The organism is Thioalkalivibrio sp., from assembly GCF_007692535.1.
Taxonomy (GTDB): domain Bacteria; phylum Pseudomonadota; class Gammaproteobacteria; order Ectothiorhodospirales; family Ectothiorhodospiraceae; genus Thioalkalivibrio.
The window spans coordinates 1-45,280 of record NZ_REBW01000252.1; the positions used below are offsets into that span (position 1 = coordinate 1).

Here is a 45,280-nt window from a genome sequence, read left to right on the forward strand (position 1 = left end):
GCGGGTGTTCGTACACGTACAGCGACAGGAAGGCGACGATCGCGGCGATCGCGACCGGGAAGCTCAGCGTCGCGAGGATCCCGAACAGCAGCAGGCCCCGGCGCCAGCGCAGGTACACCGCTGCGGCGGCCAGCGCGAGGCCGAGCGTGCCGTACAGCGCGATCATCGTCGGCAGCGCGGGGAGTCCGGCCATGTGCGCGGCCACCGACTCGCTCCCCTGGCTGAACAGGCTGCCGCAGCAAGAGGTGATCACGTCGGGGTCCAGTTGCAGGAAAAAGGCGAGCTGGATGCCGGCGGTCAGCGCGGCCAGCGGCACGATGAGCAGCACCAGCCCGTATTTCGCGCGGATCAGCGGGTAGTCGGGTGCGCGCTTGTCGATCCGGTGCATCAGCAGCCAGGCGGCGGCGAGAAAGAACAGGCTGATGCGCAGCAGCAGCGCCGGCAGGCCCCAGGGGTTCGCGTTCAGCGTCCCCACCGCGCACATCGCACCGACGATCTGCAGCGCCATGCGATCCACGGCGTGAACGAACAGCGGGAGCGCGAGCAGTTGCACGACGAACACGAGCCCGAGCGCGGCGGCGACCAGGTGGGTCCGCTTCTCCAGGCGCAGCTGGCGTGCGTGGCCACTCGACGGGTCCCAGTGGCGCAGCACCTGCAGCGCGAACAGCCCCGCGGGGATCAGCAGCAGCAGACCGAGCAGGTCGGCCATGAACAGCGCGAGAATCGGCGTCTGTACCATCATCCCGCAGGCTCCGCCCGGGTCTCATGGTCGGCGACCACCCGCCCGTCGCGCAGCTCGACTACCCGGTCGACGACAGATGCCTCGCGCACCAGCGGGTCGTGGCTGCTGAGCAGCAGGGTGCGGCCTTCCGCACGAAGATCCGAGACGATGTCGAGGAAAGCGAGCGAAAGCGCAGTGTCCAGGTTCGCGGTGGGTTCGTCGGCGATCAGTACGGAGGGGTCGTTGATCAATGCGCGGGCGATCGCGGTGCGTTGGGCCTCGCCGCCCGACAGGGATTCGACGAGCGCGCCGGCCCGGTGACCGATCCCCAGCCTTACCAGCAGTGCGGTGGCCCGGCGGGTCAGGGCACGGTGGGACGGGCCCAGCGGGTAGGCGGGCAGCATCACGTTGTCGAGGACCGTCAGGCCCCGGATCAGGTTGAAGCGCTGGAACACGAAGCCGAAGGTCTGACGGCGCAGCGCCGCGAGGAAGGGCTCCGGCAGGCCGGAGATGTCGCGGCCGTCCAGACGCACGCGGCCTTCGGTCGGTCGTGCGAGGCAACCGATCAGGGTCAGCAGCGTGGTCTTGCCCGAGCCGCTGGGCCCGGCCAGCACCGTTACGCCGCCGGCCGGCAGGGCCAGGTCGATCCCGTCGACCGCCCAAAAGACGTTGGGGTGATCCTCCTGGAAGGCCTTGCGCACGCCCCACAGTTCGACCCGCGCGTTCACCGCATCACCTCGTCGGGGTCGGTGACCGCGGCGCGCCACACCGGCACCAGGGTGGCGGCGAGATAGGGCAGTACGGTCAGGAAGAACAGCGCGAGCAGTTGCGTGGCGTCGATTGCGGGGGTCAGCCGGAAGTCGGGGTAGAGCACGGACCAGCCTTTCATCACCGGAGCCAGCAGCGGCGCGGACAGGCCGAAGACGTGCCAGTAGGCCGCAGCAGTGCCGAACAGGAACGCGAGCAGCGACAGTAATCCGCCCTCCCAGAGTTTCATCGCGAGCACGTCGCCGGTCTCCCAGCCGACGGCCTTCAGGATGCCGATTTCGCGGCGCTCGTCCGCCGACAGGCCCGAGGCCTTCTCCCACGCGAGGATCGCGAAGGCCAGCAGCGCGCCGGACAGCGGCAGCAGCACCAGTGCCGAGCGCCAGTCGAACACCGCATCGTAGGTGCGGAGCATCTCCTCGCGCAGGATCGGTCGGCTGTCCGGCGCCGCCTCCAGCACCTTTTCGGCGACGGTCTGAATCTCGCGCGGATTTGGGATGCGCAGCGCCAGGTCGGTGTACTGCCCGGCGGGGACGCCGAACAGCGCACGGAAGTCGGGTTCCGCGACCAGGAACAGGTCGGCGCTCACCAGCCCGGAGTCCTGCGGCAGCACCGCCTGGATTTGGAAGGCCCGCAAGGCTCCGTCGTAGCCACGGAAGCTCAGCACGTCGCCGATTCCGGCGCCCCGGGCGCGTGCCAGTGCAGGGCCGATCACCGCGGTCCCCGGGGCGATGTCATCCGCCGGTGGCACGAGCAGCGTGTAGTTGGCGCGTACCACCGGGTCGTAGTGATAGCCCCAAAGGCGGCCCTGTACTCCCCGCACTCCCCGGATGCCGCGCAGCGTTTCGGCGTGGGTTTCCGGAACCAGGTCGTGCCGGCCGGCGACCATGCGCTGCACCACGATCTCCGGAGCCTCGGCCAGCAGCAGCCCGGCCTCGTGCTTCAGGGCGCCGGTGTAGAAGAGCACGGAGGCCAGCAGGAAGACCATGCCCCCATAGACCACCAGCAGCCCCAGGTTGCGGGCTCGACGCCGCCTCATCGCGGCGACGGTGAAGTCGAGCAGGTAGCGCTGACGCGCCAGGGCTGGCCGCCATTCAGTCATGCAGATGCCGCGGGGGCGGGACCAATGTTCCGGAAGGAAAGTGCTCGAGAGTCAGCGGGTGGTTCTGGAACGGCGTGTGCCGGTCGGACAGTTCCGGGTGTCGCGTGTAGCGCGCCTCGGTGAACAGCGCGAGCCCGGTCAGCCCCAGTTCCTGCGCCAGCTGGCGTGCCGGTTCGCTGCGCTGGTGGGCGCCTGCCCGGTCCAGGATCGGGTGCAGCAGTGAGCCGCCCAGCGCCAGCAGGCCGAGCAGCAGCAGGAATAGTGCGAGGTCTCCGGCGCGAAGCCGCGCTGTGGGTACCGCTTCGTCAGATGCCAACCGCTGGGGTCCCCTGAATCGAGTTCCCCCTGGGCACTGCATCCTTCGTGCCATGGGTCGCCACCCAGCCAGCGCGCCGCTGGCGGCGCGGAAGCATGGAACGAGTCTGCGCGGTTTGGCCCAGAGTGCTGCAAATGCAGCGCAGCTGCGCGGGGGAGGCGGCCGGCCCTCTCAGCGTTCGATGCGGTAGATGAGGTCGACGCCCTGCCCATCGGCGCCAGAGGTGGTTTCCACGCTCAGTGAGCGGGTCAGTTCGTAACGGAGCATGACCCTGGCGCTGCCGTCGAACAGGCCGACGCTGTAACGAAGCAGCAAGCGCGGTGAGAGATACGTCCCAATCGTCAGGGCGGTCTGCTCCAGGCCGGCATCGGCGTCGATTTCAACATCCAGCCCGAGTTCGCTACCGAGGCGCTGCGTGATCAGCCCGGCCTGTTCGAGGCCCCACGCGGTCGCTGCGTTGGCCAGGAGGTTACCCTCGGCCTCGGAAGCGCCGGCAAGCGGACGCCCGGTGAGCAGGAAGGACAGCGCCTCGGTATCGTCCATGGGTGGCTCCGAGAAGATCTGGGACTGCAATTCATCGGGGGTACCGCCGATCTCGACTCCCACGACCACGTCGTGAGCGGGCACCCTGCGCACCGCCCGCAGGTCCAGCGCCGGAGTTTCCACCGGTCCCTGGAAGGTCACGATGCCGCGATCCAGCGTCAGGTCCTGGCCATAGGCCTGATAGCTGCCCTCCGGAATCTCCACGTCCCCGAAGATCTGCAGCGGCCGTCCTGGCAGGTCGACCAGGTCCAGGTCGCCGGTGAAGCGGGCCTCCAGATCGAAGCCATCGAAGCGTACGTCGTCGCCAAGGATGATGCGCACCCGGATGTCCATTGGCAGCGCCGGATCCGGATCTGGCTCCTCACCGACGACCACCTCGTCACGCGAAACGGTGACGGAGCCCGGGGGCAGGTCCGGTGGACGGATCAGGGCGGAGGGCACCAGAATCTCTCCACGCACCGTCAGCCGCTCGGGACGAAAGTTCACGCTCAGGTCCGGACTGATCCGGGCCCTGATGTCGGGGCGATCCACGGCCAGAAACCGCTCACCGCGGATACGGATCTCGGCCTGTGGACGCTGGTCTGCGAACAGCAGTTCCCCCTCGAGCTGCAGCGATTCGCCGCCCGAGCGCAGTTCGCCGCTGAGGCGCATCTCCTCGGCGGACACCACTTCGGCCAGCAGCAGCGGCACCTCCAGTGCCAGGCCTGCCACGGGAATCTTCACACCAGCCTCCTCGAGCCGGATGCTGCCTTCGAGCAACGGCGCGTTCAGCAGGCCACCGAGAACCAGGTCGGCCCGCAGGCGTCCGTGCACGTCCTGGATCTCCGGCGAGAACGCGCTGACCCATTCGAGACTCTCCAGGCCCGCCCGGATCTCGCCATCGACACGGTAGCTGTCGCCCTCAGGGCGCACACGGGCCGAGGCGCTTGCTTCACCTTCGTCGAGGAAGGACAGGCCTGCGTCGGCCTCCAGGGAACGGTCATCGACCTGGACGGTCAGCCGTAGGTCGCGATAGGGGATGCTCTGCGGAGTCCCATCGGCCAGCTCGAACAGGAACTGGCCGGCAGCCGGCGGGACGGTCATCTCTGCGCGCAGTCGGCCGGCTGGGTCCAGGGAGGCCCGAAGGCGTGCGTTGAGTTCGCCTTCGATCCCGGTATCCGGCGGCAGTATCGGCGCCAGCCACGAGAGGTCCAGAGCATCGAGGGACGCCTGGCCCTGGCTGCCCGCTGCCGGGTCCCAGTTGCCGCTGAGGCAGAGACTCGCCTGCTCCCGGTCCAGACAGAGGTCGCCGAGATTGGCCCGGTCGGGGCTGGCACTGACTGCGACCGGTTGGCGCAGGGACCAGTCGCCGGCCATCGGCTGTTCGAGGTCCAGGCGCTCGAGTCTCCCGGTCCAGCGTGTCTGGTCCAGTGCGTAGCCCCCCGATGCTTCCAGGCGCAGGCGGCCCAGGTCGGCGGCATCCACGGCGAGTGTCAGCCGGTGCGCAGAGGCTCTCCCCTCCACGCCAGCGCGGATTTCGTTGATGTGCTGCGGGCCGGCCCGGATACCCGACAGCCTCAGCGCCAGTTCGGCGGGGGCCTCCGGATCGAGGCCTGCGTCGAGTTCGAGGCTCAGGTCATCCAGTCCGAGGTCCTCGTAGCGCAGCCCGGCTCCCTGGCCGCGTGCAGTGATCCGGGGACTCGCCATCGTGCCGCCGAGATTCGCGTCGAGCCGGATCCGTCCCGCGAGCGCGGGCAGGATGCGATCGAGTTCCGGCGCATCCAGGGTCAGGTCCAGGTCCAGTACGTCGTCGACTCTGCCGCTGGCGTTGAGCCGGTTGGCGCCCATGCTGAGATCGAGCCGGTCGACCTGGATCCGGTGGCCGGCGATCGCGACGCCTGCGACACCCTCCACTGGCTGGCCGCGCAGTACTCCGCGCAGCTCGCGCAGGTCCACCTCGGCACGCAGTTCTTCCCCGGGCGGCAGCGCGCCCCGGCTGCCCAGTTCCAGCGCCAGATTCCCTGCGAGGTCCGGCAGGAATACTCCCGGATCGATCCCCTGACCGGACAGGTCGAGTTCCCATTCGATCCCTGCACCGTAAGCGACCTGCCCGGTTGCCGAGAGCCGGCCATCGCCGGGAAGGAAGACATCGAGGCTCCGGATATCGGCCTGCACCTCCGTGAGCCCCAGTCCGGCGCGTGCCGAGACTTCCTGACCGTCGACCCTGGCCGCGAGCTCGGAGAGGTCGACATCCGCGGCGAGGGTTCCGGTTTCCAGACCAAATCGGCCTACTGCGCCGAGCCGAAGCCGGTCCAGCGCGACCTGCCTGTCCGGGACCAGGAAACCGAAGTCCATCGCGTCGGCGGCGAGGGTCAGCCGGAAGGGAATCTCCGCGCCCAGGTCGGCCTCGCCGTCGAGCTGGATCGTACCCCGAGGTCCCAGACGGACCAGCATGTCGTCGATACGCACGGACCCGTCCTGTACCCGTGCCCGGCCGGAGCCCTCCAGTTCCTGTTGCTCCACGCGACCGCGCAGCTCCCGGATTTCGACTGCAGCAGTCATCGCGAGGAGCAGGTCCTCCAGGCCCGTCTCCTCCGTTTGCGGCAGGGAGCCGGTGCTGATCACCTGCAGCGTGTCGATGGCGGCGTCGAGTTCGAGTCCCAGCGCCAGGGTCGAGAACTCCCGGATCCCGGCCTGCAGATCCCAGGTCAGGGCGTCGTCCATGCCCACCCGCCCCTGGAGGTCGACCTGGCCGGCCTCGCTGCTCAGGCGCAACTCGCTGATGTCCGCATGCTTCATCGAGCCGCTGAATTGCCCCGCCAGAGTGGCCTCGGGCAGTCCGGTCAGCTGCGCCGCCGTTGCGATCCGCCCCGTCCAGTCCTCCAGCGTGCCCTGCAGATGCAGTTCGCCCGCGCCGATCTCGGCGAGGGTCTCCGGATCAAGTCGGTAGCGGAAGGCCGCCCAGCGATTGTCGAGGCTGATCTGCGGGGTGCTGAACAGCGCCTGCGCAACCAGCCGGGTGTCCATTTCCACGCCGGCCTGCAGGCGATGCCGGAGCTGCAGCTGTCCCTGCAGTTCCCCTTCCACCGTCAGCTCGCCCTCGGCATGGGTTGTCTCCAGGCCCTGCGCGGCTCCCTCGGGTAGCGCGAACCGCCAGCGCCCATCCAGCCGTAGCGGATAGGCGCCGGCCGGCTGCAGTTCGACATCCAGCCATGCCTCGGCCTCGGGTATCGCGAATTCCAGGTCGGCCACGCGCACGTGCTCCGGTCCGGCCTCCAGCCGCAGAGCGAGGCGATCCAGCTGGAACAGCGTTGCGCCTGCCTGCCGCAGGTGCAGGTCCTTCAGGCTGAAACGCTCGAGCACCACCCGGAGCGGAAGCGTGATCGCGTCGGGAAGTTCCAGCGCTGGGGTGGGCTCTGGTGGCCGCGGGTCGGGCGCAGGCAGGTCGACTGTCACGCCCGCGAGCGCCAGGTTGCGGATTTTCAGCGTGAGCTTCAGCAGGGACGCGGCGTCGACGTGAATCTGCATTTCGTCCAGCTGTACGTGGGTTTCGTCGATACCCAGTTGCAGACCGGTCAGCGACAGCCCCCGAAACAGGGTTCCGTCCACCTGTTCGACCTGAAGCGCCACCGGGGCGTGCCGTTCGGCCTGGGCAACCAGCCAGCGGGTACCGTCTTCGGTGACGATCAGCGCGACGGCACCGGCCAGCGCCAGCAGGACCAGGATCAGGATCCCGCCCAGGATGCCCAGCAGGACTCGGATCAGGCGCATCACAGGTCGGGGCCCATCGTGAAGTGAATCCGGAAACTGTCCTTGGAGTCCGGAGCGTGGGCGAGATCCAGGCGAATGGGGCCTACCGGCGACCGCCAGCGGATGCCGACACCGCCACTGCCCTTCAGATCGTAGTCGTCGAAGTCGTTGAAGGCGTTGCCGGCGTCGAGAAAGACCGCGGCACCCCAGTTTCCCTGGCCGATCGGGTGATCGTATTCGACACTGCCCACCAGCAGGTGTCTGCCGCCGATGACGTTGCCTTCGTCGTCAAGCGGACCCAGCTGCTGGAATCCGAACCCACGGACGCTGATGTCGCCACCGGCGAAGAAGCGCAGCGAACTGGGCAGTTCCTCCACGCTTGCGTTGCCGGTGAGGCCGGCTTCACCGCGCAGGATCAACCTCCCTGTGCCGAGCCCGGTGATGAACTTTGCGTTGGCCCGCGTCTGCACGAAGGTGAAACTGGAACCCAGCTCTTCCGCTGCGCCCTGACCCAGCAGGTCGAGGCGATACCCGTTACGCGGATAGAGCAGGTCGTCGGACTCGGTGCGGGTGATCCGATAGGACGGAATCAGCAACCTCGAGATGTCGCTCACCTCGCCGACGGTGAAGTCTTCGTACTCATAGCGGAGGCCCTGCGTGGTCGTCCAGCCCGAGGGATGTCGCTGAACCCGGCTGGCGCCGATCTGGAAGCGGTCCGACTGGCTGGTCCCGGTGTCCTCCGTGCGGTAGGAGGTGAAAAGGCTGAGCGTGTCGCTCAGGGGGTCGGCCAGCGGAATGTCGTAGTTGAAACCGATTCCAGAGCGCTTGTCCGAGAGCTCGAGTTCCGTGTTGTAGCGGTGTCCGCGCCGGTTTGCATAGCGGCGGTCGATGCCCAGGCCGAGTCGCGGCCCCATGTCGGTGGAGTAACCGAGTCGAGCCTCGTAGGCGGTGCGCTTCCGCGGCTCGATCTCGGCGAGGATGGGTATCTCACCATCGACCACTTCGTCGATACGAGGCCGCACGCGAACCGCCTGGAAGTAGCCGCTGTCCCTCAGGTTGCGCTGCAACCGGATCAGCTGTCCCGACGTGTAGGGGTCGCCGCGCTCGAACGGGATCAGTCGTGCGACGAAGTCCTCTCTGAGGATGTCCTGCTCGAGTGTCACCGCGCCGAAGCGGAAGCGGCGGCCGCTGTCCATGTGCAGGGTGATCCGTGCCTCGTTCGCGCCTGGATCAACCAGCAGCTGGCTCTTGGTGAGTTCGGCCTCGAAGTAGCCGCGGTCGGTCGCGACTCGGACCAGGCGGGTGCGCAGGCCGTCGTAGACGTCGTGGCGAAGGGGATCGCCGACGGCGATCCCCGGGTCCGAGATCACCGCGACAAGGGCAGGATCGTCGGCGCCTTCTCCCGTCACCTGCACGTCGACCTCGGCGATACGGGCAACCGGTCCCGGATCAACGGTCACGTCGAGGTTCCAGCAGGTCTCGGTGCGCACGATCTCGACGCCGACCTCGGGCTGGTAATGGCCCAGCGCGCGCAGGGCCTGATGCACACGGTCGTTGGTGGTGCGCAGGATGTTGCGTTCACGGAATGCGGGAAGTTCGCAGACGTACCGTGTCATCGGTACGAAGGCGCGGATATTCTGCCGCTGCTCGGAGGTTCCGCCCTGGATCTGGAGTTTCGGGGCTTCGTCTGCATGGGCGGGGAGCAGCAGGAGCGGCGCAACCAGCGCCGCCCAGAGCAGGAGGGCGGAGCGGTTTCCCGGTAATCGCCTAGCCTGCCGATGGTGGTCGAGACGCGTCATTGCAACCCATGGTATTGAGTGTAGAGGCCGCGAGTTCCAGGCCGGTGGTTCGTTGGGCTCGTCCGCGGGGGGCGGGGACCGGGCGTGCGTCCGTCCGTGGCCCCGGTTCTTCGGGTTCACGTGCTGGCAGCGGGTCGGTCGGGATTCGCTGTCGGCTGATGCCCAGTATAACCGGACCGAAAAATGCGGCAGAGAGTTCGCGCAGCCGCGGTTGATTCATCCTTGACCGACGGTCCGAACCCGGGGTCCGGCCCCGGGGCTCCTGGCGACCGCGGGGCGGTCGTTCACGAAGGCTCGGGCCGGATCGACCAGCCAATTGCCGTCGATCAGGGACTGGCGCCCCAGCAGCATGCCGAAACGCATCGGTCCGCGGTCCGCCAGGGTGATCTCGATCTCCTGCCGCACCTGCCCGAGAATCATCGGAGTCAAGATCACGTAACGGCGCTCGAGCTGGCCGTTGGAGCTGCGGATCTGGCGCTGGTCGCTGACGGCGGCTGAGCAGGCGATGGAGGTGCGCACGTCACCATGCAGTGGGTAGAGGCGAAAACGCACATGCGGACGACCTGCCTGGGTGAATGTCTCGAGATCCAGGGCGTGCAGCGCGGAAGTGCGGGCGCCCGTGTCGATCTTGCACTGGAGGCGCCTGATCCCCAGTTCGGGCAGCGCGAGCCACTCGCGCCACCCGACGATGCGTTGGCCGCCTTGGGAATGCGTTGCCTGCATGACGGGGTCAGCGCGGTGAGGCGCCACTGTCGCCCCGGGGGAAGACCACGAGGTGAGAGAAGTTCAGGCGCAGTCGCACGTGATCCGAAATGATGAAGTTGTCGTGACTCGGCGCCACGCAGAGGATCTCGGTGTCGTCCGGCAGCCTGAGCGCGTAGAGGAAATCGGCGCCGCGAAAAGCCTTGGCGGTGACCTCGGCCTGGATCTCACCATTGGCGAGATCCAGTTCCACGTCGTCCGGCCGCACCAGGACGTCCACCGGGGTGCCGGGGACGAAGCGGCTGGAGAGCGGCCCGCGGATCTTGCCCAGTGCGGTTTCGACACAGTCGTCCTCGCAAACCCGCCCGGGGATGATCGTGCCCTCGCCCACGAAGTCGGCGACGAAGCGGTCTGCGGGCTTGTGGTACAGGTGGTATGCCGTATCCCACTGGCACAGCCGGCCGTTGTTCAGTACGGCGATGCAGTCGGCAAAGGCGAACGCCTCGTTCTGGTCGTGTGTGACCAGCATGCCGGTCGTGCCCTCGGCGCGGAGAATCGCACGGACCTCGCGGGCCAGGTCCGTGCGCAGTTCCACGTCCATGCTGGAAAAGGGCTCGTCCAGCAGCAGGAGTTGCGGCTTCGGCGACAGGGCCCGGGCCAGCGCGATGCGCTGTTGCTGGCCGCCGGAGAGCGCATGCGGGTAGGCTCGTTCGTAACCGGAGAGCCCGATCAGGCGCAGGAGTTCTTTGACCCGCCGGTCCCGGTCGCCGCGGTTCCAGCGGCGGATCCCGAAGGCGATATTGCCGGCCACGTCCAGGTGCGGAAACAGCGCGAAATCCTGGAACACCATGCCCACGTTGCGCTTCTCCGGTGCCAGCGTGTAGCCGGGCCGGCTGACGGTCTCGTCGTTCAGGCGGATCTCGCCACGCATCACGCCCTCGAAGCCCGCGATCGCCCGCAGCAGGGTGGTCTTGCCGCAGCCGGAGGGTCCCAGGAGGCAGCCGATCTGACCCCGCGGGAGATCCAGCGAGATCGCGTGCACCACGCGCTGGCCCGAGTAGCCGACGTCGACGTCGTCCAGGACCACCTCCGCAGCGTGAACAGGTTCCGTCTTCTTGATCGTCATGCTGTCTGTGTGCCGGCCGGTACGGCCAGGGGTTCGTTTTGCCGGGCTTCGCCGCGGTTTTGCATCCGTTGCCGCTGGCCCGGACGGGAGCGCTCAATCGTCAGACTGAGGAGGATAACCGGAAGCAGCCCGACCAGCACGATGGCGAGCGCCGCACTGGAGGATTCGGCGAGACGTTCGTCTCCAGCCAGTTCGAAGGCACGCACGGCCAGAGTGTTGAAATCAAAGGGGCGCAGGATCAGGGTGGCCGGAAGTTCCTTGAGCACGTCGACGAAGACCAGCAGCAGCGCGGTCAGCAATGTTCCGCGCATGATCGGCAGGTGGACCCGGGTCAGTGTACCCAGCGGGCGCATGCCCAGGGAGCGGGCGGCATCGTCCATGCTCGGCTTGATCTTGCCCAGCCCGGCCTCCACCGTCTGCAGGGATACAGCAAGGAAGCGCACCGCATAGGCGAACAGCAGCGCAGCCAGCGTTCCCGACAGCAGGAGCCCGGTGGAGATCCCGAACTGGGCGCGCATGAAGGCGTCCAGGGTGTTGTCGAACCATGCGAACGGCAACATCACCCCGATCGCGATCACGGTCCCCGGTACGGCGTAGCCCAGCCCGGCAACGCGTACCGCCAGTCCGGTGATGAAGCCACCCTGCATGCGCCGCGCGTAGGCAAGGATCAGCGCGAGCGCCACCGCGATGACCGCGGCCAGGGCTGCGAGGTAGAAGGTGTTGAAGACCAGCTGGGCGAAGGCCGGGTTGACCCAGTGGCTGGTGGTCTGCGCGGCCCAGATCGACAGCTGCACCGCCGGGATCAGGAAGCCGAACAGGATCGGCAGCAGACAGGCGGCCACGGCCGCGGTGGCCTTCCAGCCGCGGAGCTGGTACCGGGGCAGGTTCGAGTAGCGCGAACTGGTGTGATGAAAGCGCGCGCGCACGCGCGACCAGCGTTCGAGCAGGATCAGCACGAAGACGAAGCTCAGCAGCACGGCGGCCAGCTGGGCCGCCGCAGCGGGATCGGCCAGGCCGTACCAGGTCCGGAAGATACCAGTGGTAAAGGTCGCGATGCCGAAATAGGCCACCGTGCCGTAATCGGCCAGCACCTCCATCAGCGCCAGGGTGAGTCCCGCGATCACCGCGGGGCGCGCCAGCGGCAGGGCCACGCGGAAGAAGCCCGCGTAAGGACCGCTGCCCAGCGTGCGCGAGACCTCGAGCACGCAGACCGACTGCTCGAGGAATGCCGCGCGCGTGAGGAGATACACGTAGGGGTAAAGGACCAGGGTCAGCATCAGCATCGCCCCGGTGAGCGAGCGGATCTCCGGGAACCAGTACTGGCCAAAGCCGAGTCCCGTCAGGTCGCGGATCAGCACCTGCACCGGCCCGGTGAAGTCGAGCATGCCGGTGTAGGTATAGGCGATGATATAGGCGGGCATCGCCAGTGGCAGCATCAGTGCCCACTGGAAGATCCTTCGACCCGGGAACTCGCAGACACTGACCAGCCATGCCACCGGCACGCCGATCACCAGCACGCCCACCCCGACCCCGAACAGCAACAGCAGGGAATTGGTGACGTACTCCCCGAGCATGGTTTCGCGCAGGTGCTGCCAGACATCGCCCGTCGGCAGGAAGACATGCCCGAAGATCACCAGCACCGGAAGGGCCAGTATCAGGGCCACGGTGACCGAGGTGATCTGCCAGAGGTTCGGGCGCGATACCGGGCGCCGCCGGGTTGGCCGAGCGGGTTGCGGCAGCGTGGGGGGAGGGGTACTCATGGCCGCGAATAGTAAACGTTCTTATTACGAATGACATCCCGGCCCCGTAACGGGCCGGGCGGAGTCTGGCAGGCTGCTGGCCCCGGGCTCCGCCCCGCTAACTGTCACGGCCGGCGATCACCCGTGGCGATGAAAAGGGCGCCACGGAAACCACGGACATCACGGAAAGGAGTTTGAATGCCCTTCATTTCCGTGATGTCCGTGTTTTCCGTGGCTGCATTTTCACGTTAACTGCGACCTGGCCTCAGCGCCACCGGGCACGATCCATGATGCGCACGGCTTCGGCGTTGTGCTCGCCCAGCAGGGACAGGTTCAGGGTGTCCATCTTGAAGTCCCCGAAGCCCTGCAGCACCTCGCTTGCGGGTACGTCGGGCCGCACCGGGTATTCCTGGTTGGCCTCCGCGTACCACCGCTGCGCCTCTTCGCTGGTCAGGAATTCGATCAGGCGAACGGCGTTTTCACGATTGGGCGCGTGTGTGGTCACGCCGGCACCGCTGATGTTGACGTGCGTGCCACGATCCTCCTGATTGGGAAAGAAAACACCCAGTTGTTCCGCGGCCTCGCGCTGGGTCGCGTCATCGCCGGCGAGCATTGCCCCGAGGTAGTAGGTGTTGGCGATCGCGATGTCGCAGACGCCTGCGGCGGCAGCGCGGATCTGGTCACGGTCACCACCCTGCGGCGGCCGCGCCAGGTTGGCCACCAGGCCCTCCACCCACTGGCTCGCCGCTTCGGAGCCCTCGCTGGCGATCATCGCCGAGACCATCGACTGGTTGTAGACGTTCGACGAAGAACGGATGCAGATGCGCCCGCGCCACTTGGGATCGGTCAACGCTTCATAGGTGGATAACTCGGAGGGATCGACCTTGTCCTTGTGGTACATGATCGGCCGGGCGCGCAGCGACAGTCCGTACCATTGACCGTCCTCGTCGCGGAAGCTCTCGGGCACGCGCTGATCGAGCACGTCGGATTCGATGGCGGACAGGACCCCTGCCTTCTTGGCCTGGTGCAGGTTGCCGGCATCGACGGTGATCAGGACGTCGGCGGGGGAGTTGCGGCCTTCGAGCCGCAGTCGCTGCAGCAGTTCGTCCGCGCGGCCGGTCAGCAGATTGACGCTGATCCCCGTATCGCGGGTGAAATCGTCGAGCAGGGGCTTGATCAGGTTCTCCTGACGCGCGGAGTACAGGTTGACCTCGTCATCAGCGTGGACCGCCGCGGGAAGGCCGAGTGCGGCCCCGACGGCCGCGATTGCGAAGACTTTCAAGCTGTGACGAAACATGGAACGCGCTCCTGAATGAGGTTGGTTAGCAGATGGCGAACAAGAACTATTGTTATTCGCTTTGATTCCGCAGTCAAGACCCTGAGGCGTCTGCCGATGGTTGCCATGCGGTCTTTGTTCACCCTTGCCGAGCCGGGCTGGTAGTCTTGCGCCATGGATGCGACGCAGCCGATGGCCATCGATTCCCTTCCCGCTGCGGTTCGGGACCGCGCGCGTGAACTGCAGGATGATTTTCTCGGGCTGCTGTCCGATCCGCCGGAGACGATGCCCGGCGCCGGCATGGTCTTTCTGTGCAGCGATTACGTCACGCAGATTGCAGGGCGTCATCCCGAATACGTGCTCGATGCCCTGGACGCCGAGGGGATGATGCCGGTCCGCTCCGACGAGGAGATCCGCGCATGGCTGGCCGAGCGCCTGCGTGAACTGTCCGACGAAGTACAACTCAAGGCCTGCCTGCGCGAACTGCGCCACCGCGAACTGATCCGTATCGCCTGGCGCGACCTCCTGGGGCAGGCCGGCCTCGATGAGGTGATGCACGATCTCACCCGCCTTGCGGATACCCTGGTGCAGGGTGCCATGGAATGGCTGGAGGAGCGGTTGCAGCAGCGTTACGGCATTCCCCGCGACGACGAGGGTCAGGCGCAGCGCCTGGTCGTACTCGGCATGGGCAAGCTGGGTGGCGAGGAACTCAACTTCTCTTCGGACATCGATCTGATCTTCGCCTACTGGCGCCCGGGCAGCACCGATGGCAGCCGCAGCATCGAAAACCAGGAGTTCTTTCAGCGCCTCGGCCGGGCCCTGATCGCCGCACTGGCCGACTCGACCCCGGAGGGTTTCTGTTACAGGGTCGACATGCGGCTGCGGCCCTTCGGCAGTTCCGGGCCGCTGGTGATGCACTTCGATGCCATGGAGGACTATTACCAGGCCCATGGCCGCGAGTGGGAGCGCTATGCCCTGATCAAGGCCCGGGTGATCGCCGGAGAGCCGGCGGCTGGCGCGCGCCTGATGGAAAAGCTGCAGCCCTTCATCTACCGCCGGTACCTGGATTACGGGGCCTTCGCGAACCTGCGCGAGTTGAAGCGCAAGATCAACGAGGAATCGGTGCGCCGCGAGCGTTTCGAAGACGTCAAGCACGGCGAGGGCGGTATTCGCGAGGTCGAATTCGTCGGTCAGGTGTTCCAGCTGATCCGCGGCGGCCGCGACCGCGATCTGCAGCGCCGCGACCTGCTCGGTGTGCTGGCCCTGCTCGCGGAGCGGCAACTCCTGCCGAAGCACGCGGTGGAACAGCTCGTGCATGCCTACCGCTTCCTGCGCCGGGTGGAGAACCGTCTGCAGATGCAGAACGACCAGCAGACGCACCGCCTGCCGTCGCAGGCCTTTGACAGGACCCGGCTCGCGCTGGCCATGGGCTATGCGGACGAAGCCAGCTTCGAGACGGCGCTGGTAAAGGAGCAGCGGCGGGTGCACGCGCAGTTCGAGCAGGTATTCTCGGCGCCCCAGCGCGACGATGCGGCAGGCGAGGACGACATGCCCGGGGGGGAGCGTCAACGCCTGCTCGGTCGGCTCTGGTCCCAGCACCTTGGCAAGGAGGAGGCGTTGTCACTGCTGGAGCAGATGGGGTTCTCGGACCCGGCGGCTGCGTACGAGGGGATTCGGGCGTTGCGCAAAGGTCCGGTGACGCGTTCCCTGTCCGAGACGGGCCGCCAGCGGCTGAATCGCCTGATGCCTCTGCTCCTCGGCGCCCTGGCGGAGCTGGACGATCCCGATGCCGTGCTGCCGCGCGCCCTGCAGCTGGTGAAGACCATCGCGCGCCGCTCCGTTTACCTTTCCCTGCTGGTCGAGAACCCGCTGGCCCTGTCGCAACTGGTGAAGCTCTGCGAGGCCAGCTCCTGGATCAGTGACCAGCTGACCCGTTATCCATTGCTGCTGGACGAACTGCTGGACCCCCGGGCGCTCTATGCCCCGCCGGGTCACGACGGCCTGAAGGAGGAACTGGAACACGAGCTCGCGCAGTTTCCCCTGGAGGACCAGGAACAGGTGCTGGACCGTCTGCGCCAGTACAAGCAGGTCCAGACGCTGCGTGTCGCGGCCGCCGACATCATGGGTCACCTTCCGTTGATGCGCGTCTCCGACCACCTGACCTGGCTTGCCGAGGTCCTGCTCGAGAAGGTGCTGGAGTTGTCCTGGAACCTGATGGTGGAGCGCCATGGCGAGCCCTGGTGCGGCTCCGGATCCAGGCGCAGGCTCGCCCGCTTCGCGATCATCGGCTACGGCAAGCTCGGCGGCCTGGAACTGGGCTATGGCTCGGATCTGGACGTGGTCTTCCTCCACGACAGCGAGGTAGAGCCTGCGCGAACGACCGGCCCCCGCGTCATCGAAAACTCCGAGTTCTTCGGTCGCGTGGCCCAACGCGTGGTGCATCTGCTGGGCGCATTCACTCCCGCCGGGCGTCTGTATGAGGTGGATACGCGTCTGCGCCCGAGCGGTGCCTCGGGATTGCTGGTGACCAGCCTTGAGGCCTTCGCCCGCTATCAGGATAGCTCTGCCTGGACCTGGGAGCATCAGGCGCTGGTGCGTGCGCGTCACGTCGCCGGCGATCCGGAACTGGGGGAACGGTTTGCCGAGGTGCGCGAGCGCGTCCTCGCCCGGCCGCGCGACCGGGATGCCCTGCGCGCCGAGGTGGTGGAGATGCGCGGCAGGATGCTTGCGGAGCACGCTTCGCGGGATCCGGATGTCTTCGACCTGAAGCGTGACCGGGGTGGTATCACTGACATCGAGTTCATGGTTCAATACTGGGTTTTGGCTAATGCCCATGATCATCCGGAGTTGTGCGCCTGGCCCGACAAGGTGCGGACGCTGGAGGTCCTCGGGCAGGTGGGTGTGATCACGCCTGAACTCGGTACGGCCCTGGCCGACGCCTATCGGGACATGCGCAACCGGATCCACCGCCTGACCCTGGGCGGCGCGGGTACCCGGTTGGGCAACCCGCCGAAGGATCTGCGGGAGCTGCGGGCGCAGGTGATGACCACCTGGGACGATCTGTTCGGGGATGTCGCGATCGCTGCGGCGGAGCCGGGGAATGCTGACTGAGGAGAGACCGACGATGTCGATGGCGGATCGCGATGGAGTGATCTGGATGGACGGCAAGATGGTGCCCTGGCGTGACGCCCGGACGCACGTGCTGACGCATACGCTGCACTACGGCATGGGCGTGTTCGAGGGCGTGCGCGCCTATGAGGCCGAGGGCGGTACCGCGATCTTCCGGCTCGAGGATCACACCCGGCGGCTGTTCAATTCGGCGCGCATCCTGGGCATGAAGATACCCTACGGCGCCGGGGAAATCAGCGCTGCGCAGCTCGCCGCGGTGCGCGAAAACGGCCTTGAGACGGCCTACATCCGGCCGATGTGCTTCTATGGCGCCGAAGGCATGGGCCTGCGTGCCGACAACCTCGAGGTTCACGTGATCGTTGCGGCCTGGACCTGGGGCAGTTATCTCGGTGAGGAGAACATGACCCGCGGGATCCGCGTCCGCACTTCATCCTACAACCGTCACCACGTCAACGTGACCATGTGCAAGGCCAAGGCCAACGGCAACTACATGAACTCGATGCTGGCCCTGCAGGAGGCGATCTCCTGCGGTTACGACGAGGCGATGCTGCTGGACACCGAGGGCTATGTGGCCGAGGGCAGCGGTGAAAACATCTTCCTGGTGCACGACGGTGCGCTGTATACCCCGGATCTGACTTCGGCACTGGATGGCATCACCCGCCGCACTATCCTGAGTCTGGCCGATGAGGAGGGTCTGAAAGTGATCGAGAAGCGCATCACCCGCGACGAGGTCTATATCGCGGACGAGGCTTTCTTCACCGGGACCGCCGCCGAGGTCACCCCGATCCGCGAAGTCGACAACCGCCCGATCGGCGAGGGAGTCCGCGGACCGATCACGCAGCGCCTGCAGTCACTGTATTTCGACGTGGTCAAGGGCCGTCATCCGAAGCACAGGGGCTGGCTCACCTACGTGTGATGGCCCGTCCAACCCGGGAGAACAACATGCCGAATCCACGCACCGCCGAACAGCAGGATCGCTTCACGCCGGCCAATGCCGAGACCGCGGTCACCGTGCGCCGCAGCCAATTGCCGCTGAACTGTCCGACCCCGCATACCGCCCTGTGGGCTTCGCACCCGCGGGTCTACCTTCCCATCGACGAGGCCCCCGACGGACGGATTCGCTGCCCCTACTGCGGCACTGTCTACACCCTGGAGAGCTAGCCCCCCAGGGTCCTATCCCTACCCAGTGACCATCCTCGATCTCCGCACCTGAAGCGAACATCGTTCTCGGGAAGAGGTGTGACAACTGGACTACGCTTTTGTGACAACTGGACTATGCTTCCGGCACGGGATCGACGGGGCACCGCGCCAACCGGCGCATCGACATCGAAGGATCAGCGGTAAGATGGGATTTCCAGCGAAGATTGTCGTGGTTGAGGACGATGCACGCATGGCGCGGGCCATCGAGCGCCACCTGAGGCGCGACGGTCACGATGTCACCACGGTGGCGAATGGCGCGGCTTTGCGGAAGCTGTACCGGCAGGAGGCTGTGGATCTGGTGCTCCTCGATCTCAACCTGGGGTCCGAGGACGGCATGGATCTGGCCCGGGAGCTGCTGAATACGACGACGGCGGTGGTCATCATCGTGTCCGGCCGCCACGACGTGCGGGACCGCATCATGGGCCTGGATGCCGGCGCCGACGACTACGTGACGAAGCCATTCGCGCCCGACGAGTTGCGGGCCCGCGTGCGCGCGGCACTCCGCCGTCACACCCTGTTCATGCCCGACCAGCCCTTGGTCCGGGCTGGCCCTTACTCTCTCGACAGCGTCAGTCTGACCCTGTCGCGCGACGGGAGCGGCCTGCGGGTGAGGTTCACCGAGACGCAGGTCAGGATCCTGAGGCTGCTGATGCAACACCATGGACAGGCGCTGAGTCGCGACAGCCTGGTGAGCCGCAGGGTCAACGGGACGGAGGATCGCAGCGTGGATGTCCACGTGGCGAATATCCGGCGGAGACTCCGGAATGCGGGAGTGGATGAACTGGTCATCGGGCCGGTGCGTGGCCTGGGTTACCGCCTTGGACTAGTATGCGATTGAGCGGGGCTTACTGCCACGGGGCATCGCACGGTTGTCTGCAGCGGTGCTGCCCTCTCGCCGAGCGCCTTCCCGACACGTCACCCTGGCCGTGTTGTCCATGAAGCGGGAGTGAGCATGCGCTTGATCTGTCTCGATGACGATCCACGGGTGGAGGCGGTCCTCGGTCGCTTCCTCCGGCGCTTGCAGCACGATGTCAGTTTTTACCGATCGATCACACCCTTCAAAACTGCGTTGCTGGACGATCCTCCGGATGCCGTGCTGCTCGATCTCGGTCTCGGTCGGGAGAGCGGCATCGATGTGATCCACTGGCTGGCGCGTGCGGGCATCGAGGTCCCCATCCTGCTTCTGTCCGGCCATGGCGACAATGTGCTCGACACCGTGCGCAGGATTGCCACTGCCAGCGGCGTCCAGGTACTCGGCGCCGTCCCGAAGGCCCGTTTGGTGACGGAGTTGCCCGTGATCCTTGCGCGGGACGTGAAACCTGCCCCTGCGGCCAAACCGGATCTCGGCAACCGCACGATGCTGAGTCCCGGAGAGCTGGCGGGATTCATCCGGGCAGGCCGGGTCGAGCCCTATTTCCAGCCCATCGTCTTCCCTGGGGATGGCAGCTTGCGTGGAGTCGAGGTACTCGCACGTCTGCGCCTTCCTGACGGCACGGTGCTCGGCGCGGACGACTTCATCGCCCTGGCGGAGTCGTCCGGCCTGCTGTATGCCGTCACCGAGGCGCTGTTCGGCCGGCTGATCGCGACGCGCGGAACCCTGGCCACGCTTGGCCTGACCTTCGTGTCGGTGAACCTGTCACAGGAGACGCTGCGGGATCCGCGCATCCTGGGGCTGGTGAGGCGACTGGTGGCCGGGCTCGCAGCGACCTGCGCGATCGAGATCGAGGTAACCGAGACGAGCATGAGTGCCGATCCGCAGACCATGCGTACCGCCGCGGCACAGATTCATCTGCTCGGCGTGTCTCTCGCCATCGATGACTTCGGCGTCGGCTATTCGTCGATTCGGGCGTTGGCTGAACTGCCGTTCGATACCCTGAAGATCGACCTGTCCTTCGTTGCCGAAATGCTCGATTCGGGAAAGGCGCTGCGCGTCTTTCACGCCATCGTCGCCTTTGGTCGCAGTCTCGGGCTGCAGGTGATCGCCGAGGGTGTGGAGACCGAAGAGCAGCGGCAGCGCATCGCATCCCAGGTCGATCTGGTCCAGGGGCATCTGTTCGGGGAGCCGATGACGGCGGACGCCCTGTTGCGCAAGTTCGCTGGACACGCGGCACCCGCTCCCTGTCATTCCCGCGTATGCCCATGAAACATCGGCACTAGCATGTTGACGCCATTTTCCCGCCTGGGCGCGGTGGCGAGCGGCCTGCTGTCCAGGGTCATCCCCGCAGGGGCTGGGCGCCCTGCCCGTATGGCCCCCACGATGGGGGGTGGCAACGCCGGCGGCGACGGCAAAGCGCAGGACGAGGTGGACATCTACCAGACCCTGGAGCGCCTTGCCAGCAGTGAAGCTGCGCTGAAGGAGGCGCAGGCGATTGCGCATCTGGGCAGCTGGGCGCTCGATTATCGCAGCGGCGAACTGACCTGGAGCGACGAGGCCTATCGCCTGCTCGGGTTCCAGCCAGGGGCTGTGGTGCCGTCGCTCAGGCTCTTCCTGTCGGCCGTGCACGCGGAGGATCGCGCCCTGGTCGAGGCGGCCCTGGAGGCCGCCCCGAAACGTGCCGATGGCGCTTATTCGGTCGAGCACCGGGTCCAGGGGCCCGACGGCATCCTGCGTGTGGTCCGGGAGAAGGGTCGCGTCCGGTTCGGTGATGACGGCGAAGCCCTGGGCATATCCGGCACCGCGTTGGACATCACGGAACAGAGGCACACCGAGTCCGACCTCCTGCAGCGCGAGCGGCTCGAGCGGGGACTGCTGGAACTCTCGGCGGTTTTCCTGCAGCGCTCCGAACTCGGCATGGATCACCTGATCGATCAGGCCCTGGAACGCATGGGGCAACTGACGGGTACCGACAGGACTTATCTCTTCACGGTGGATACCGAGCGCAGGACCTTCAGCAATACCCACGAGTGGACAGCTCCCGGCATCACGCCGGTCATCGACATGCTGCAGAACATCCCCTGGGATGTCGCCCCGAATTCGCTGAGACTGCTCGCCTCGGGGTCGCCCGTGGCGATTCCACAGGTGTCGGCACTTGGGGATGACTGGGTAGAGAAGTCCTTCCTCGAGTTCCAGGGGATTTGTTCGCTGCTGCTCCTGCCGGTGATGCAGGGCGAGAACCTCACTGGTTTCGTGGGGTTCGACGCCGTGGAGAGCGTGCGGGAATGGTCCTCCGCGGAGATCCGCTTTCTTCAGGTTTTCGCGAGCCTGATGGTCAGCGTGATCGAGCGCGAGCAGGCCTATGCCGACATGGTCGCCGCGCGGGAGCGCGAGACGATCGGCCATCTGGCCAGCGGGGTGGCCCATGATTTCAATAATCTCCTGGGTGTGATCGACGCAAATTTCTTCTATCTCCGGGAGACGCTGGTGCATTCGGGAGCGGATTCCGAGATCGCCCAGATACTCGAGGAGACCCACAGTGCGCTGGGGCAGGCGAAGGTCGTCACCTCCGGCATGTTGTCGCTGAGCCGTGCCGGGAGCTTTGCCACCGAAAGGGTCTTGCTGGCAGCTGCGATCGAGGATCTGGCGCGTATCCTGCGACAGGTGCTGCCACCCGAGATTCGTCTCGTTCTGGCGCTCGAACCCGATCTGGCCGTGTTGAGCAACAACGCATTTCTCCAGGCAGCGTTGCTCAACCTGGCGCTGAATGCGCGCGATGCGATGCCTGAGGGTGGCCAGTTGACCATCGAGACCGTCGGTGTGTCGCACTCCGGTGGAGGAACACTGACCGTGGGAAATCGGGGACCGGGACGATATGCGCGGGTGCGTGTCACCGATACGGGCTGCGGTATGGGGCCTGAGACGCTCGACCGTCTGTTCGAGCCCTTGTTCTCGACGAAGGCGCAACAGCGCGGGCACGGTCTGGGCTTGTTCATGGTGCACGAGTTCGTGCTGCGCTCAGGTGCCCTGCTGGAAGTGGATTCGCGAGTCGATGAAGGCTCGGAGTTTCGGCTCTTTCTGCCCTCTTGGCCGAGTGGCCGCGCGGACTTCGAGGAACGCGTCGGAAGCGATCTGTTCGTTGCCCCGGTCTGTCTCCGGGTGCTCGTCGTGGACGATGATCTCCGAAGCAGGGATTCGGTGGCGCGGTTGCTCGAGATGGACGGGATGCGCGTGGAAACGGCCGAGGACGGTGAGGCCTGCCTGGAAGTGCTCCGCCAGGATCCGGGTTTCGACCTGGTGCTGTCCGATGTCTCGATGCCCCGCCTTGACGGAGTGGGCCTCTGTGGTGCACTGCTCGAGGCATACCCGGCGCTGCCGGTGATCCTGATGACCGGCCAGGCACCATCGGTCTTCCCTCAGGGAGAGATTCCGGGCGCGCCGACGGTTCTGCGCAAGCCTCTGGATCTGCAGATTCTGCGTAGGGCCATCGCCAGCCTGGATCTTCGTCGGCAATGACGGGCGGCCAACGAGACATAAGGTTGGGCCACCGGGCATCACTCCCCAGCCGGGTGTGCTCGCCGCGTACCCGGTGCCCCGCTCAGAACCGCATCTCGATGCCCAGTCCCGCTGCCCAGCTGCTTTCGCGTTCCGGGTCGTCGTCATCCCTGCGCCAGAAATGCCCCAGGATCACCTCGCCAAGCATCCAGTCCCGGTAGATCGGTTGGCTCCAGATACCCCGCACACCGTACTCGCGCGTGGGCACGGGGGCGTCGGTCTCGCCTCTTGCGAGTACCTCAAGGGACAGTTCGCGCTGCTTGTCAAAGGCCTGAAACAGGCCCAGGCTGGTCGACCAGCCAGCACCGTCCGTCTCGGTGCTGATCGTCGCCGAGTTGCGCCACCGAAAGGCGGTCCGCGGCGTCAGGGCTTGGGCATAATCGAATGCCGAAGTGGTGCCGAGCCCTTGATCGACCGCGAGGAAGAGCGTCTGCCGGAACTCGAGATTGGCGTCATCGGTCAGCCACCAGATCTTCCGGTAACGGGCCTGCGCAAACAACTTGTAGCCACCGCGCACCCCCAGGCGAAGGTCCAGGTTATCGCGCAGGAAATAGCCGATCCCGGCAAATAAGGTCTGGTCGTCACTGCGGCTTTCCGGGAGCAGTGACTGGCTGCGTGCAAACGCACTGGATTCATCCCTGACCAGTTCCTCCTCGTTGTCCCGTCCGATGAAGAGATAGGCCGTTTCACTCACGTTGGGCATCTGCACGCGCAGCCGGTACCGCACGTCGTTGCTGAAGCCGTCGTCTTCGCGGTACAGGCCGCGTACCCGTAGCGATCCGGAGACACGGCCGTCCTCCTCGAAGGGTATTTCGCCGAACCAGCTGTCGACGTTTTCGACCAGCCAGTAGGAGGCGCCATAAAGACCCGCACGGGCTGCGGTCAGCACTTTGATCTCGTCGGGTTCTTCGACTGCCTCGTCCGCGCCGGGCGCCTCGAGCGTGTCGGTCCCGGCGCTCGTGTCGGTATCGGTATCGGTGTCGGCCAGCGCCTGGGTCGCCAGCAGACACATTCCCATTGCCAGCACCAAAGCTAACCGCATGCGCTGTCCCGGACGCCGACTGGACTGCCACGGAGGGTCCGCTGGAAACAGGGGTCGACGTTGGCCATGCAGTGCCTGGCCCAAGCCGGAAACGAACCAGGGTGTTCCAGGCATGCGCGGCTGTTCACCCCCCGTTGATCTCGTGCTGGTAGGGGTCCGGCAGTCCCTGGCGACGCTTGAACCGGCGGTGGCTCCAGAAATACTGTTCAGGCGCCTCGAGCACCGCCTTTTCGATCACCTGATTGATCCGCGCCGTGTCCGCGACAGGATCCTGGGTGGGAAAGTCGGACAGCGGTGGGTGGATGGTCAGCCTGTACCTGCCATCGGCCTGCCGGCAGCCAAAGAACGGCAGCACGGGGGCGCGGCTGATCCTGGCAATGCGGTGGGTGGCGGTCTGGGTCGAGGCGGGAATACCGAAGAACGGGACCAGCGCGGTGTGGCGCCCGCTCTTGCCCTGGTCTGGGGCATACCAGACCGCCGTATTGCGCTTCAACGCCCGTAACAGCCCCTTGATGTCGTTGCGGTCGATCGCGCCCTCGGTGTGGTGTTCCCGGTTGCGCTTGAACAGGTAGTCGACCACGGGGTTTTCGTTTGGCCGGTACATGGCTGCAAAGGGGCGGTGCAGGGTCAGGATGCGCGCGCAGAACTCCAGGGTCGTGAAATGGGCGCTGACCAGCAGCACCCCGCGGCCCTTCTCCAGCGCCTGATCCAGGTGCTCCAGCCCTTCGATGCTGTAGATGCCTTCGAACTTCGCGCTCGGGCACCACCATCCGCAGGCAGTCTCGAGAACACCGATGCCGGCGGCTTCGAAGTGGCCGCGCAGCAAAGCCTCGCGCTCGCCTTCGCTCCGGTCGGGGAAGCACAGGCGCAGATTCACCCGGGTGACATGACGGCGTGACCTGCCCAGGCGCTGGAATGTTCGGCCGATGGAGCGGCCGATGCCGCGCTGCGTCTGCAGCGGCAGTCGGGTCGCAAGCCAGGCGAGCCCGGCTATGATCCAGAACGGCCAGGTGGCGGGTCCGAATGGCGCTTTGAGCGTGGGTTGTCTCTGTTTGTTCTGGGTCACGCCCGGGGGCACTCCGGAGGAAATTGTTCTGCGATAGTGTACAGGCTCCGATGCCCGGTTCACCGGCCCGAGGGTCCGGGGGGCGGCAGCAGCGGGCGGAGCAGATCCAGGGTGCGTGCGGTTGCCCCACGGTTCGCGCTGAGCGTCCGCTGTGCCTGCTGAATCATCGCTGCGCCGTGCTCGGGTATCCGGAGCAGGCCTTCCAGGGCGTCCCGGAGGCCTTCCGCGTCCGCGACCTGGACGATGGCCCGATCCGCCACGAGCTGCCGCACCATGTCGGCGAAGTTGCGGGTATCCGGCCCGACGATCACCGGGCATCCGGCAGCGATGGGCTCGAGAGGGTTCTGGCCGCCATGGTTGACCAGGCTGCCGCCGACGAAGGCGGCATCGGCCAGCGCATAGAGCGCGGCGAGTTCACCCAGGGTGTCGAGAACGATCACGTCGTCGTCGCTGCCCGCTGCGGGCAATCGCGAGCGCAGGAGAGCCGAAAATCCGGCGTCCTCGGCCTGCCCCCGGATCTCCTGGGCGCGGCTGGGATGCCGGGGCGCGAGCAGCAACTGGATGCGGGTTTCCGGGTGTGCGTCACGCAGCCGGCGGTGGACGTCCAGCAGTTGCCGTTCCTCCCCGGGGTGGGTGGAGCCGGCGACCCAGAGCCATTCGGCAGCGAAGTGCGTTCGGGCAAGGTCGGTTTGCTTGTGGACGGAAGGCAGGTCGAACTTGAGGTTTCCGGCGACTTCCACCCGCCGTGCCCCCAGGCTGCGAAAGAGCCCGGCATCCTCGGGTCCCTGTGCCGCCACCCATTCCAGCCCGGCCAGAAGGGGGCCATACAGCGCCCGCAGGCGGCGGTACGTGCCGCGCCGGCTCGGACTCAGCCGGGCGTTCACCAGCACGGTGGGGACCCCCGCACGATGGGTGTGCCAGAGCAGGTTGGGCCACAGTTCGGTCTCGATCAGGATCAGCAGCCCGGGCTGCTGATGCCGGATCACGCGGCGCAGCAGCGGCGGCGAATCCAGAGGCAGGTAGCGCACCGTCACCGGCAGGCCGGAGGCCTGCATGCGCTCGCCCTCGGCCCGCCCGGCCGGGGTCAGCGTCGTGAGCTGGATCCGCAGCTTCGGGTGCTCGCGGCACAGGGCGTTCACCAGGATGCCTGCGACGCGCATTTCGCCCAGCGATGCCGCGTGGACCCAGAGGTCCGGGCCGGGTTCGGGATCGGGGCCCGCGCCCAGCCGCTCACCCAGGTGCCGGCGGTAGCCCGACTCGCGGCGCGAGCGCCAGAGGAAGTGCAGCAGCGCCACCGGGATCAGTGCGTGGATCAACAGGTTGTAGGCCAGACGGGCCAACCGGAATGACCAGCTAGCGGAATTCAAGGGTTACGCCCACCGAGTCCTCGACCGGCCATTCCTCCAGGAGATCCCGGGTCATGTTTTCGCCATCAAAAACCAAAACACAAGCTTACCAATATTCTCCCGAATCCGGGTGATGTGCTCTTGCCGTTGCCCGATTTGTTCCCGAATCGATACTCCGCATCAGGGCGTTCTGTATACTTTGATCAGGCTCGGCACGGGTCTTCGCGTCGTTGTTCAGCGTTGACGGAGTGGGGGTCGCGACGATGCTTGGCGCTCAAGCGGTCACCGCAACGGCGATCGAGCGCTTCGCCCCTGAGGGACCGACGCCGGTGGCCCCGCTCCAACGTACCGAAACGTTCGAGGGCGGTGCGCCCGCGAACCGCGAGATGGAAATTGGGGTTTGATGGAGCATCGTCATCATGGGCGGCTGTGGCCGGGAACACGGCCGGCCAGAAGCAGTTTCGGGCTGCCGTGATTCCGGCATACTGAGCGAATACGGATCACCGTGGAAGCGTTGTTCCCGAGGGCTTGAGACGACGATGGAATTCGAGGTTCAGCTATCGGACCCTTTCTTTACGATCCACGATGCCGCACTCGCGGAGGCTCCCGAGGCGTGGATGTTTGACCCGCAAGCCCTTCATCAGCGGGGTCTTGCTATCGGCCACGGAGACGATGGTCGGGGTCGGGTCCTGTTCTTCGATCCCCCGATGCCAGGATCGAGTGGACAGTGGGTGCTTCGGCATTATTTCCGAGGCGGGGCAGTCGCTCGGATCCTTGGTGACCGATACCTCTGGACGGGATTGAGCCGGAGCCGGCCGTGGCGTGAGTTCCTGCTCACCGCCCGAATGCGGGACGAGGGCTTGCCGGTGCCAAGGCCGGTCGCGGCCCGGCTGTCCCGTGCCGGGCTGTATTATCGGGCCGACCTCGTGACGCAGCGCGTTCCAGATGCATGTTCATTCGATGCCCGTCTCCGCCAAGGCTCGCTTACCAGCCGTCACTGGCACGGCGTTGGAGCTTGTGTCCGTCGCTTCCACGACGCGGGCTACTGTCACGCCGATCTGAACAGCCGCAATATCCTGATTGATGCCTGCGACCGCATCTGGCTCCTGGATTGGGATCGGGGGCGCTGGCGGCCGCAGGGTTCCTGGCGTGAGGAAAACCTGGCCCGGCTCAAGAGGGATCTCGAGAAGCACGTCCGGCAGCATGACGGTTGGTTTTTCTCGGCGTCGGATTTCGCGAAGCTGCTTGCCGGTTACCATGATCCCTCAGCGGCACCAACGAGCGATAGCAATCGCAGTTGATTCCAGGCTCATGCCATTTTTTGCCCAAGCGCTTGCCATTGGGCCCGGCGGGACCGATCCGGCTATCTTTGTGGCAGGGTGGGTATGCCATCGGTGCCGGCATTTCATCAGCCCATCGTGAAGGCCGCCCGGATCGACCGGTGCGTCAGGCGGGAAGCCGCTACGCTGATCCGTTGGGCTCACGCCATTCCATTCGATCGTCGAACTCCAGTTTGCCACCGCATTCCGCGCAGGCATATCGGTAACCCCGTTGTGTGATGAGGTGATGTCGTCTCGGACCCAGTCGGTGGGACTGGCATTTACATTGATAAACATAAATACGGCTCCGTCGGCCGGTCAGCGGAGTTCGGTGGGTGACGGCAGGCGGAAACCCCAGTTCTGCCATGACAGCACGCCATTGTGGCCCGTGCGGCCGCACAGATCTAAGCCCGAGCCGCCGGTAAACGATCGAGTGCGCGACTTCATGGGCCACGGTCGCGGGAAAGTGGGCGTGCCAGTCCTGGATGAAGGCATTGGGGTTGAAACGGAGCATCTCAACCCCATCCTTTAAACGCCATTGTCCGGCGGCGCGGCCGCGCAGGTCGAGCGTTATCTGCGGTGCCGGCAAGGCAGACATCTGCAAATAAAACGCATGGGCAGCCTCCCGTATCGCCCGATCTTGGAACTCGTTCAGGATGGCGAGTGTCATGGGCCTGTCATGTGGTCGATTTCTTGTATCTTTTTTCAATTTTTATTAAATTATGAGGAATAAGCAATAGTTGTCCGAAGTCTATATGCTGGCAAACAACAAACGAGGAATCCTGATGAGTGCCGAGAAGAAAAAGTTCGATGATTTGAGTGCCGAGGAATTATACGCGTTGGCCCGTGAGCGTGAGCAACAGGAGGAGGAGCGCAGGGAACAGGAAATCAAGGAGAAACGTGTTGCACTGAAGGCCGAGCGTAAGCAGATGCTGGCGCGTCATCGGAAGGAGCTGGCGGAACTGGATCGCCGGATCCGTGACATGGGTGGCTCCGTACCGAAGGCGCGCGCGGGCGGCGCCCGTCGTCGTGGTGGAACCGGGGAGGGAACGATCAGCCAGCGACTTTGCGAAATCGTCGCCACCCAGCCGGAAATGACGGTCAGCGAGATCCGCGACCAGGCGGAAAGCGCGGGGATCGATACCAAGAACATCAGCCAGACACTCGCCTACCTGAAGCGCCAGGGCCGCCTGGCTTCACCGCGCCGCGGCGTGTACACCAGCGCCTGAGCAACGGCAACGCCCCAGGGTCACGGCACGGCTGGAGGCGCGGGATCGGCTGGGGCATCCAGTGTCCGTGTCGTCAGAGGACTTCGTCACGAGGCGAGGTTTCGGTCCTCGGCGGCACCGGACAGTTCCACCATCCCAAGGTGGGTGCCATCGCAGCGCAAAGCGCAATCCCCCAGCAGCCAACGCCGGAGTTCCGCGCCTGCGACCTGCTCACGCCAGCCGCGGGCCAGGGCTGCATCCTCCTCCCCCCGCATCAGTGCCACGACGTCCTTGCGACTGGCGACCGCCTCCGGGGTGATCTGCTGTTGCCGCGCAAGTTCCCGCAACAGACCCATGCCGACGTCGACGATCACCTCTTCCGCCTCCGCCAGCGGCCTTCTTTTGGAGAGTACCGGCCAGGTTTCCCGGGGAGCCTCTGAGCCCTTCTGCACAGCCTGAAGGATCTGGCGGGCCTGGGTTTCGCCGATCCCCTTGGGCAGGCCACGCAACTCCCGCAGGGCCTGCACTTCGGTGGGGCGCGTCCGGGCAATCAATAGCAGCGCGTCGTCGCTGATGATCCAGCGACGCGGCCGGTCGAGGTCACGCGCCTGACTCTCCCGCCAGGACGCGAGCTCGCGCAGTACCGCCAGTTCCCGGGGCTTCAGGCGCTTGTGCCCGCTGACGCGGCGCCAGGCGCCCTCGAAGTCCGCCTGGTAGAGTTCGGGGCGGGCCAGTGCCTCCATCTCGGGCTGCAGCCAGGTCAGGCGGCCGAGCGTGTCGAGTTCGCGTTGCAGGGAAAGGAAGAGCTGGACCAGGTAGCGTACGTCGTCGCGGGCGTAACTCAACTGCTCCGATTTCAGAGGACGTTGCGACCAGTCGGTGCGTGACTGCGTCTTGTCGAGTTCGTGTTGCAACACCGCCTGAACGAGATTGGCGTAACCGACCTGTTCTCCGTGGCCGAGCAGGCTGGCGGCAACCTGGGTATCGAAGATCGGACCGGGCACCTTGCCTGTTACCAGATAGAGCACCTCGAGATCCTGACTGGCGGCGTGGAAGACCTTCAGGACCGCCGGGTCATGCAACAAAGCCTTCAGCGGACCGAGCTCCCTGAATGCCAACGGATCGATACAGGCAATGTGATCGGGGGTTGCCAGCTGGATCAGGCACAGTTGTGGAAAGTAGGTCTTTTCCCGCATGAACTCGGTATCCACCGCGACCCATGGGCTGCCGGCGATGGCGTCGAGCAGTACGCGCAGATCGGCTTCGGTGTCGACCAGTCCATGATCATGCATCGGACGATCCGGTTCCCTTTCCGGAGGCATTGAAGGCCGCCACCTGTTCCGGACTTGCCTCCTTCTGGTACTGGCGCTTCCACTCCGGGTACGGCATGCCGTAGACAATCTCGCGGGCCTGGTTCAGATCGAGTTCCGTCCCCTGGTTCGCGGCAGCTGTGACATACCATTTTGCGAGACAATTGCGGCAGAAGCCGGCGAGATTCATGAGGTCGATGTTCTGTACGTCCTTCCGCTCGTCCAGATGTTGCAAGAGACGCCGGAATACTTCGGCTTCGATTTCGGTTCGGTTCTTGTCTTGCATGGCAACAGGTCTTCCCATTCTTTTGGTTTGTCGGGTCGGAGGCATCGCGCCTGGGCCGATGCCTCTGCGGATGGCGTCGCCCGTCGGCGATCCCGTCGGGCGTTCCGGAAGTTGTAGCAGCGTGTCAGGTCAGGTGCAAAAGCCAGCGCCTGCGGGCATCACGCAGGATGTGATAGACGACGGGCCACAGGAGCGCACTGGTCAGGATCGGGAGCCAGTAGAGGTTGCTGCCCGGAGGGAACCCGATGGCTCCCTGGATCCAGATGTTGAGGAAACGTGTGAGTCCGACCAGAAAGGCCACGACCACGGCCTGTTGCCACAGGGGGTACACGCGCAAGCGCGGGTAGATCTGGAGCACGATGAACATCGCCGCCGCCAACGCGAGTGCGTTCTGGCCCAGCAGTTGGTGCTGCAGCACGTCGAGGAACAGGCCTGCGAGAAAGGCCACGAGGATGCCGACCCGCCGCGGGAAGGCCATGCCCCAGTAGACCAGCACCAGCAGTACCCACTCGGGGCGGGCGGTCGCGATGGCGCCGGGAAGCGGAACGATGGTCAGGGCGAACGCGGCCAGCAGCGACAGCAGCACCGGGACGGGTATCACCATCCCCGGGTTCACTCCCGCCCATCCGGCTGTTCCTCCGCCCCTGGCTGCGGCGCGGGGGCATCGGTCCACAGCAGCAATGCCTCGCGCGAGCGGTCCAGGGCCGCCAGGGGTTCCGCCGCGATGACCAGGAACGGCTGACCCGGCAGGTGCTCGACCGAGACGATGCGTGCGACCGGGTAATCGGAGGGGAAGCGTCCGCCGAGGCCGGAGGTCAGCAGCAGATCGCCTTCCTCGATGTCCTCCTGTGGCGGCACGTGGCGCAGGTTCAGGCGCCGCGGGTTGCCGGAACCCACCGCCAGCGCGCGCAGGCCGGTGCGGGCCACGATCACGGGGAGGGCGTGTCCAGGATCCGAGATCAGCAGCGCGGTCGAGCTGGTCCAGTTCGGGGTCAGGATCTGGCCGATGACGCCGTCGGCGTTGATCAGGGGCTGACCCGCGTAAACGCCGTCGAGTCGGCCCTTGTTGATCACGATCTGCTGGCGGAACGGGTCCAGATCCACCGCGAGGAGCTTGGCGATCTCCACCCTCTCCGTGGCCTGCGCCGAGGTATGCAGTAGCGCCCGCAACCGGTCGTTCTCCGCCTGCAGGGCATCGAAGCGCAGCTGCCGCGCGCGCAGCTCCATCAGGTCCGAGCGCAGCAGGCGATTTTCGAGCACGAGCTGTTCGTGGCGGGAGAAGGAGTCGAGAATCCGGCTGCCGACGCGGATCGGCGCGTCGACGGCCAACTGCAGCGGGTACGCGACCGTGGCCAGGACGCTGCGCAGGGTCTGCAACTGGTAGAAGCGGTGGTCGAGTGCCATCAGGGCCAGGGCGATCAGAACCACGGCAAGCAGGCGTAGGATCGGCGACGCCCCGAGGCTGAACAGCGGCTTTTCGATGACAAGTCCTCCGGCAGGCGGGAGACTACTCGCTGGCCAGGAAGTCGACCCGTTTCTCGTCGAGCATCTCCAGAACGCGTCCGCCGCCACGCGCAACACAGGTGAGTGGATCCTCGGCGATCACGACGGGGATGCCGGTCTCTTCCATGATCAGGCGGTCGATCTGCTGCAGCAGCGCGCCGCCGCCCGTGAGCACGATGCCGCGCTCGGCGACGTCGGCACCGAGTTCCGGGGGCGTCTGTTCCAGCGCGGTGCGCACCGCGGAGACGATACCGTGCAGCGGATCCTGCAGGGCCTCGAGGATCTCGTTGCTGTTCAGGGTGAAGGACCGCGGCACACCTTCCGCCAGGTTGCGACCCTTGACCTCGATCTCCAGCAGATCCTTTCCCGGGTAGGCCGAGCCGATCGCGTGCTTGATGCGCTCTGCGGTGGCCTCGCCGATCAGCACGCCATAGTTGCGGCGCACATAGGACATGATGGCCTCGTCGAAGGTGTCACCGCCGATCCGCACGGATTCCGAGTAGACGATGCCGTTCATCGAGAGCACGGCGACCTCGGAGGTGCCGCCGCCGATATCGAGGACCATGGAGCCCACCGCCTCGTCCAGCGGGATGCCGGCGCCGATGGCGGCAGCGACCGGTTCCTGCAGCAGATAGACCTTGCGCGCGCCGGCCCCGAAGGCGGATTCGCGAATCGCCCGTCGCTCGACCTGTGTCGCGCCGCAGGGCACGCAGACGAGCACCCGGGGGCTTGGCCGGAACACGCGACGCTCGTGCACCTTCTTGATGAAATGCTGCAGCATTTTTTCGGTGGTCGTGAAGTCGGCAATCACGCCATCCTTCAGCGGCCGGATGGTGATCACGTTCTCCGGCGTTCGCCCGAGCATCTTCTTGGCCTCGGTGCCCACGGCCTCGAGCGAGCGTGGCCCGCCGGGGCCGCGGTCCTGGCGGATGGCCACCACCGATGGCTCGTTCAGGACGATGCCCTGCCCGCGCATGTAAATCAGCGTGTTGGCGGTACCCAAATCAATGGAGATATCGTTGGAGAACAGCCCCAAGATGCGCTTGAACATGGCTCGACCTGAAGGAAGCGGGCGGGAAGGACGCGAAACTCTAGCAAGCCCCCATTGGTTTGGGCAAGGAGGGCTTTGTGGTAACTTTGCGCTCCCCCGCACTATACGTTGATATTGGAACCATGTCCCTGAACAGCGATGAAGTTCGCCGGATCGCCCAGCTGGCGCGTCTGGCCGTGGACGATCGGGAGGCCGAGGAATTCGCGGCCGGCCTGAGCGACATCTTCGATTTCGTCGAGGCCCTGAACGCGGCCGAGATCGGCGGCGTCGAACCGATGGCCCATCCCCTGGATGCCGAACAGCGCCTGCGCCCCGACGCGGTGAGCGAGCCCGACCAGCGCGAACTGTTCCAGGCGATCGCGCCCGCCGTCGACGGCGGACTCTACCTCGTGCCGCGCGTGATCGAATGATCCACGCTCCGGTACAGCGATGGAAGGGCAGGCCATGAAACTCGATACCCTCGCAGGTTGGGCCCGGCGTCTGCGTGCCCGCGACATCAGCAGCCGCGAGCTGACCGAATTCTACCTCGGGCGCATCGACCGCCTGGATTCGCAGTTGAACAGCTTCATCTCGGTGACGCCGGACCTGGCACTCGCAGCGGCCGATGCGGCGGACGAGCGTCTCGCACGTGGCGACGAGGCGCCGCTGCTCGGCCTGCCGGTGGCGCAGAAGGACATCTTCTGCACCTTTGGCGTGCGCACCAGCTGCGGTTCGAAGATGCTCGACAACTTCATCGCGCCCTACACGGCGACGGTGGTCGAGCGAATGAACGCCGCCGGGGCGGTGATGCTGGGCAAGACCAACATGGACGAATTCGCGATGGGGTCGTCCAACGAGACCAGCCATTACGGCCCGGTGCGCAATCCCTGGGACCCGGAACGGGTTCCCGGCGGTTCCTCCGGCGGTTCCGCGGCGGCCGTGGCCGCGCGCCTCGTCCCGGCAGCCACCGGTACCGACACCGGCGGCTCGATACGGCAGCCGGCGGCCTTCTGCGGTATCACCGGCATCAAGCCGACCTACGGCCGGGTGTCGCGTTACGGCATGATCGCCTTCGCCTCCAGCCTGGACCAGGCCGGACCCATGGCGGCGAGTGCCGAGGACTGCGCGCTGATGCTGAACGCGATGGCCGGCTTCGACCCGCGCGACTCCACCAGCGTCGAACGGCCGGTCGAGGATTTCACCGCGGGGCTTGGCGCCGACCTGAAGGGTCTGCGCATCGGCCTGCCGCGGGAATTCTTCGGCGAAGGCCTCGACCCCGGCGTGCGCGCGGCGACCGAGGCTGCCCTTGCGGTGCTGCGCGAGCGTGGTGCCGAGCTGATCGAGATCAGCCTGCCCAACAGCGGGCTGTCGGTGCCGGCGTACTATGTAGTGGCGCCGGCGGAGTGCTCGTCCAACCTCGCGCGCTACGACGGGGTGCGCTTCGGTCACCGTTGTGACGAGCCCCGGGACCTGACGGACCTGTACACCCGCTCCCGGGCCGAGGGCTTCGGGGCCGAGGTCAAGCGACGCATCATGATCGGGACGTACGTGCTGTCGGCGGGGTACTACGATGCCTATTACCTGAAGGCACAGAAGGTGCGCCGGTTGATCGCCGACGACTTCCGGCGCGCCTTCGGGCAGGTCGATGTGATCGCCGGTCCGACCAGTCCCGAGACACCCTTCCGTCTGGGTGAGAAGAGCGCCGACCCGGTCCAGATGTATCTCTCCGACATCTATACCATTGCCGTGAACCTCGCGGGGCTCCCGGGGCTGTCGATGCCCGCCGGCACGGTCGGCAACCTGCCCGTCGGCATGCAGCTGATCGGCAATTATTTCGACGAGGCGCGCCTGCTGGGTGTCGCTCACCAGTTCCAGCAGGAAACCGACTGGCATGCCCGCATGCCGGCGGCCTTCGTCTGAGGTCAGAACGCGATGGAATGGGAAACCGTGATCGGGCTGGAGATTCATACCCAGCTCAATACCGTCTCGAAGATCTTCTCCGGGGCGGCCACCGCCTACGGCGCCGAGCCGAACCGCCAGGCCTGCGCGGTGGATCTGGGTTTGCCCGGAGTCCTGCCGGTGCTGAACGCGGCCGTGGTGGAGAAGGCCGTAATGCTGGGCCTCGCGATCGATGCCAGGATCGCTCCGCGCTCGGTCTTCGCACGCAAGAACTACTTCTACCCCGACCTGCCAAAGGGCTATCAGATCTCGCAGTACGAACTGCCCATCGTCGAGCAGGGTCACCTGGACATCGATCTGGAGGACGGGAGCCGGAAGCGGATCGGCGTCACCCGCGCGCACCTCGAGGAGGATGCCGGCAAGAGCCTGCACGAGGGCTTCACAGCGATGACGGGCATCGACCTCAACCGCGCCGGAACCCCGCTGGTCGAGATCGTCTCGGAGCCCGACATGCGCTCGGCGAAGGAGGCGGTGGCCTACATGAAAAAGCTGCACGCACTGGTGCGCTATCTGGGTATCTCCGACGGCAATATGCAGGAAGGCAGCTTCCGTTGCGACGCCAACGTCTCGGTGCGCCCCCGTGGGCGGACCGAGTTCGGCACCCGTGCCGAGATCAAGAACCTGAATTCCTTCCGCTTCGTCGAGCGCGCGATCAACTTCGAGGTCGAGCGCCAGATCGACCTGATCGAATCCGGCGGCACGGTGGTGCAGGAAACGCGCCTGTACGACCCCGACCGTGACGAGACCCGGTCGATGCGCTCCAAGGAGGAGGCCAACGACTACCGTTATTTTCCCGACCCCGACCTGCTGCCGGTGGTCATCCATGCCGAGGACATCGAGGCGGCGCGCCGGCGCCTGCCGGAGCTCCCCGATGCGAAGCGGGAGCGCTTCATCAGCGCCTACGGACTGTCTGCGTATGACGCCGGATCGCTGACCGCGAGCCGGGAACTGGCGGACTATTTCGAAGCGGTCGCGGCTGGCTGTGGCGCGCCCAAGCTGGCGGCCAATTGGGTGATGGGCGACTTCTCGGCCGCGCTGAACCGCTCGGAGGCCGGTCTGGCGCAGAGCCCGGTGTCGGCGGCGGGGCTGGCGCAACTGCTCTCCCGCATACAGGACGAGACCATCTCCGGCAAGATCGCCAAGGAGGTCTTCGATGCCATGTGGGCGGGGGAGGGTGGGGCCGATGCCATCATCGAGGCGCGTGGGCTGAAGCAGATCACGGACACCGGCGCGATCGACGCCATCATCGACGAGGTGATCGCGGCGAACCCGTCGCAGCTGGAACAATACCGGTCCGGCAAGGACAAGCTGTTCGGGTTCTTCGTCGGCCAGGTCATGAAGAAGACCCGGGGCCAGGCCAACCCTGCGCAGGTCAACGAGCGCCTGCGCGCCCGGCTGCAGGGAGACTGAGCGCCGTGGCCTTACGAGGCGGGCGCTTCCCGGTCGTGCGATGACCGAGCGGGACACCCTGCACCGATTCCTGCTCGAGCGCACGCCCGTGCGCGGCGAGTGGGTGCACCTCGACGACACCTGGCGCGCCCTGCTGGAACGGCATCCGTACCCGCCGGTCGTGCGCGACCGGTTGGGGGAAGCCTATGCCGCGGTCGCGCTGATCGCGGCAACGCTGAAATTCGACGGTTCGCTGATCCTGCAGATCACCGGTTCCGGTCCGCTGCACATGCTGGTGGTGCAGGCGACCGGCAGCCGGGCGCTGCGCGGTCTGGCCCGCTATCGCGGCGAGGTTCCGGACGGTGACCTGACCGAGATCTTCGGTCCCGATGCGCGGCTGGTGCTCACGCTGGATCCCGGCGCCGGGCGCGAACGCTACCAGGGGGTCGTGGCACTCGAGGGCCAGTCGCTGGCCGCGGCGCTGGACACCTACTTTGAGCGCTCCGAGCAACTGCCGACACGGCTGTGGTTGGCCTCTGGTCCCTCGAGTGCCGCCGGTCTGCTGCTGCAGGGAGTGCCCGGTGCCGATGGCGCGCCGACCCCGCCGGACGCCGAAGACTGGATTCGGGCAACGCTGCTGGGCGACACGGTCTCGGCAGGCGAACTGCTGGCGTTGCCGGCGGAGCAGCTGCTGCGCCGGCTGTTTCACGAGGAACGCGTGCGCCTGCTCGAGGGTCACGCGATGCGTTTCGCCTGCAACTGTTCGCGGGACAAGGTCGAGGCGATGCTGAAAGGTCTCGGTGCCGACGAGGTGCGCGCGACGCTGGCGCAGGAGGGTGAGGTCTTGGTGACCTGCGAGTTCTGCAATGCCAGCTACCGTCTCGATGCGATCGACGCCGAGGCCCTGTTCGCCGCCGACGATCCCCAGCCCGACGTCGGCTCCACCCGCCACTGATCCTCTCCCCGCGGATGCGGGCCAGGACCTGCTGCAGCGCGAAATCAGGTGCTGGGGGCGCGCCCCGGCTTGCCGCAGAACGGGCAACCGGGGTCGCGGGTCAGCCTCAGGGTGCGGAAGCTCATCGTGAGACCATCGACCAGCAGCAGACGGCCGGCCAGCGTAGGCAATCCGATCAGCAGTTTCAGGGCCTCGGTGGCCTGCAGGCTGCCGATCACGCCAGGGAGGCTCGCGAGGACCCCCGATTCGCTGCAGGTCTCGCCGAGCTCCTCGCCGTCTCCGTACAGGCAGTGGTAGCAGGCCGCCCCGGGATCCCGGAAGTCGAAGGTCGTCAGCTGTCCCTCGAAGCGGATCACCGCACCGGATACCAGCGGGGTTCCCGCCGCCAGTGCGGCGTGGTTGATCAACGCACGGCTGGCGAAGTTGTCGGTGCCGTCCAGGACCACGTCGGCCCCGGCGAAGAGTTCCCGCAGCGCGGCGTGGTCCAGCCTGAGGGCGATCCTGTCCACTCGGCAGCCCGGGTTCAGCGCGAGCAGGCTGTCGGCGGCGGAATCGACCTTCAGGCGGCCGATGTCGGCCTGGCCGTGCAGGATCTGGCGCTGCAGGTTGCTCAGGTCCACGTGGTCGAAATCCACCAGGCTCAGGCGGCCGACCCCGGCCGCCGCGAGGTAGGCGGCGATCGGGGAGCCCAGGCCCCCGAGCCCCATCACCACGGCATGCGCCCGGGTCAGGCGGTCCTGACCCTCGGCGCCGATTCCGGGCAGCAGGATCTGGCGGCTGTAGCGCAGCAGCAGGAGGTCTTCGCTCTCGGATTCGTCCTTCATCGCGGCCTTGCCGGCCGGCGATGGGCGCCGGGCACGGGATTCACCAGTAGGCGCGCCAGTGCGAGGGCCGTTGGTCACGGCAGCCGTGTTCGCCCTTCTGGTAGTGCCGCACGAAGATGCGCCGGGCGCACTGCCCGAAGCAGTTTGGGTTGATCTTCATGTTCGCCCGGCGGGTATCCTCGCAATAGCCGTAGTAGGCTCGGCGCAGTCGCGTGAAGACGCTGTTGTCGAGGTGGAAGCCCAGTTCCTCCAGCGCCGACTCGATCTCGGCGAAGGTCACGTCGCGCAGATCGTAGCGAACGAGGACCCGATTGGGCCCGGTCACGGACACCTCCAAGACCAGCGGGGAATCCGCCAGCAGCAGGGCGGCACCGGGAGCCTGGTCGGCTTCCGAATGGGGGCCCTGAAAGACCAGTTCCCGGGCGCAAACGGTCGTGTCCATGACTACATGGTAGTTGCCCCTGCGTGATTTGCCCAGCATGCCGCACCCTAAAGCGGGGCGCGTTATGGCGCTAACGTGAAAGTCACGGTCACCCCCGCCCCTGCGCGCCCGCTTATGGAGTGCGGGAGCTTGCTCCCGCTATTCGGTGTCGGGGATGACACAGCTCCCCAAAGCGGCGGCAAGCCGCCGCACTCCACAGGCGCTCCGCTTTCATCTTTCGTGGTGGCGCGTCCGGGACATGATAGTTATCCGGGGCAGTTGCCCTCGGTGACCCGTTCGTGCCCGGCTGGATCGCGGTGACTGGCCACTTTCAGGTAGCCGTGCTGCGTCAGCAACGTGCGTACTGCGCACCCTTGGTCGTAACCGTGCTCCAGCAACAGCCACCCGCCCGGGTACAGGCGCGCGCGGGCTTGTCCCGCGATGGTTGCCAGGTCGGCCAGCCCGCCATCCCCGGCAACCAGTGCGGTACGTGGCTCGAAGCGCAGATCGCCGTGTTGCAGATGCGGGTCGGAGGGATCGACATAGGGCGGGTTGCTGACGATGATGTCGAACAGCGGGCGCGGGGCGACGGCCTCCAGCCAGCGTCCCCGAAACCAGTGGACGGACAGATCCAGTCGCCTCGCGTTGTCCGCGGCGACCGCGAGTGCGTCGGCACTGGCATCGCTGCCCCAGGCCTCGAGTTGGGGCCGCTCTGTCACCAGGGCCAGGATGATCGCGCCGGAACCCGTGCCCAGGTCTATTGCCCGCGCGCGCTGGGCCGGCAGCCGCTCCAGGGCGCGCTCGACCAGGAGCTCGGTCTCCGGCCGGGGGATCAGGCAGCGCTCGTCCACCCGCAGCGGCAGGGACCAGAACTCACGTTGGCCCAGGAGGTAGGCGATCGGTCTGCCGGCAGCGCGCTGCGCGACCAGGTTCCGGATCGCCGCGGCCTGCTCGACCGACAGCGCGCGATCGCCATGCGCGATCACGCTGGCGCTGTCCATGCACAGCAGGTGCCCGACCAGCAGCCGGGCCTCCAGTCCGGCCGATTCGATGCCGGCCAGCGCCAGGCGCTGGCGCGCCTCGGTCATTTGCCCGGCAATACTCGTCGGTTCAGTCTTCGGCAAGGGCTGCGAGCTGCTCGGCCTGGTGCTCATGGGTCAGCGGATCGATCAGGGAATCGAGGTCCCCCGCCATCACGTCGTCCAGCTTGTAAAGGGTCAGGTTGATCCGGTGGTCGGTCACCCGGCCCTGGGGGAAGTTGTAGGTGCGGATGCGCTCCGAGCGGTCCCCGCTGCCGACGAGGCTCTTGCGCGCGGCGCTTTGCGCGGCGGCCTGGCGGCTGCGTTCGGCCTCGTAGAGGCGCGAGGCAAGGAGATTCATCGCGCGGGCCTTGTTCTTGTGCTGGGAGCGTTCGTCCTGGCATTCGACCACCATGCCGGACGGAAGGTGGGTCAGGCGCACCGCCGAGTCGGTGCGGTTGACGTGCTGGCCACCGGCACCGCTGGCGCGGTAGGTGTCAATGCGCAGGTCGGCGGGGTTGATCTCCGGCATCTCCACCGCATCGAGTTCCGGCAGGATCGCGACCGTGGCTGCAGACGTGTGGATGCGTCCCTGGGATTCGGTTTCGGGCACCCGCTGCACCCGGTGCGCCCCGGACTCGAACTTCAGCCGGGAGTATACGCCGCGGCCGATCACCCGGACGATGACCTCGCGGTAACCGCCGTGCTCGCCCTCGGTCGCGCTCAGGATCTCCAGTTGCCAGTTGCGCTGCTCGGCGTAGCGGCTGTACATGCGCAGCAGGTCGCCGGCAAAGATGGCGGCCTCGTCGCCGCCAGTCCCGGCGCGGATCTCCAGGAAGGTGTTGGCCTCGTCGTGCGGGTCCTGGGGTACCAGGTGCGCCTGCAGTTCCTGCTCCAGCCTCTCGCCCTGGTGCCGCAGGCGCTCGATCTCGTCCTCCGCCATCGCGCGGAGGTCGGGCTCGGGATCGGACAGCATCGCGCGGGCCTCGTCGAGTTCCTGCTGGCTGTCCAGCCACGCCCTCCAGGCGCCGGCCAGCGGTTCGAGCTGGCTGTACTCGACCGAGAGCCGCCGGAAACGATCGGGATCGGCGGCGATCTCGGGTGCGGCGAGCAGGCCGGCGATCTCGGCGTGGCGTTCGGACAGGCCCTCCAGCTTCCGGCGAAACGACTCCTTCACGAATCGTCCCGGGAATCCCCGTCGTGACCTTCCGGGAGCAGGAAAAGCCTGTGCGCGGCGCGGAACAGATCGACATCACCGTCGTGAGCGGCGGCGTTCAGTGTCTTGCACGGGGCGTGCATCAGCTTGTTGGTGAGGATGTGCGCGAGATGATGCATCACTTCCTCGGGTGTCCGCCCCGCGCGCAGCTGGGCCTCGGCCCGAGCCAGTGCCTCCTGCTGGATATTCATGGCCTGGTCGCGAAGCTGGCGGATGCTCACCACGGAGTCGCGGGCGCGCAGCCAGCGCATGAACTCGTCGGCGCGCGTTGCGATGATCTGTTCTGCCTGTTCCGCCGCGGCCTGGCGCGAGGCCATGTTCTCGTTGATGACCTCGTGCAGGTCGTCGACGGTGTACAGGTACACGTCCTCGAGTTCCGCCACTTCCGGCTCGATGTCCCGGGGTACCGCGATGTCCACCATGAACATCGGCCGGTGACGGCGCTTGCGAATGGCCCGTTCCACGGCGCCCTTGCCCAGGATGGGCAGCGGCGCGGCGGTGGAGCTGATCACGATGTCCGCGCGGTGGAGGTATTCCGGCATGGAACTGAGGGCGATGGGTTCTGCGTGGAAGCGGTCGCCCAGGGTGTGCGCCCGTTCCACGGTGCGGTTGGCGACGATGACATGACCGACGCCGTGGCCCACGAGGTGACGCAGCGCCAGTTCGATGGTCTCACCGGCGCCGATGACCAGCGCGGTCAGGGGCTTCAGATCGCCGAAGATCTGCCGCGCGAGCGAGACGGCCGCGAAGGCGACGGAAACGGCGCTGGCGCCGATCGCGGTCGACGTGCGGACGTCCTTCGCCGTGGCAAAGGCATGCTGAAACAGGCGCTCCAGCGACAATCCCAGAGTGCCGGCGGCATGGGCATGCTGGTAGGCGCTCTTCATCTGCCCGAGGATCTGCGGCTCGCCGAGCACCATGGAATCGAGACCGCAGGCGACACGCAAGGTGTGCAGCACCGCCTCGTTGTCGTGATGCCGGTACAGGTACGCCTCGAGTTCGTTGCGCCGGATTCCGTGGAATCCGCCCAGCCAGTCGAGCACGCGGTCCTCGCCGTCGCGGCTCTGCTCCCGGAAGTAGATCTCCGTTCGGTTGCAGGTGGAGAGGATCGCGGCCTCGGGAATCTTCACGCCACTGTGCAGCGAATCCAGCGCCTCTCCCAGCTGCACCTCGTTGACAGCCAGCCGCTCCCGCACCTGTACCGGGGCTGTCTTGTGGTTGATTCCGAGAGTGAAGAGCATCGTGGCCGGCTGTGTTTGTCTTTAAAATCGGATTTGGTAGCAGGCTAGTGTACTGCCTGGCGCCATCCGATACAGTGGGGGCGCAAAATTGTCGTTGGAACCCACTGCGCTGATCACCCGTCCAACCCCCGATACCATGTGGAAGCCATTATTCATGCCGCGAGTACTCGCCGTCGCCTTGCCCGCGCTGATCCTCGCAGGCTGCGCCCAGACTCACCTCAACGCGTCGGGCACGGAGTATATCGAGGTTCCGCCGATTCTCTCGATACCCGGACCCACCGCTGCCGACGATCCGGAAGCCGTTGTGCTGTTCAGTCTGCTGGCTGCCGAAATGGCGGCCCAGTCCGGCGATTATGCGCAGGCGAGCCGATATTACCTCGAAGCGGCCCGCTTGAGCGACGATGTGAAGGTCGCCGAGCGGGCGACGCGTCTGGCCCTGTTCGCGCGCAATCATCCGCGCGCGCTCGACGCGGCGGAACGTTGGCTGGTGCTGGCGCCGGGGAGCCTGGAGGCGATGCAGCTCACGGCGGTGCTGATGGTCGGCGAGGGGCGGGAGCGTGACGCCGCCGCATTGCTGCAACGGATCGTGGAGCAACTCGGCAGCGAAGAGGGTTATGGTGTCGTGCTGTCGCTGCTGGTGCAGTCCGAGGATCGCGACGCCGCATTGCGGACGCTCGCGATGCTGGTCGATGCCGATTCGGACGAGCCCACCGCCTGGCAGGCCCATGCCGAGCTTGCGCTGCGTTCCGACGAACTCCACCAGGCGCGCGTCGTCGCGCAGGCCGGCGTGGACCGCTTTCCGGAGGCCGTCCAGCTGCGGATGATCCTTGCGCGCGCACTCACCGAACTCGAGGATCCCGACGCAGCCATCGCGACGCTCGCCGCTGCGATCGAGGCGCATCCCGAGCGGCGCGACCTGCGGCTCGCCTATGCCCGTGCCCTCGTCGACACCGAGGACTTCGAGCGCGTCCGGCCCGAATTCGATCGTCTGCTTGCCCTGGCACCGGATGATGCCGACCTGCTTCTCACCATCGCGCTGCTCAGCCTGGAAGCGGGCCGGTTCAGCCTTGCCGAGGACTATCTGGAGCGCCTGCTGGCCAGCGGTCGCCGCACCCACGATGCAAACTACTATCTCGGCCGCCTGCATGAGCAGGCGGGGGATCTGGAGGCCGCGCGACGGTTCTATCGGGCAGTGGAAGAGGGCCAGCACGCCGATGACGCCGATCTGAGGCTGGCACGCCTGGCTGCCGATCTCGACGGGCTGGAGGCGTCCCGTGAGCTGTTCGCCCGCCTGCAGGACGACCCCGACGGGGGTATCGCGCTGCGCGCTTACCTCGGGGAGGCCAGTCTCCTGCGCGAACGGGGTGAGCTCGATGCGGCACTGGAGCGCCTGGCCCGTGGCCTGATCCAGTTCCCGCGCTCCGAGCAGCTGCTCTACCTGCGCGGCCTGGTCCACGAACGCGCCGGAGACATTCCGGCGGCGGAGGCGGACTTCCGGGCGATCCTCGAAATGGACCCGGAGAACGTGTCGGCCCTCAATGCCCTCGGTTACACCCTGGCCGACCGCACCGACCGCTACGAGGAGGCCTATGACCTGATCCTGCGCGCCTACGAGCAGCGTCCGGACGACGCCGCGATCGTCGACAGCTATGGCTGGGTGCTGTATCGACTGGGGCGTCTGGACGAGGCAGTGGTTCAGCTCGAGAGGGCGTACGAGCTGATGCCGGATGGCGAGATCGCAAGCAATCTTGCGGTCGTGCTCTGGGAACTGGGGCGCCGCGAGGAGTCCCGGGCCATCATCGACGAGGCCCTGCAGCAGGATCCTGATCACGATCGGTTGCTGCGCGTGAAGCGCGAGCTGGAGCATTGAGTCCCGTGAGGCCTTTGCGGACCGTCACCAGGGTCCCTCGGTGAACCGTGGGCACGCGCGGCGAGCCGGAACCAGGGCGCGCACATGGTTGCTGCTGACGCTGCTTCTGGCCGGACTGGCTGGCTGCGCGGTATTGCCGCCGGTGCCCGAGGACCAGCTGGACGCGCGGGCGGCGTTCCTGGAGCGGGCAACTGAATTGGAAGCCGTCAGTCACTGGCGCTTCGTGGGGCGCCTGACCCTCGAACTGCCGACCGAGAGCTGGTCCGGCCAACTCAACTGGCGCACCGAGGGGCTGCGGCAGGTGATCGACCTGTCGGGTCCGATGGGCCGCGGCGGCGGCCGGCTCGTGCTTGGGGGATACCAGGCGGTGCTCATCACCCGGGAAGGGGATCGGTACGAGGCGGCCGATGCGGACGAGCTGATGGCGCTGGTCACGGGTCGCGGAATCCCCGTCAGCGGTCTGGACTACTGGGTCCGGGGCATGCCCCGACCTGGTGTCGGTTTCGATCTGCGCGCCGATGCGGACGGGCAGCCGCGAAGGCTCATCCAGGATGGCTGGGAGATCGTGTACGGCGCCTTCGAGGAGGCGGAACCGGTGGCGATGCCGATGTCCGTCGAGCTTCACCGCGAGGACATGCGCCTTCGGCTCATCATCCAGCGTTGGCAACTCACGCAGGTCGAAGCCTCGTGACCGGCGGGTTCGATACGGTCTTTCCGGCGCCGGCGAAGATCAACCGCTTTCTGCACATCACCGGACGAAGGGCGGACGGCTACCACGAGTTGCAGACGGTCTTCCAGTTCCTGGGACTTCAGGACGATCTACGGTTTGCGCCGCTGCCACCAGGCCGTTTCGAGATGCACGCGCACGCCGAGGGGGCGCTGGCAGGGGATGACAATCTCTGTGTGCAGGCAGCCCGAATGCTGTCCGGGTTCACCGGTCGCGGATTCGGGGTCAGGATCGGGTTGACCAAGCGGATTCCGGTCGGGGGTGGCCTGGGCGGCGGCAGTTCGGATGCGGCCACCACGCTGGTGGCGCTCAATCATCTCTTTGACCTCGGCCTTTCCCCTGACGAGCTTGCGCAGCAGGGGCTGCGTCTGGGCGCGGACGTCCCGGTGTTCGTGCGTGGCCGTGCCGCATGGGCCGAAGGCGTGGGTGAAAGGCTCGTTCCCGTCGAGCCGGATACCCCCTGGACGTTGCTGATTGACCCGGGGGTGTCGGTCTCCACCGCGACGATGTTCCGCTCCGATGAATTGACAAGGGACTGCCCCCCCGAGAGAATCGCGGCTTCAGGGTACGAGTCGCGGCATAACGTGTTCGAGCCGCTGGTGCGGCGGGACCATCCGTCGGTGGACGCCGCGCTGGCCTGGCTGGCGTCTTCCGGCGCCGCGGCGCGGCTCAGCGGCACGGGAGGCTGCGTGTTCGGGCTGTTTCCGAACGAGGCTGCGGCGCGCGCGGCGCAGGCCGTGCAGCCCGAGCCCTGGCGCAGTTGGGTGCTGCGTCTGGCGAACCGGTCGCCGCTGTGCGACTGGCACACGAAGTCCGGCATCGAGGCCGGCGCAGGGGAAGTCAGCGAGAAGTAACGATTCATTGGGCCGTCGCCAAGCGGTAAGGCACCGGGTTTTGATCCCGGCATTCGCAGGTTCGAATCCTGCCGGCCCAGCCATACGAAGTCGTGATGCTGGGGTATTGACGGAGCGTC

At 66.5% G+C, this 45,280-nt stretch carries 39 protein-coding genes and 1 tRNA gene; 16 read left to right on the forward strand and 24 right to left on the reverse strand.

Annotation, left to right across the window (positions count from 1 at the left end; all coding sequences use genetic code 11):
• The 10 genes from EA346_RS14050 to EA346_RS14095 form a co-directional block, all read right to left on the reverse strand.
• A partial coding sequence (locus EA346_RS14050; protein WP_296759648.1) for a hypothetical protein occupies window positions 1-742 on the reverse strand: 742 nt, incomplete at its 3' end.
• The gene (locus EA346_RS14055) at window positions 739-1,449 is read right to left on the reverse strand and encodes an ABC transporter ATP-binding protein (protein WP_296759649.1); all 711 of its coding nucleotides are present in this window, start codon (window positions 1,447-1,449) and stop codon (window positions 739-741) included. The genes EA346_RS14055 and EA346_RS14050, both read right to left, overlap by 4 nt.
• Complete coding sequence (locus EA346_RS14060) at window positions 1,446-2,588, reverse strand: FtsX-like permease family protein (RefSeq protein WP_296759651.1); 1,143 nt, start codon at window positions 2,586-2,588, stop codon at window positions 1,446-1,448. Before EA346_RS14060 ends, EA346_RS14055 begins: the two co-directional genes overlap by 4 nt.
• Window positions 2,581-2,904, reverse strand: a complete 324-nt coding sequence (locus EA346_RS14065; RefSeq protein WP_296759653.1) for a hypothetical protein — start codon at window positions 2,902-2,904, stop codon at window positions 2,581-2,583. The genes EA346_RS14060 and EA346_RS14065 overlap by 8 nt, the downstream gene beginning before the upstream one ends.
• 171 nt (window positions 2,905-3,075) lie before the next feature.
• The gene (locus EA346_RS14070; RefSeq protein ID WP_296759655.1) at window positions 3,076-7,197 is read right to left on the reverse strand and encodes a translocation/assembly module TamB domain-containing protein; all 4,122 of its coding nucleotides are present in this window, start codon (window positions 7,195-7,197) and stop codon (window positions 3,076-3,078) included.
• Window positions 7,197-8,975: an autotransporter assembly complex family protein gene (locus EA346_RS14075; RefSeq protein ID WP_296759656.1), complete on the reverse strand. Its 1,779-nt coding sequence runs from the start codon at window positions 8,973-8,975 to the stop codon at window positions 7,197-7,199. Before EA346_RS14075 ends, EA346_RS14070 begins: the two co-directional genes overlap by 1 nt.
• 216 nt (window positions 8,976-9,191) lie before the next feature.
• On the reverse strand, window positions 9,192-9,698 hold the full coding sequence (locus EA346_RS14080) for a RimK/LysX family protein (protein ID WP_296759658.1): 507 nt from the start codon (window positions 9,696-9,698) through the stop codon (window positions 9,192-9,194).
• Between the two features lie 7 nt (window positions 9,699-9,705).
• On the reverse strand, window positions 9,706-10,803 hold the full coding sequence (locus EA346_RS14085; RefSeq protein WP_296759660.1) for an ABC transporter ATP-binding protein: 1,098 nt from the start codon (window positions 10,801-10,803) through the stop codon (window positions 9,706-9,708).
• Window positions 10,800-12,467, reverse strand: coding sequence for an iron ABC transporter permease (locus tag EA346_RS14090; protein ID WP_296759703.1), 1,668 nt, complete (start codon window positions 12,465-12,467; stop codon window positions 10,800-10,802). Before EA346_RS14090 ends, EA346_RS14085 begins: the two co-directional genes overlap by 4 nt.
• A 340-nt stretch (window positions 12,468-12,807) precedes the next feature.
• A complete protein-coding gene (locus tag EA346_RS14095; protein ID WP_296759662.1) occupies window positions 12,808-13,839 on the reverse strand; it encodes a Fe(3+) ABC transporter substrate-binding protein in 1,032 nt (343 codons plus the stop codon).
• Between the two features lie 171 nt (window positions 13,840-14,010).
• On the opposite strand from EA346_RS14095, the gene glnE reads away from it, so the two are divergent.
• From glnE to EA346_RS14125, 6 genes are all read left to right on the forward strand, one after another.
• Complete coding sequence (glnE, locus tag EA346_RS14100) at window positions 14,011-16,929, forward strand: bifunctional [glutamate--ammonia ligase]-adenylyl-L-tyrosine phosphorylase/[glutamate--ammonia-ligase] adenylyltransferase (RefSeq protein WP_296759705.1); 2,919 nt, start codon at window positions 14,011-14,013, stop codon at window positions 16,927-16,929.
• Window positions 16,930-16,942: 13 nt separating this feature from the next.
• Complete coding sequence (locus EA346_RS14105; protein ID WP_296759663.1) at window positions 16,943-17,863, forward strand: branched-chain amino acid transaminase; 921 nt, start codon at window positions 16,943-16,945, stop codon at window positions 17,861-17,863.
• A 26-nt stretch (window positions 17,864-17,889) separates the two neighbouring features.
• Window positions 17,890-18,108: a zinc-finger domain-containing protein gene (locus tag EA346_RS14110; RefSeq protein ID WP_296759665.1), complete on the forward strand. Its 219-nt coding sequence runs from the start codon at window positions 17,890-17,892 to the stop codon at window positions 18,106-18,108.
• A gap of 184 nt (window positions 18,109-18,292) precedes the next feature.
• A complete protein-coding gene (locus EA346_RS14115) occupies window positions 18,293-18,985 on the forward strand; it encodes a response regulator transcription factor (RefSeq protein WP_296759666.1) in 693 nt (230 codons plus the stop codon).
• 114 nt (window positions 18,986-19,099) lie between these two features.
• Window positions 19,100-20,290, forward strand: a complete 1,191-nt coding sequence (locus tag EA346_RS14120; RefSeq protein ID WP_296759668.1) for an EAL domain-containing response regulator — start codon at window positions 19,100-19,102, stop codon at window positions 20,288-20,290.
• Between the two features lie 15 nt (window positions 20,291-20,305).
• Window positions 20,306-22,537 (forward strand): response regulator, encoded by a 2,232-nt coding sequence (locus tag EA346_RS14125; protein WP_296759669.1) that lies wholly within the window; start codon window positions 20,306-20,308, stop codon window positions 22,535-22,537.
• 82 nt (window positions 22,538-22,619) lie between these two features.
• Here EA346_RS14125 and EA346_RS14130 read toward each other — a convergent pair whose 3' ends face one another.
• The 3 genes from EA346_RS14130 to EA346_RS14140 all read right to left on the reverse strand — a co-directional run bounded on the left by EA346_RS14130 (window position 22,620) and on the right by EA346_RS14140 (window position 26,051).
• Complete coding sequence (locus tag EA346_RS14130) at window positions 22,620-23,618, reverse strand: hypothetical protein (RefSeq protein WP_296759671.1); 999 nt, start codon at window positions 23,616-23,618, stop codon at window positions 22,620-22,622.
• A 124-nt stretch (window positions 23,619-23,742) separates the two neighbouring features.
• Window positions 23,743-24,684 carry an LpxL/LpxP family Kdo(2)-lipid IV(A) lauroyl/palmitoleoyl acyltransferase gene (gene lpxL, locus EA346_RS14135; RefSeq protein WP_296759672.1) on the reverse strand — a complete coding sequence of 314 codons (942 nt, stop codon included), beginning with the start codon at window positions 24,682-24,684 and terminating at the stop codon, window positions 23,743-23,745.
• 59 nt (window positions 24,685-24,743) lie between these two features.
• Window positions 24,744-26,051 (reverse strand): 3-deoxy-D-manno-octulosonic acid transferase, encoded by a 1,308-nt coding sequence (locus EA346_RS14140; protein WP_296759674.1) that lies wholly within the window; start codon window positions 26,049-26,051, stop codon window positions 24,744-24,746.
• A gap of 518 nt (window positions 26,052-26,569) precedes the next feature.
• Between EA346_RS14140 and EA346_RS14145 the strand changes: the two genes are divergently transcribed.
• Window positions 26,570-27,331: a 3-deoxy-D-manno-octulosonic acid kinase gene (locus EA346_RS14145; protein ID WP_296759707.1), complete on the forward strand. Its 762-nt coding sequence runs from the start codon at window positions 26,570-26,572 to the stop codon at window positions 27,329-27,331.
• A gap of 160 nt (window positions 27,332-27,491) precedes the next feature.
• On the opposite strand, the gene EA346_RS14150 is transcribed toward EA346_RS14145, so the two are convergent.
• Entirely contained in the window at window positions 27,492-28,019 is a 528-nt protein-coding gene (locus tag EA346_RS14150) for a SprT-like domain-containing protein (RefSeq protein WP_296759675.1), read from the reverse strand.
• Between the two features lie 115 nt (window positions 28,020-28,134).
• Here EA346_RS14150 and EA346_RS14155 point away from each other — a divergent pair, with 115 nt between their 5' ends.
• The gene (locus tag EA346_RS14155) at window positions 28,135-28,578 is read left to right on the forward strand and encodes a hypothetical protein (RefSeq protein ID WP_296759677.1); all 444 of its coding nucleotides are present in this window, start codon (window positions 28,135-28,137) and stop codon (window positions 28,576-28,578) included.
• A gap of 86 nt (window positions 28,579-28,664) precedes the next feature.
• Here EA346_RS14155 and rnd read toward each other — a convergent pair whose 3' ends face one another.
• From rnd to EA346_RS14180, 5 genes are all read right to left on the reverse strand, one after another.
• A complete protein-coding gene (gene rnd, locus EA346_RS14160; RefSeq protein ID WP_296759679.1) occupies window positions 28,665-29,849 on the reverse strand; it encodes a ribonuclease D in 1,185 nt (394 codons plus the stop codon).
• Window positions 29,842-30,153 carry a DUF1244 domain-containing protein gene (locus tag EA346_RS14165; RefSeq protein WP_296759680.1) on the reverse strand — a complete coding sequence of 104 codons (312 nt, stop codon included), beginning with the start codon at window positions 30,151-30,153 and terminating at the stop codon, window positions 29,842-29,844. The genes rnd and EA346_RS14165 overlap by 8 nt, the downstream gene beginning before the upstream one ends.
• A gap of 124 nt (window positions 30,154-30,277) precedes the next feature.
• Window positions 30,278-30,769, reverse strand: coding sequence for a rod shape-determining protein MreD (gene mreD, locus EA346_RS14170; RefSeq protein WP_296759682.1), 492 nt, complete (start codon window positions 30,767-30,769; stop codon window positions 30,278-30,280).
• Window positions 30,766-31,635: a rod shape-determining protein MreC gene (mreC, locus tag EA346_RS14175; RefSeq protein ID WP_296759708.1), complete on the reverse strand. Its 870-nt coding sequence runs from the start codon at window positions 31,633-31,635 to the stop codon at window positions 30,766-30,768. The genes mreD and mreC overlap by 4 nt, the downstream gene beginning before the upstream one ends.
• A 25-nt stretch (window positions 31,636-31,660) precedes the next feature.
• A complete protein-coding gene (locus EA346_RS14180) occupies window positions 31,661-32,707 on the reverse strand; it encodes a rod shape-determining protein (RefSeq protein ID WP_296759684.1) in 1,047 nt (348 codons plus the stop codon).
• 122 nt (window positions 32,708-32,829) lie between these two features.
• Between EA346_RS14180 and gatC the strand changes: the two genes are divergently transcribed.
• From gatC to EA346_RS14200, 4 genes are read left to right on the forward strand one after another with little or no spacing between them, the layout of a single operon-like run.
• Window positions 32,830-33,117: an Asp-tRNA(Asn)/Glu-tRNA(Gln) amidotransferase subunit GatC gene (gatC, locus tag EA346_RS14185; RefSeq protein WP_296759685.1), complete on the forward strand. Its 288-nt coding sequence runs from the start codon at window positions 32,830-32,832 to the stop codon at window positions 33,115-33,117.
• Between the two features lie 34 nt (window positions 33,118-33,151).
• Window positions 33,152-34,606, forward strand: coding sequence for an Asp-tRNA(Asn)/Glu-tRNA(Gln) amidotransferase subunit GatA (gene gatA, locus EA346_RS14190; RefSeq protein ID WP_296759686.1), 1,455 nt, complete (start codon window positions 33,152-33,154; stop codon window positions 34,604-34,606).
• 12 nt (window positions 34,607-34,618) lie between these two features.
• Window positions 34,619-36,055, forward strand: coding sequence for an Asp-tRNA(Asn)/Glu-tRNA(Gln) amidotransferase subunit GatB (gene gatB, locus EA346_RS14195; protein ID WP_296759688.1), 1,437 nt, complete (start codon window positions 34,619-34,621; stop codon window positions 36,053-36,055).
• 40 nt (window positions 36,056-36,095) lie between these two features.
• Complete coding sequence (locus EA346_RS14200; protein ID WP_296759690.1) at window positions 36,096-36,989, forward strand: Hsp33 family molecular chaperone HslO; 894 nt, start codon at window positions 36,096-36,098, stop codon at window positions 36,987-36,989.
• A gap of 44 nt (window positions 36,990-37,033) precedes the next feature.
• On the opposite strand, the gene moeB is transcribed toward EA346_RS14200, so the two are convergent.
• The 5 genes from moeB to hemA form a co-directional block, all read right to left on the reverse strand.
• Complete coding sequence (moeB, locus tag EA346_RS14205; RefSeq protein ID WP_296759692.1) at window positions 37,034-37,813, reverse strand: molybdopterin-synthase adenylyltransferase MoeB; 780 nt, start codon at window positions 37,811-37,813, stop codon at window positions 37,034-37,036.
• Between the two features lie 40 nt (window positions 37,814-37,853).
• On the reverse strand, window positions 37,854-38,255 hold the full coding sequence (locus tag EA346_RS14210) for a hypothetical protein (protein WP_296759693.1): 402 nt from the start codon (window positions 38,253-38,255) through the stop codon (window positions 37,854-37,856).
• 245 nt (window positions 38,256-38,500) lie between these two features.
• Entirely contained in the window at window positions 38,501-39,322 is an 822-nt protein-coding gene (gene prmC, locus EA346_RS14215) for a peptide chain release factor N(5)-glutamine methyltransferase (RefSeq protein ID WP_296759694.1), read from the reverse strand.
• A gap of 22 nt (window positions 39,323-39,344) precedes the next feature.
• On the reverse strand, window positions 39,345-40,430 hold the full coding sequence (prfA, locus tag EA346_RS14220) for a peptide chain release factor 1 (RefSeq protein WP_296759695.1): 1,086 nt from the start codon (window positions 40,428-40,430) through the stop codon (window positions 39,345-39,347).
• On the reverse strand, window positions 40,427-41,710 hold the full coding sequence (hemA, locus tag EA346_RS14225) for a glutamyl-tRNA reductase (RefSeq protein ID WP_296759697.1): 1,284 nt from the start codon (window positions 41,708-41,710) through the stop codon (window positions 40,427-40,429). The genes prfA and hemA overlap by 4 nt, the downstream gene beginning before the upstream one ends.
• Before the next feature lie 154 nt (window positions 41,711-41,864).
• On the opposite strand from hemA, the gene EA346_RS14230 reads away from it, so the two are divergent.
• From EA346_RS14230 to EA346_RS14245, 4 genes are all read left to right on the forward strand, one after another.
• On the forward strand, window positions 41,865-43,580 hold the full coding sequence (locus EA346_RS14230; RefSeq protein WP_296759699.1) for a tetratricopeptide repeat protein: 1,716 nt from the start codon (window positions 41,865-41,867) through the stop codon (window positions 43,578-43,580).
• A gap of 40 nt (window positions 43,581-43,620) precedes the next feature.
• Window positions 43,621-44,271, forward strand: a complete 651-nt coding sequence (gene lolB / locus EA346_RS14235) for a lipoprotein insertase outer membrane protein LolB (RefSeq protein ID WP_296759700.1) — start codon at window positions 43,621-43,623, stop codon at window positions 44,269-44,271.
• Complete coding sequence (gene ispE / locus EA346_RS14240; protein ID WP_296759702.1) at window positions 44,268-45,161, forward strand: 4-(cytidine 5'-diphospho)-2-C-methyl-D-erythritol kinase; 894 nt, start codon at window positions 44,268-44,270, stop codon at window positions 45,159-45,161. Before lolB ends, ispE begins: the two co-directional genes overlap by 4 nt.
• 8 nt (window positions 45,162-45,169) lie before the next feature.
• Window positions 45,170-45,244, forward strand: a tRNA-Gln gene (locus EA346_RS14245).
• Window positions 45,245-45,280: the final 36 nt, after the last annotated feature.

Excerpts from the sequence above, each read along its gene's own strand:
- EA346_RS14060 (WP_296759651.1), bottom strand. The coding sequence starts at position 2,588 with ATGACTGAATGGCGGCCAGCCCTGGCGCGTCAGCGCTACCTGCTCGAC.
- EA346_RS14070 (WP_296759655.1), bottom strand. The coding sequence starts at position 7,197 with ATGCGCCTGATCCGAGTCCTGCTGGGCATCCTGGGCGGGATCCTGATC.
- EA346_RS14075 (WP_296759656.1), bottom strand. The coding sequence starts at position 8,975 with ATGACGCGTCTCGACCACCATCGGCAGGCTAGGCGATTACCGGGAAAC.
- EA346_RS14080 (WP_296759658.1), bottom strand. The coding sequence starts at position 9,698 with ATGCAGGCAACGCATTCCCAAGGCGGCCAACGCATCGTCGGGTGGCGC.
- EA346_RS14085 (WP_296759660.1), bottom strand. The coding sequence starts at position 10,803 with ATGACGATCAAGAAGACGGAACCTGTTCACGCTGCGGAGGTGGTCCTG.
- EA346_RS14095 (WP_296759662.1), bottom strand. The coding sequence starts at position 13,839 with ATGTTTCGTCACAGCTTGAAAGTCTTCGCAATCGCGGCCGTCGGGGCC.
- glnE (WP_296759705.1), top strand. The coding sequence starts at position 14,011 with ATGGCCATCGATTCCCTTCCCGCTGCGGTTCGGGACCGCGCGCGTGAA.
- EA346_RS14105 (WP_296759663.1), top strand. The coding sequence starts at position 16,943 with ATGTCGATGGCGGATCGCGATGGAGTGATCTGGATGGACGGCAAGATG.
- EA346_RS14110 (WP_296759665.1), top strand. The coding sequence starts at position 17,890 with ATGCCGAATCCACGCACCGCCGAACAGCAGGATCGCTTCACGCCGGCC.
- EA346_RS14115 (WP_296759666.1), top strand. The coding sequence starts at position 18,293 with ATGGGATTTCCAGCGAAGATTGTCGTGGTTGAGGACGATGCACGCATG.
- EA346_RS14120 (WP_296759668.1), top strand. The coding sequence starts at position 19,100 with ATGCGCTTGATCTGTCTCGATGACGATCCACGGGTGGAGGCGGTCCTC.
- EA346_RS14125 (WP_296759669.1), top strand. The coding sequence starts at position 20,306 with ATGTTGACGCCATTTTCCCGCCTGGGCGCGGTGGCGAGCGGCCTGCTG.
- EA346_RS14130 (WP_296759671.1), bottom strand. The coding sequence starts at position 23,618 with ATGCGGTTAGCTTTGGTGCTGGCAATGGGAATGTGTCTGCTGGCGACC.
- EA346_RS14145 (WP_296759707.1), top strand. The coding sequence starts at position 26,570 with ATGGAATTCGAGGTTCAGCTATCGGACCCTTTCTTTACGATCCACGAT.
- EA346_RS14150 (WP_296759675.1), bottom strand. The coding sequence starts at position 28,019 with ATGACACTCGCCATCCTGAACGAGTTCCAAGATCGGGCGATACGGGAG.
- EA346_RS14155 (WP_296759677.1), top strand. The coding sequence starts at position 28,135 with ATGAGTGCCGAGAAGAAAAAGTTCGATGATTTGAGTGCCGAGGAATTA.
- rnd (WP_296759679.1), bottom strand. The coding sequence starts at position 29,849 with ATGCATGATCATGGACTGGTCGACACCGAAGCCGATCTGCGCGTACTG.
- EA346_RS14165 (WP_296759680.1), bottom strand. The coding sequence starts at position 30,153 with ATGCAAGACAAGAACCGAACCGAAATCGAAGCCGAAGTATTCCGGCGT.
- EA346_RS14180 (WP_296759684.1), bottom strand. The coding sequence starts at position 32,707 with ATGTTCAAGCGCATCTTGGGGCTGTTCTCCAACGATATCTCCATTGAT.
- gatC (WP_296759685.1), top strand. The coding sequence starts at position 32,830 with ATGTCCCTGAACAGCGATGAAGTTCGCCGGATCGCCCAGCTGGCGCGT.
- gatA (WP_296759686.1), top strand. The coding sequence starts at position 33,152 with ATGAAACTCGATACCCTCGCAGGTTGGGCCCGGCGTCTGCGTGCCCGC.
- gatB (WP_296759688.1), top strand. The coding sequence starts at position 34,619 with ATGGAATGGGAAACCGTGATCGGGCTGGAGATTCATACCCAGCTCAAT.
- EA346_RS14200 (WP_296759690.1), top strand. The coding sequence starts at position 36,096 with ATGACCGAGCGGGACACCCTGCACCGATTCCTGCTCGAGCGCACGCCC.
- moeB (WP_296759692.1), bottom strand. The coding sequence starts at position 37,813 with ATGAAGGACGAATCCGAGAGCGAAGACCTCCTGCTGCTGCGCTACAGC.
- EA346_RS14210 (WP_296759693.1), bottom strand. The coding sequence starts at position 38,255 with ATGGACACGACCGTTTGCGCCCGGGAACTGGTCTTTCAGGGCCCCCAT.
- prmC (WP_296759694.1), bottom strand. The coding sequence starts at position 39,322 with ATGACCGAGGCGCGCCAGCGCCTGGCGCTGGCCGGCATCGAATCGGCC.
- hemA (WP_296759697.1), bottom strand. The coding sequence starts at position 41,710 with ATGCTCTTCACTCTCGGAATCAACCACAAGACAGCCCCGGTACAGGTG.
- EA346_RS14230 (WP_296759699.1), top strand. The coding sequence starts at position 41,865 with ATGCCGCGAGTACTCGCCGTCGCCTTGCCCGCGCTGATCCTCGCAGGC.